The organism is Crossiella sp. SN42 (assembly GCF_023897065.1).
Lineage (GTDB): Bacteria > Actinomycetota > Actinomycetes > Mycobacteriales > Pseudonocardiaceae > Crossiella.
In genome coordinates this window covers 1-55,681 of sequence record NZ_JAMHIV010000011.1, presented here as the reverse complement: position 1 = coordinate 55,681, position 55,681 = coordinate 1, and the positions used below count along the sequence as shown (strand labels likewise).

Below are 55,681 nucleotides of genomic sequence, written 5' to 3'. Positions count from 1 at the left end.
CCGGCCGAGCCGCTGCGCTACCGGATGCACGACCTGGTCCGGCTGCACGCCAGGGAGTGCGCCGAGCTGGAAGAGCCCCTGGAGCAGCGGCGGGAGGCGGTGCGCCGGGCGGTGACCGCGCTGCTGGCCGCGGTGGACGAGCTGGCCGAGCCGCTGCCGCCCGCGGTGCCGCGGCTGTGCCAGACCGACCTGAGCACCCAGCCCCGGCCGCGGATCACCGGCGCGGACCGGTGGTTCGAGCAGGAGGAGCCCGCGCTGGTGGCCGCGGTGTGCCGGGCCGCGGAGCTGGACCTGGCCGAGCTGGCCGCGGCACTGGCCGAGGCGCTGGTGTTCAGCTTCTTCGCGGTGCGCAACCGCTACGACAGCTGGGCCCGCACCCACGAGGCCGCGGTCGCCGCACTGCGCCGCACCGGTCACCGCCGCGGCGAGGCCGCGCTGGAGTGCAGCCTGGCCCAGCTGCACTACAAACGCGACCGCTACGAGCTGGCCCGCGCCCACTTCCGCACCGCGCAGGCGCTTTTCGCCGAGGTCGGCGACACCAGGGGCGAGGCGGTGGCGCTCAACGGGATCGGCATGGTCGGCCGGGAACTGGCCGAGCACGCGCTCGCGCTGCCCGCGCTGCGCAGGGCGCACCAGATGCTGGCCAGCAGCGGCGACCAGGAAGGCGTGGCGCACGCGCTGTACGGCATCGGCTACGCCCACCGCGAGCTGGGCGAGGACCCCGAGGCCATCGACACCCTGACCGCCGCGGCAGGCGCCTACCGCGCCGCGGGCAACGAACGCGGCGAGGCGCTGGCGTTGCGCGGCATCGGCCTGGTGCACCGCGCCGCCGACCGCTGGGACGAGGCCGAGGACTACTGCCGCCGATCGCACCGCATCGTCCGCGACGTGCCGGATGACCTGCTCTCCTGCTACACCGGCCAGGCACTGGCCAAGGTCTGGATCCGCCAGCACCGCCCGGACCGGGCCGAGCCCGCCCTGCTGGCCGGCATCAAGACCTGCCACGCCCTGCACGACACCTTCGGCCTGGCCCTGCTGCACCGCACCCTCGGCGAGTGCTGCCTGGCCCTGGGCAGGCCGGAACCGGCGCTGCACTTCCTGAACCTGGCCCTGGCCGGCTGGGCCGAGCTGCGGCTGCCGGTGTGGCGGGCCCGCACCCTGCGCGATGTGGGCGCGGTGCACGCGGCCACGGGCGCCGCGGCCGCGGCGCACCGGGCCTGGCGGGAGGCGCGGGAGATCTTCGACCGGCTGGGCATCAGGGAGGCGGCCGAGGCCGAGGGCTGGCACCGGCGCTGGTCGTGTCCCTGCGTGAACTGACGATGTCCACTGTGGGGATCCCCAGTGTTCACCGGCCTTTTGCCCGTACCCGTGACCCTTGGCGCTCGCAAGACTCCTGAGTGTCACCCGAACTGACGGGAGTTCACCGTGGAACGACGCAACTTCTTACGGGTCGCCGTGATCGGCGCCGCGGCCGCGGCCTTCGGCGGGGCGGCCTGGCGGGACGCCTTCGCCGAGGGCGCCCAGCCCGGCCCCAGCCCCTACGGCGCGCTGTTGTCCGCTGACGCCAACGGGATCCAGCTGCCGCAGGGCTTCACCAGCCGGGTCATCGCGCGCACCGGGCAGCAGGTGGCAGGCACCGGCTACACCTGGCACCCGGCGCCGGATGGCGGGGCCTGTTTCGCCGATGGCAGCGGCTGGATCTATGTCTCCAACAGCGAGGTGCCCAGCACCGGCGGGGTGGGCGCGGTCAAGTTCGACAGCACCGGCAAGATCACCGCCGCTTACCGCACCCTGGCCAACACCAACGTCAACTGCGCCGGCGGCGCGACCCCGTGGAACACCTGGCTCTCCTGCGAGGAGGTGGACCGCGGCTACGTCTATGAGACCGACCCGTGGGGCGTCAAGGCCGCCATCCGCCGCCCGGCGATGGGCCGGTTCAAGCACGAGGCCTGTGCCACCGACGCCGACCACGGCTACATCTACCTCACCGAGGACGTCTCCGACGGCTGCTTCTACCGCTTCAAGCCCACCACCTGGGGCGATCTGTCCAGCGGCACCCTCGAAGTGCTCAAGGGCGGCAGCTCGCAGACCAGCGGCCCGGTGACCTGGGGCCGGGTCTCGGACCCCGCTGGCAGCACGACCGCCACCCGCAACCAGGTCAGCGGCGCCAAGCGCTTCAACGGCGGTGAGGGCTGCTACTACGCGGGCGGGACCTGCTGGTTCACCACCAAGGGGGACAACAGGGTCTGGGCCTACGACGCCAACACCAGCTCGATCAGCCTGACCTACGACGACAACCTGGTCACCAGCGGCACACCCCCGCTGACCGGCGTGGACAACGTCACCGGGACCAGCAGCGGGGACCTCTTCGTCGCCGAGGACGGCGGCAACATGGAGATCTGCGTCATCACCAAGGCCGGCATCGTGGCCCCGTTCCTGCGGATCACCGGCCAGAGCGGCTCGGAGATCTGCGGCCCCGCGTTCAACCCGGCAGGCAACCGGCTCTACTTCTCCTCCCAGCGCGGCACCAGCGGGAGCAGCAGCGGCGGCATCACCTACGAGGTCACCGGCCCGTTCCGGGCCTAACCCGCGATGGCGTCGACCACGCCGTCGATCTCCTGGGCCATGGCCACGTCCAGGTCGGTGATCCCGCCCTTCGAATGGGTTGAGCAGCGGAAGGTCAGGGATCGCCAGCGGATGTCGATGTCCGGGTGGTGGTTGTCGTTCTCCGCGACCTCCGCCACCCGGTTCACCACCTGGATGGCCTGCGCGAAGCTGTCCAGCTCGACCGTGCGCACCAGCTCCGCGCCGACCGCGCGCCACTGGGGCAGGCGCACCAGGTCTTCTTTGATCTGGTCATCGTTCAGCAGTTCGGCCATGCCTCCATGGTGGTGGTGCGCGCCCTTGAGCGCGACCCGGCGTATGGTCCTTGCAGATGCCACGGGAGTCCGGTGTTGCCGGGCTGAGAGGAGAGCGGTCAGCTCTCGACCGTCCGCACCTGATCCGGGTCATGCCGGTGTAGGGACTGCGTCAGGAGGAACTTTGCGTCGCACATCGGCCGCGTTCGCGCTGGTCACCAGCCTTGTCCTGCTCACGGGATGTTCGCTGACCGGGCCCACGCCCGCGCCGGCGGGGGAGACCAAGGTGGTGCTGCTCACGCACGAGTCCTTCGCGGTGGCCGAAGGGGTGTTCGCCGAGTTCAAGAAGCAGACCGGGATCACCGTGGAACAGCGGGCGCTGGGCGACGCCGGCGCGCTGACCAACCAGCTGGTGCTGACCAAGGCCAACCCGCTGGGCGACGTGGTCTTCGGCGTGGACTCCACCTTCGCCTCCAGGGCCATCGACAACGGCCTGCTGGAGCCCTACCAGAGCCCCGAGGCGGCCAAGGGCCCGCAGCGCTACGCGGTGGAGGGCTCGGGCGCGCTGTCCGCGGTCGACCTGGGCGATGTGTGCATGAACATCGACCTCGGCTACTTCGCGCGGCAGGGGCTGGCCGAGCCGAAGTCGCTGGAGGACCTCGCCGATCCGAAGTACAAGGACCTGCTGGTGGTCTCCGACCCCGCCACCTCCTCACCGGGGCTGGCCTTCCTGCTCAACACGGTGGCCAAGTTCGGCGAGGACGGCTGGGCCGGGTACTGGAACCGGTTGAAGGTCAACGGGGTCAAGGTGGTCAACGGCTGGGAGACCGCCTACAAGCAGGAGTTCTCGGTGGGCGGCAAGGGAAAGCGGCCGATCGTGCTCTCCTACGCCTCCTCGCCGGCGGCCGAGGTCGGCGAGGACGGCAAGCCGAAGACCAAGGCGCTGCTGGACACCTGCTACCGCCAGGTCGAGTACACCGGCGTGCTCAAGGGTGCCAAGCAGCCCGAGGCCGCGCGCAAGCTGGTCGACTTCCTGCTGGGGGAGAAGTTCCAGGCGCAGGTGGCCGAGCAGATGTTCGTCTACCCGGCCCGTGAGGGCGTCGCGCTGCCGCCGGTCTGGCAGCAGGTCGCGCCGCAACCGCAGCAGGCGGCCACGCTGCCCGCGGCCAAGGTCGCCGAGGGCCGGGAGCGCTGGGTGGAGCAGTGGCGCAAGCTCGTTCAGGGCTGAGCAGGCTCGGCCTCGGGGCCGCCGCGGCTGTTCCGCTGGCCTTCCTGGCCGTCTTCTTCGCCTGGCCGGTGGCCGCGATCATCGGGCTCGGCCTCGGCCGCACCGGGGTGGCCAAGACTCTGGCCGACCCGTCCACCTGGAGCCTGGTCGCCTTCACCCTGGGCCAGGCCGCGGCGGCCACGCTGGTGGCGCTGCTGGCCGGGCTGCCGGTGGCCTACCTGCTGGCCCGCTGCGACGTGCGCGGGCGGGGGTTCGTCCGGCTGGCCATCACGGTGCCGTTCGTGTTGCCCACCGTGGTGGTGGGCCTGGCCTTCCGCGCGGTGCTCGGCGATGCCGGGGTGCTGGGCATCGTGCTGGCCAACGCCTTCTTCAACGTGGCCGTGGTGGCCCGCACCGTCGGCGGGCTGTGGGCGCACCTGGACCGCAGGGCCGAGGACGCCGCCCGCGCGCTCGGCGCCTCCCGCTGGCGGACCTTCCTGACCGTCACGCTGCCCGCGCTCGGCCCGGCCATCGGCTCGGCCGCCGCGGTGGTGTTCCTGTTCTGCTCCACCGCCTTCGGCGTGGTGCTGATCCTCGGCGGCTCCCGGCTGCGCACCCTGGAGACCGAGATCTACCTGCGCACGGTCAACCTGCTCGACCTCTCCGGCGCGGCCGCGCTCTCGCTGCTGCAGCTGGCCGCGGTGATCGCCGCGCTGGTCGTCGGCGCGGTCGCGCGCAGGCGCCGGGAGGCCCAGCTGAAGCTGCGCGCGGCCCAGGAGAGCCTGCGTAAACCGCATGGCGGCGAATGGTTCGTGGTGGCCGCCGCGGGGCTGGTGGTGCTCGGGCTGGTGGTGCCGATCGTCGGGCTGCTGCTCCGCTCACTGTCCACAGAGGACGGTTGGGGCTTCGACGGCTACCGCGCGCTGGCCACCGGCGGGGCCCAGGGCACGCTCGCCGTCTCCGGGATCGAGGCCGCGCTGAACTCGCTGCGCGCGGCCACCGACGCCACCCTGCTCGCGCTGGTGGTCGGCCTGCTGGCGGCGATCGTGCTGTCGCGGGTGCGCGGGCGCGGGACGGGCGAGGCGCTGGACGTGGTGCTGATGCTGCCGCTGGGCGTCTCCGCGGTGACCGTCGGCTTCGGCTACCTGGTCACCATGGACGCGCTGCCCGGCGACTTCCGCACCTCGCCGCTGCTGGTGCCGCTGGCCCAGGCGCTGGTGGTCACCCCGCTGGTGGTGCGGCTGGTGCTGCCGGTGCTGCGCGCCGTCGACGACCGGCTGCGCCAGGCCGCGGCCACCCTGGGCGCCGGCCCGCTGCGGGTGTGGCGCGAGGTCGACCTGCCGCTGGCGCTGCGCTCCATGCTGGCCGCGGCCGGGTTCGGTTTTGTGGTGGCACTGGGCGAGTTCGGCGCGACCAGCTTCCTGGCCAGGCCGGAGGCGCCCACGCTGCCGGTGGCCATCGCCCGGCTGATCGCCCGGCCCGGCGAGCTGAACGAGGCCATGGCCTACGCGGCCTGCACCCTGCTCATGGTGGTGACCGCACTGGCGGTGCTGGCCATCGAGAAACTTCGAGTCGGCACCGGGGAGTTCTGATGAGTCTTGGCGTCGACGGACTTGTGGTGAAGTACGGCCGCGCCACCGCGGTCGACCAGGTCGATCTGTCCATTGTGGAGGGTGAGGTGCTCGCCCTGCTCGGCCCGTCCGGCTGCGGCAAGTCCACCCTGCTGCGCGCCATCGCCGGACTGGAACAGCCCACCGCGGGCACGGTCAGCTGGGACGGCGCGGACCTGGCCGCGGTCCCGGTGCACCGGCGCGGCTTCGGCCTGGTCTTCCAGGACGGCCAGCTGTTCCCGCACCGCGACGTGGCCGGCAACATCGCCTTCGGCCTGCGCATGCACGGCGTGCCCAAGGCCGAGCAGCGGGTGCGGATCGCCGAGTTGCTGGAGCTGGTCGGACTGACCGGCTACGGCTCCCGGCGGGTCACCGAGCTCTCCGGCGGCGAGCAGCAGCGGGTCGCGCTGGCCAGGGCGCTGGCGCCGCGGCCGCGGTTGCTGCTGCTGGACGAGCCGCTGTCCGCACTGGACCGGGCGCTGCGTGAGCAGCTGGCGATGGACCTGGCCACGTTGCTGCGCAAGGCGGGCGCCACCGCGCTGGTGGTCACGCACGACCACGACGAGGCATTCACCCTGGCCGACCGGGTGGCGGTGATGTCGGCAGGCCGGATCCGCCAGCTGGGCACGCCGGAGTCGGTGTGGCGCGCCCCCGCCGATGCCGAGGTGGCCCGGTTCCTGGGCTGTAGCACGATGATCCCGGCCGAGGTGCGCGACGGCGTCGCGGAGTCGGCGGTGGGAAGTGTTGCCGCGCAAGGCTTTCCGGACGGACCGGCGCGGCTGGGCCTGCGCGCGGCCGCGCTGCGGGCCGGGGCCGACGGCGAGCTGGCCGGACTGGTGGTGCGCCGGGTGCACCGCACCGACCACATCCGGCTGGTGGTGCGACTCGACCTCGCCGATCTGCCGGAGATCAGCGAGGTCGAGGCGGTCGGGCCGGTCCTGGGTGCACCGGCCGCCGGGGATCCGGTGCGGCTGCGCCTGGATCCCGAGGCGGTCGCGGTGCTGCCCGCCTGATCAGCCGTCCTTGGTGGACATGCGGATGAAGGTCAGCGACAGCCCGATCAGCAGGTAGCAGGCCGCCTTCGCGCTGCTGTCGATCAGGCCGTCCCACGGCATCGGGTCGCGCAGCACGTCGGCCAGCGCGGTCCAGCCGGTGGGCAGCAGGTACGGCTGCAACCACTCCATGCCGGGGATCGCGCCCAGCACCTGCACCACGATCAGCCCGCCCAGCGTGGCCGCCAGCACCACCAGCGGGTGCTCGGTGAGCGAGGAGACCGCCAGCGCGATCGCGGCCAGCGCCATCATCTGGAAGGCCACCCAGCCCGCGGCCAAGCCGACCTTGCCCAGCGCGTCCAGGAACGGCAGCGTGGTGCCGGAAAGCGTGACCACCTCGGTGCCGCCCACGATCACCACGCCGGTGATCATGCCCAGCAGCACGATCAGCGACACCGCGATCACGATCACCGTGGCCACCCCGGCCGCCTTCACCGCGACCAGCCGCACCCGGCTCACCGGGGCCATCAGCAGCCCGCGCAGCGTGCCGTGCGAGGCCTCACCGGCCAGCGCGTCCGCGGCGGACATGGTGGCCACCAACGGCAGCAGCATGGTCATCGAGATGGTCAGCGCGGCCAGGGGCAGCACCATCCCGTTGCCCACCGCCGCCATGATCATCGCTGGCCCGCGGCCCGGCGCGTTGCCGCCGATCACGGTGACCCCGATGCCGATCGCGATCGGCACCAGCGCCATCAGGGTCAGCGCCACCACGGTGCGCGGGCGGCGCAGGATCCAGCGCAGCTCGGAGGCGTAGAGCCGCCAGGCGGATGCTTGCTTCGGGCCGGCGGACACCGCGACCGGCGTGCTCGCGGGTGTCGGTTCGGCGAGTGTCGCGGTCATGCCCCGTCCTCCTCGGTGAGCCGGGCGAACAGCTCCTCCAGCCCGGTGCGCTCCCGATGTGCCTCGTGCACCGAGACCCCCGCCCGAACCAGGGTCTCGATCACCAGCGGCGCCTCCGCGCCGGTCAGCTCCACCCGCACCCCGCCGTCGGCGGCCCGCGCGGGGATCTTGGCCGAGCGCAGCGCCTCCACGGCCTCGGCCACCTCCGGCGTGGCCACGGTCAGCGTGGGCGCACCGGCTTCCAGCAGCTCCGCCAGCGGGCCCTGGCCGACCACGGTGCCCTGGTGCAGCACGGCCACGTGCGTGCAGGTCGCCTCCACCTCGGCGAGCAGGTGCGAGGACACCACGACGGTGGTGCCTGCCGCGTGCAGCTGCGCCATCACCTTGCGGATCTCCCTGGTGCCCGCCGGGTCCATGCCGTTGGTCGGCTCGTCCAGCACCACCAGGCGGCGCGGCACCAGCAGCGCGGCGGCCAGGCCGAGGCGCTGCTTCATGCCGAGGGAGTAGCCGCGGAACTTGCGGTCGGCCGCGTGCGCGAGCCCGACCCGCTCCAGCGCGTCGGCCACCGCGCCCTTGATCGCCTTGGTCTCCAGCAGCGGTTCGGCCGCGCCCAGCCGCCGCAGGTTCTCCCGGCCGGAGAGGAACGGGTGGAAACCCGGTCCCTCGACCAGCGCGCCGACCTGGGCCAGCGCCGCGGTGGACTCATCCGGCATCCGGTGGCCCAGCAGCTCCACCTCACCGGCGGTGGGGCGGACCAGGCCGAGCAGCATCCGGATGGTGGTGGTCTTGCCGGAACCGTTGGGGCCCAGCATGCCCAGCACCGCGCCCTGCGGCACGTCCAGGTCCACCCGGTCCACCGCCACGGTCTTGCCGTAGACCTTGCGCAGTCCCCTGGTGCGGGCGGCCAGGGTGCGGGAGGGGGCGGGGGCGGCCGGAGCCGCCCCCGCCACGCTCAGCTCCGTGCCCGCCAGTCCGGCGGTCACTTCACCTGACCGATCGCCTCGGTCAGCACCTGCTGCGGCACCGCGCCGACCGCGAAGCGGCCGTCGGAGGTGACCAGCGCGGTCCCGACCTTGGTCTCGATGACCCAGCCCGAACCCCAGGCGCCGTTGACCTCCTTGCCCAGCTGCTTGACCAGGGCAAGCGGGTTGCCCGCGGCCGCGCCACGGTCGCCACGCCTGCCCTCGGCCGGCTTCGGCGCGGTCAGCGCCTGCTCCGGCAGCTTGCCGACGACGGTGGTGTCCCAGCCCTCGCCGACGACCTTGAAGGCCTTCTCGGCTTCCTTCTTGGCCTTCTCGATCTCTTCCTTCGACGGGGCCCGGTGGTCCTTGGCCTTGCCGTCGACCTTGTTCTCCTCCACGGTCGCGCCGGGCGGCGGGGTGAACTTGAACAGGTTGGCGTCCTGCGGACCCACGTTCAGCTGGCTGAAGCCCACCTGGAGCGCCGGGGTGTCGGTGCCGTTGCTCAGCACGGTCACCCGCAGCGGGATGCGCTTCTCCGCGTCCACCGCGACCCGCACGCCGCGCAGCAGCGTTCGCTCGTTCGGCTTCGGCGTCAGCACCAGCTCGTAGGCCGGGCGACCGGCCACCTCGGCGGTGCCGTCCACGGACAGGTCGCTCTGCTGGCGAACCAGGTTCACCAGCTCACGCGCGGCGCTGGCCGGGTCGGTCGGCCGGACCTTCTTGTCCTTGTCCAGCTCGGCCTTCTTCTCCTCAAGCGCCTTGGCGTCCACAGTGGACTTGGTCACCTTGCGCCCGGCGGAGTCCCAGGTCCAGACGGTGGTGCCGTCCTGGACGATGGTCTTCTCGTTCTGCCCCTCCGGCAGCGAGGCCCGGCTCTTGCCCGCCCCGTCGGTCCACACCCGCAGCTTGCTGTTGCCCGCGGCCACCTGCGGCGCGCCGGGGATGGCGGGCAGGCCGAGGTTGTTGGTCACCTCGACAGTGCCGCCGAGCGCGGGCGGCGTGGTGGTCAACACCGACTGCACCAGGTCCTCGGCGGCCACCGACGGCAACGTCGGCGCCGCACCAGCGCCACCGGGCACCGCGAGCAGCGCGAGCCCCACGGCGCCGGCGACCGCGCCGGCCGTGGCCGCCGTGACTGTGGCCTTCCTTCGGTCCATGTCTCCTCCTTGCGAATCGGGGTCGTCCCGTGCAGCCGAGACTGGCCCCGTCCTGCTGAGACACCACTGAGAATGCCCGGCTTTCGCTGAGAGAGCACTGAGAGCCTCCCGCACGACCTGGGAGAACAGCGGCATGCTTGCCCGGTGACCGCGCGAGTGCTGATCGTGGACGACGAACCTGGGGTGCGCAGGGCGCTGGAACGCGGGCTGCGCGCGGAAGGCATGGAGGTCGTGACCGCGCCGGATGGCAACTCCGGCCTGCGCGCGGCCCTGACCGGCTCTTTTGACGTGGTGCTGCTGGACATCATGCTGCCCGGCCTGTCCGGCTACCGGGTGCTGGAGCGGCTGCGCGCCGAAGGCGTGCGCACCCCGGTGCTGATGGTCTCGGCCAAGGACGGCGAGGTGGACCAGGCCGACGGGCTGGACCTGGGCGCGGACGGCTACCTGGTCAAACCGTTCTCCTTCGTGGTGCTGGTGGCCCAGGTCAAGGCGCTGCTGCGGCGCAGCGGCACGGACAACGGGCCGCGCGAGGTGCTGCGGCTGGGCCGGCTGACCGTGGACCGGGGCACGCGCGAGGTGAGCTGGGCCGGTGAGCCGGTGGCGCTGAGTCCGCGCGAGTTCGCGGTGCTGGCCACCCTGGCCGGCCGCCCTGGCGTGGTGGTCAGCAAGGACGAGCTGCTGCGCGCGGCCTGGGGCGACGAGCAGGCCGCCACCCGCAACGCGGTCGAGGTCTACGTGGGCTACCTGCGGCGCAAGCTGGAGGCGGTGGGCGCGGGCCACCTGGTGCGCACCGTGCGCGGCCACGGCTACCTGGCCAGCCCGGACCCCGGCCCGGAGTCCTGATGCTGCGCCCGCTGCGCCGCTGGTGGATCCGGCGCACCCTGCGCGCCCGGATCACCATGGTGGTCGCGGTGGTCGCGCTGCTGGTCTTCGGCTGGGTCGCCCAGGTCACCTCGGCCATCTTCGCCTCCGCGCTGACCGACCAGGTGGACGGCCAGCTGCGGGCCACCCTGGACACCGCGGCCGCCGACATCACGGCAGGCCGCCCGGCCCCGTCCGGCCAGCGGGACCAGCAGATCAGGGTGCTGGACAGCGCAGGCGGGCCGATCGACGGCGGGGACGCGCCCCGGCTGACCGACTGGCAGATCAGGGACCTGCGCGCAGGCAAAGGCGTCTCGGTGTTCCCGATGTACGCCCACCGCGGCGAGCCGGAGCAGTCAGGCCCCGCGGTGCGCTGGGTGGGCCGGGTGGTCAGCGTGCCCGACGGTTCGCAAAGGCTGGTCGTGGTGGGCACCGAGTTCACCAGCTACCTCAACGTCTTCGAGCGGGCCGGGTACTGGTTCCTGCCCGGCGCGCTGCTGTCCATGATCGCGGTGGCCGGCACCGCCTGGGTCGCGGTGCGGCTGGCGCTGCGCCCGGTGCAGCGGATGCGCCAGGCCGCCGGCGCGCTGCCGCCGGGTGAGCGGCTGCCGGTGCCGGAAGCCAGGGACGAGCTGCGCGCGCTGGCCGAGGAGCTGAACGCGCTGCTGGCCAGGCGGGACGAGGCGGCCGAGCGGATGCGCCGGTTCAGCGGGGACGCCGCGCACGAGCTGCGCTCGCCGGTGGCCTCGCTGCGGGTGCAGGCCGAGGTCGCGGTGGCCCACCCCGACCCGGACCTGGCCCAGGAGACGCTGGCCGACATCGCGGTGGAGGCCGAACGGCTCTCCCAGCTGGTCGACGACCTGCTCATGCTGGCCCGCGCGGACGCGGTGGACCTGCCGGAGGCCGAGCCGGTGGACCTGGTCGAGGTGGCCAGGGCCTCGGCGGCCCGGCTGGGCGAGCGCGGCATCGTGGTCCGGGTGGAGGCGCCGACCCCGGTGCTGGTGCTGGCCGCCCCGCGCGAGGTGCAGCTGGTGGTGGACAACGTGCTGCGCAACGCCGCCCGCTACGCCCGCGCGCTGGTCAGGGTGCTGGTGCTGCCCGCGGGCACGCAGGGCAGGCTGCTGGTGGAGGACGACGGACCCGGCGTGCCGGAGGAGCAGCGGGACCAGGTCTTCGAGCGCTTCCACCGGGTGGACGAGGCCAGGGACCGGGCCAGCGGCGGCGCCGGGCTGGGCCTGGCGCTGGTCGCCGACCTGGTCCGCCGCCGCGGCGGCACGGTGCGCGCGGCCGGTTCGCCGGAGGGCGGGGCCCGCTTCGAGATCCGCTGGCCCAAACCCTGACCTGTCGGGCACGGCTGACAGGATTCGGGCCATGGGTGTGTTGCGGTCGACGGTGCTCATCGACGCGCCGGTGCGCACGGTCGCGGCGGCGCTGCGCGAGGTCCAGACCTGGGGGCAGGCGGTGGCGGCCGCGGGCGGCCGGTTGCAGGTCAACGCCGATGGCGCGCTGCTGGTGCTGGGGGACGAGCTGAAGTGCGCGTTCCCGCTGCTGCCCGCGCAGCGGCTGCGGGTGGACCACGTGGACGAGGCCGGGCTCAGCCTGGTCACCTCGGCCGGTGGCGGGGTCACCGTGCGGGTGGCCGACACCGGCGGCGGTGTGCTCGTCACCGAGAGCCTGAGCTGGAACAACCCGCTGGGCAAGCTCGGCGACCTGCTGATGTTCCGGCGGCTGGTGCTGCGGCTGCTGGCCGCGCACCGCACCCAGGTGGAGCTGCGCTCGCTGGAGCTGGCCGCGGAGAAGATCGTGGTGGCCGCGGCCATCGTGCGCGAGGGCACGCTGCTGGTGCAACAGCGCAGCTACCCGATGAGCCTGGCCGGGAAGTGGGAGCTGCCCGGCGGCCGGGTCGAGCCCGGTGAGAGCGAGGTGGACGCGCTGGTCCGGGAGTGCCACGAGGAGATGGGCGTGGTGGTGCGGCCGACCGGCAGGATCGGCCCGGACATCCCGCTGCCCGGGGTCGGCCTGCTGCGCACGCACACCGCGCGGCTGGACGCCGGGGACGTCCAGCCGCGCGCCGTGGAGCACCGGGCGGTGCGCTGGGTGGCGGCGGCGAACCTGGCCGGTCTGGACTGGGTCGCCGCGGACCGGGTGCTGGTGCCCGCCCTGGTCGAGCTGACCGAGGAGGTCAGCCCGGGGTGACCTTCAACGCAGCCCGGTCACCTTGAGCACCGCCTCCAGCCGGTGCGCGCACCCGGCCCGCGCCCGCTCGGCCCCGTGCGCCCGGAGCTGGTCCAGTTCGGCCGGGTCGGCCAGCAGCTCCCGCACGCCCTCGCGCACCGGCCGCAGCTCCTCGATCACCGCCTCCGCCGTGCGCTCCTTCAGCTCGGCGTAGCCACTGATCTGCTCGGCCAGCGCCCTGGGCTCGCCGTTGGTGCAGGCGGCCAGGATGTCCAGCAGGTTGCTCACCCCCGGCTGGCTCTCCGGGGCGTAGCGGACCTCGCCGACCTGGTCGGTGACCGCGCGCATGATCTTGCGGCGGATCAGCTCCGGCGGGTCCAGCACCAGCACGGTGCCGGACTGGTCGCCGCTGGACTTGGACATCTTCCGCTCCGGCGCGGCCAGGTCGGCCACCCGCGCGGCCACCCTGGGCGTCACCGCCCTGGGCACGGTGAGCACCTCGCCGTAGGTAGCGTTGAAGCGTTTGGCCAGCGTGCGGGCCAGTTCCAGGTGCTGGCGCTGGTCCTCGCCGACCGGCACCTCCTCCGCGCCGTGCAGCAGGATGTCCGCGGCCATCAGCACCGGGTAGGTGAACAGCCCGGCGCGCACCCCGTCCTGGCCCTTGGCCTTGTCCTTGAACTGGGTCATCCTGGCCAGCTCGCCGTAGGAGACCACGCACTCCAGCACCCAGGTCAGCGCGGCATGCTCCTGGATGAGGTCCGACTGGGTGAAAACGCACGCGATGTCCGGATTCACTCCAGCCGCGATGAGCATCGCCAGTTGCTCTCTGGCACGGGCGCGCAACACGTTCGGGTTATGCCGGATGGTCATCGCGTGCAGGTCAACGACGCAGAAAAGATCATCCCGGTGATGCCGGGCGGCCCACTGCCGGATCGCGCCGAGGTAGTTGCCCAGGTGGGTCAGGCCGGTCGGCTGGATGCCGGAGAACTGGGTCATCGAGGGTCTCCCCGCGGGTTCGTGCGCCGCCGCGGGGCCGGTTGTGCTGCGTATACACCACAGGCCGCCTCGCAGCGGCGGCCTGTGGTCAGGTTCAGATGCGCGTGACTAGGGCCGCCGGTGGGCGGCCCGCCAGAGACTGGACATCAAGCGCATGGGGAGCATCCTAGACCATCACGGTTGGGCCAAACGTGTCCGATGACACATCGTGGTCGCGGACACGGTGGTAGTAGGCCCGTTCGGGGGCGTTAAGAATGCGTATAAGTCGAAATGCCGATGTGATCCGATCCGGGCTCACGGGCGTATTTTTGAAATATGTACATCGTGCTGCTGAACTACACCGCGTCGACCAGCGAGGTCGATTTGGTACTGCCGGAGCATGCAGCGTGGCTCGACCGGCAGTACGAGGCAGGCCACTTCCTGCTCTCCGGCCGCTGCCGGACCATGGGCACCGCGCACGACCGGCTCATCGTCACGCGTCCGATGCTGCGCGGCCACCTCGACGCGATCCTGGCCACCGACCCCTTCAAGCTGCGCCGAGTCGTCCGGCACGAGGTGATCGACTTCGAGGCCTCCCGGACCGCCCCGGCCTTCCTCGCCTACAACGAGCTCCTCGCCAGCTGACCCCAGCGGCGCCTTGCGACCAGTCAGTCCGGACCTCCACCATTCGCCGGCTCCCGCCGGCAGCCCCCGGCAGGTATTCCTGTCCGCTGTGCCCGGCGGGGCCACAACTTCAGCGTTCTTGCTTTTTCTTTAACTTCTCTTTGGCCTTTTTCAGCGCAAGTACCGGACAACGTTTGCACCGCGGTTTCGAGCGGCAGCACTTCTTCTTGACCTTGCCCACTGTGTGGCTCCCACTCCCTGAGGTTGCCCCCATCGTAGGTTAGGCTTACCTGATCATTCAGGGGATCCGTCCGGGGAGTCGCTCCAGGGCGGATAGCATGGGGTGGGCTACAAAGCGGCGCAGAAGCCGGTGGCCATCTCCCAACAGGCAGATTCCGAGGAGTTTCGCGTGCCCACCGCCGCGCCAGCCACCGTCAGGACCGATCTTCGCAACATCGCCATCGTCGCGCACGTCGACCATGGCAAGACCACTCTCGTCGACGCCATGCTCCGGCAGTCGGGGGCCTTCGCCGCCCGCGCCGAGCTGGTCGACCGCGTCATGGACTCCGGTGAGCTGGAGCGCGAGAAGGGCATCACCATTCTCGCCAAGAACACCGCGGTGAAGCGGCACACCGCCGAGGGCGTGATGACCATCAACGTGGTCGACACCCCCGGTCACGCCGACTTCGGCGGCGAGGTCGAGCGTGGCCTGGCCATGGTCGACGGCGTGGTGCTGCTGGTGGACGCCAGCGAGGGCCCGCTGCCGCAGACCCGCTTCGTGCTGCGCAAGACCCTGGCCGCCGGCCTGCCGGTGATCCTCGTGGTCAACAAGGTGGACCGCCCGGACGCGCGCATCTCCGAGGTGGTCGAGGAGACCCACGACCTGCTCCTGGAGCTGGCCTCCGACCTCGACGCCGAGGGTGTCGAGCACCTGGACATGTCGGCCGTGCTCGACCTCCCGGTCGTCTACGCCTCCGCCCGCGCCGGCAAGGCCAGCCTGGAGCAGCCCGCCGACGGCGGCCTGCCGGACGCGGAGAACCTGGACGTCCTCTTCGACGTGCTGCTGGAGCACGTGCCGCCGCCCACCGGCGACGCCGAGGCCCCGCTGCGCGCCCTGGTCACCAACCTGGACGCCTCGGCCTTCCTCGGCCGCATCGCGCTCTGCCGCATCCACGCGGGCAAGATCCGCAAGGGCGAGTGGGTGTCCTGGTGCCGCGAGGACGGCAGCACGCAGAAGGTCAAGATCACCGAGCTGCTGATCACCGAGGCGCTGGAGCGGGTGCCCGCCGAGGTCGCCTCCGCCGGTGAGCTGGTCGCCATCGCGGGCATCCCGGAGATCACCATCGGCGACACCCTCGCCGACCTGGACAACCCGGACCCGCTGCCCCGGATCACCGTGGACCAGCCCGCGATCTCCATGACCATCGGTGTGAACACCTCCCCGATGGCCGGTCGCAACGGCGGCGACAAGCTGACCGCCCGCCTGGTCAAGGCCCGCCTGGACAACGAGCTGGTCGGCAACGTCAGCGTCAAGGTGCTGCCCACCGAGCGCCCGGACACCTGGGAGGTGCAGGGCCGTGGCGAGCTGGCGCTGGCCATCCTGGTCGAGCAGATGCGCCGCGAGGGCTTCGAGCTGACCGTGGGCAAGCCGCAGGTGGTCACCCGCACCATCGACGGCCAGCTGTGCGAGCCGTTCGAGCGGCTCACCGTGGACACCCCCGAGGAGCACCTCGGCGCGGTCACCCAGCTGCTGGCCAACCGCAAGGGCCGGATGGAGAACATGTCCGGCCACGGCACCGGCCGGATCAAGCTGGACTACGTGGTCCCGGCCCGCGGTCTGATCGGCTTCCGCACCGAGTTCCTCACCGAGACCCGTGGCGCCGGCATCGCCAACCACGTCTTCGAGGGCTACTTCCCGTGGGTCGGCGAGCTGCGCACCCGGCACACCGGCTCGCTGGTCTGCGACCGCACCGGCCAGGTCACCAGCTACGCGATGATCCAGCTGGCCGACCGCGGCACCTTCTTCGTGGAGCCGGGCGCCGAGGCATACGAGGGCATGGTCGTCGGCGAGAACCCGCGCTCGGAGGACCTGGACGTCAACGTCTGCCGGGAGAAGAAGCTCACCAACATGCGCTCCTCCACCGGCGACGAGCTGGAGCGCCTGGCCCGCCCGCGCAAGCTGAGCCTGGAAGAGGCCCTGGAGTTCTGCTCCAGCGACGAGTGCGTCGAGGTGACCCCCACGGTCATCCGCGTCCGCAAGCTCATCCTGGACAGCACCCTGCGCGGCCGCGAGCGCTCTCGCGCCAAGACCCGCGACAAGGTCTGAGTGCACGCCTGACCGGACGCCCCTCGGCCCCCGTGGCCGCGGGGCGTCCGGCTTTTCGAACCCGGCAGGACAACCTCAACCCGGGTTCAGACGTCCCGTTCACAGGGGCTCGGCTACGGTCTGGGAGCCTCTGCACCACCAGCCTGAGGTTGGCTGGGGTGATCATCTAGGGAGGAGTGCCGAGTGGGCTCGGCCGCATCCGCTGCACGGCGACTCACGCTCGCCCTGCTGGGCGTCAGCGCGCTGGCTGCCTGCACGACCACCCCGCCCCCGCCGCTGGTGACCTCCGGCCAGCAGGGCGTGCCGACCAAGGTGATCGACCTCAACGAGGTGCTGGTCGGGGTGGACCGGCTGGCCAGGGGGTTCAACCCGCACGCGCTGGCCGACCAGTCGGTGGCCACCACCGCGCTGGCCACGCTGATCCTGCCCTCGGCCTTCCGCACCGGCCCCGACGGCGTGCCCCGGCCCGACCCGGCGGTGCTCAACAGCGCCCAGGTCACCAAGAGCGAGCCGTTCACCGTGACCTACTCGCTGCGCAAGGACGCCTCCTGGTCCGACGGCGGGCCGATCGCGGCCGAGGACTTCGACTACCTGTGGCGGCAGATGACCACCCAGCCGGGCACGGTGAACCCGGCCGGCTACCGGCTGATCAGCAACGTGGTCTCCAAGGACAGTGGCAAGACCGTCGAGGTGGTCTTCAGCAAGCCCTACCCCGGCTGGCGCTCGCTGTTCCGCAACCTGCTGCCCGCGCACCTGCTCAAGGACGCCTTCGGCGGCTGGAACGCGGTGCTGGACACCAGCTTCCCCGCTTCCGGCGGCCGGTTCGCCATCCGGCAGATCGACCTGGCCCGCGGCGAGGTGGTGCTGGAGCGCAACGACCGCTACTGGGGCACCCCGGCCACGCTGGGCCGGATCGTGCTGCGCCGCACCGACACCGCGGGCATCACCGCGGCGCTGCGCAGCGGCAACGACCAGCTCGCGGTGGTCACCCCGGACCAGTCCGCGATGGAGCAGCTGAGCGCGCTCGGCGAGGTGGCCAAGCTGACCACCATGCCGCGGGGCAGCACTGTGCAGCTGCTGCTGCGGCCGGTGAGCCCGGTGCTGGCCGATGTCCGGATGCGCACCGCGCTGGTCAGCCTGATCGACCGCAACGCGCTGATCGCCAGCGGCACCGGCAACGGCCCGGCCGCGGCCCTGCGCGCCGACGCCCAGGTCTACGGGCCCGCCCAGGCCGGCTACGGCGCGACCATGCCGGGGGACACGCCCTCGGCCAAGCCGGACCACGGCCGGGCGGACGCGCTGCTGCACGAGCTGGGCTACCGCAGGGACGGCGCGGGCAAGTGGGCGCGGGAGGGACGGCCGCTGAGCATCACCATCGGCGCGCCGACCGACCGCGAGCCCTACGCCTCGCTGGCCGGGCTGATCCGCCGCCAGCTGGCCGAGTTCGGTATCGAGGCCAAGGTGACCAACTCCGTCGGCGACCAGCTCTTCGGCGAGATGCTGCCCAGCACCCCGCCGACCGCGACCAGCGCCGCCACCAGCAGCACCTCGGCCGCGCCGACCACCACCACCGGGGTGCCCACCACGGACGCCGGCGTGGTCGACCTGGCGGTGGTGCCGCAGGTCATCGACGGCGACCCGGCCACCGTGCTGGCCTCCAGCTTCGGCTGCCCGGCCCAGTCCGCGGAGCCGTCCTCGGTGCCTGCCAACCCGGCCGGGTTCTGCGACCGCACGCTGCAACCGGTGATCGACTCCGCGCTGACCGGGGCCGCGCCGCTGGCCCAGGTGCTGCCGGGGATCGAGGCCACGCTGTGGCAGCAGGTGGTCGCGGTGCCGCTGTTCCAGTCCGCCGACGTGCTGGCCACCGGCGCGGACGTCACCGGGGTGGACCCCGGGCCGGCCTTCGCCGGGCCGTTCACCACGGCCAACACCTGGAAGCGCGTGCCGCCCAAGTGACGCTCCGCATAAGGTCATCACCCTTTGGTCACGATCCGTGGTCCAGTGGTGACCGCCGGGGCGGGCCTCCATAACCTCCGCACGTGTCCCTGTCAACGGTAGGAGTACCCGTGCGCGCGCTGACGGCCGCCCTGACCAGCCTGCTGCTGGTGCTGGGCGCCTGTTCCTCAGCCAGCGAGGACGCGGGCCTCAACGGCGACAGCCAGCGCACCGGGGCCAAGGGCCGCCTGCCCGGCACCGACCAGTACAAGCTGCCCGCGGTGCGCGCGGGCGGCGAGGTGGTCATCGGGCACGACCTGCCCTACACCGTCTACAACAACCAGGTCGCCGACGCGGGCAACTTCAACAACACCCTGGTGCTGAGCCCGGTGCTGGCCGGGCCGTTCATCCACGAGGACACCCTGACCCCACTGCTCAACACCGATGTGATGCTCGGCGTCGAGCTGACCGCCACCGCCCCGCAGCAGGTGGTCACCTACCGGATCCGGCCAGGCGTGAAGTGGTCCGACGGCGAGGCGTGGGACTGCGACGACTTCTACCTGGCCTGGCTGGCGCAGAGCGGCAAGGCGGTGCGTGGCGACGCCACCGGCGCCCCGGTGGCCGGCCCGGACGGCAAGCCGGCCAAGTACTTCCGGCCAGCCGCCACCACGGGCTACGAGCTGATGTCGGTGCAGTGCAAGGACGAGCTGACCGTGGTCACCACCTACGACAAGCCGTTCCCCGACTACAAGAGCCGGTTCGACGCCGTCCACCTGATGCCCGCGCACGTGCTGGAGCGGGAGACCGGCGTCAAGGACATCACCAAGGTCGGCCCGAACTCCCCGGACGCCGACCTGGAGAAGGTGTCCAAGTTCTGGAACACCAGCTGGACCGGGTTCGACCCGAAGCTGATGCCCGGCTCCGGCCCGTACCGGATCGACAGCTGGCAGCAGGGCAGCCAGGTGCGCCTGGTGCGCAACGAGAAGTGGCTCGGCAACCGGGGCGGCCCATCCGCGGTGGTGCTGCGCAGCGAGGCCGACCCGGCCGCCCAGGTGCGCGCCCTGCAGGAGAACAAGATGCAGGTGATCGCGCCGCAGCCGGACCCGAGCACCGCGGCCACCCTGCGCGGGCTGGGCGCCCAGGGCGTGAAGTACTCCGCCGGTGGCGGGCTCACCTTCGAGCACCTGGACCTGAACTGGCGCAGGCCGCTGTTCCAGGACAAGGCGGTCCGCTACGCCTTCGCCCAGTGCGTGCGGCGCGGGGAGATCGTGCAGAAGGTGGTGCGCGGGGTGGACCCCTCGGCCAAGCCGCTGGGCAGCCTGCTGTTCCTGCCCGGCGAGGACGGCTACCAGGACCACTACGCCAAGCTCATGCTGGACAGCCCCGAAGAGGCCGTGAAGACCCTGCAGGCCGCGGGCTGGCGGCGGGACGGCAAGTACTTCGACAAGGGCGGCAAGGCGCTGGAGATCAAGGTCAGCCACAACGGGCTGCCCCGGCGCAAGCAGACCGTGGAGCTGATCCAGGCCTCCTGCGAGTCGGCCGGCATCAAGATCGTTGATGACAGCGATCCGGCCTTCCTGGACGGGCGCAACAGCCGGGGCGACTACGACGTGGCGCTCTTCGGCTGGGTCGGCACCCAGTGGAAGTCGGACAAGAAGGGCATGTACGCCACCGGTGGCGGGCAGAACTGGGGCGGCTGGTCGAACCAGACCGTGGACCGCGAGCTGAACCAGGTCGGCGTGGAGCTGGACGCGGCCAAGCGGACCGAGCTGCTCCAGCACGTGGACAAGACGCTGGCCGAGGAGATCGCCTCGCTGCCGCTGTTCCAGGTGCCCACGATGGTCGGCTACCGGGACACCATCGACAAGGTCACCTACCACCCGCGACTGGGCGTCACCTGGAACGTCGCCGAGTGGCAGGTCTCCGAATAGCCACTGATGGCTGAATGTCGCACAGCGTCACACTGAAGAGTTACCGCGCTGTGGTGACATCTGGCAAAACGGTTCAACTCTGAGCCACTAGGCTATTCCGGTGACACTGACCGCCCCACCACGGTTGCTGCTGGTACACGCTCACCCGGACGACGAGAGCCTGTGGACCGGCGGCACCATCGCCCGCTATGCCGCCTACGGCGCGCACGTGACCGTGGTCACCTGCACCCTGGGCGAGGAGGGCGAGGTCATCCCCGAAGGACTGCGCGGCCTCGGCCCTGAGGCAGCCGACCAGCTCGGCGGCTACCGGGTCGGCGAGCTGCGCGGGGCCTGCGCCGCGCTCGGCGTGATCGACCACCGGTTCCTCGGCGGCATGGGCCGCTGGCGGGACTCCGGCATGGCGGGCACCAAGGCCAACCAGCACCCGCGCAGCTTCGTCGAGGGCGACCTGGCCGAGCAGACCGCCGCGCTGGCCGCGATCCTGCGCGAGGTCAAGCCGCAGGTCGTGGTCACCTACGACGCCTCCGGCGGCTACGGCCACCCCGACCACATCCGCGCGCACGAGGTCACCATGGCCGCCACCGCCGAGGTGCCGGGCATCGACCGGGTCTTCCACACGGTGACCTCCAGGGCGCACCTGGACCTCGGCGTGGCCGGGCTGACCGAGCTGGAGAGCCTGCCCTTCCGGCTGCCCGAGCCCGGCGAGCTGCCCGCGGTGGACGACGCGCTGATCACCACCTCGGTGGACATCGCCGAGCACGTACCTGCCAAGCTCAGTGCGCTGCGCGCGCACGCGACCCAGGTGCAGGTGTGGCAGGGCAACGACGGCGCGGCCGCCTACGCCCTGTCCAACGGCATCGCCCAGCCGGTGCTGGCCACCGAACACTTCGTGCTGGCCCGCGGCAGCGCCGAGGGGATCGCCACCGACCTCTTCGGCGGGGGAGGTGCACCAGGGACGGACGGAGGCGGATCACGGTGACCGAGGTCGAGGAGCTACCCGTCGGCCAGCCACGACGACCGGAGCTCCTCTCCCGGCTGGCCAGTCCGCTCGTGCTGCTGGTGCTGGTGCTGGACGCGGTGCTGCTGGCCTGGCTCCAGCTGATGTTCCTGCCGCTGCGGGTCTGGGACTTCTGGCCCGCCGTGCCACCGGCCTACAACTGGCCGCTGCCGGTGACCGTGCTGCTCGCGGTGGTCACCACGCCCTGGCTGGTGCTGGCCGCCGCCCGCTGCACGCACCGGATGATCCTGGTGTCGCTGCCCTTCCTGGCCTGGCTGGGCGCGCTGGTCGTCCTCGGCGTGGCCGGGCCCGGCGGGGACATGCTGCTCACCGACGACTGGCGCTCGCTGCTGCTGCTGTCCGTCGGCTCCCTTTCCGGCGCGGTCGCCCTGGGTACCCGGCTGACCCTCCTGCCCCAGCCGAAGTGAGCTCATACCCGGGCTGACCTGCGCGGTATCAGCTCTTAGTTCTGCTGGCGGAAGAAGATAGGCGGACCTTATTTCCCTGTGAGGGAGCACACCAGGTGTGATTGTGTCCGGCAGGCAAGGAATACTTGCCTGGTGTCGCGCTGAGCCCGACAGCGCGGCTGGAACGGACCGAGGAGCAGGAGACCTGCTGTGACCTACGTGATCGCCGAGCCCTGCGTCGACGTGCTGGACAAGGCCTGCATCGAGGAATGCCCGGTCGACTGCATCTACGAGGGCGACCGGATGCTCTACATCCACCCGGACGAGTGCGTCGACTGCGGCGCCTGCGAGCCGGTGTGCCCGGTGGAGGCCATCTACTACGAAGACGACACCCCCGAGCAGTGGAACCAGTACATCAAGGCCAACGTGGACTTCTTCAGCGAGCTGGGCTCGCCGGGTGGCGCCGCGAAGGTCGGCAAGGTCTCCGCTGACCCGGACTTCATCAAGGCGCTGGAGCCCAGGGGCGAGTGAGCACCTCAGCCACACCGGAGCGGTTCGCGCTGCCCGACTTCCCGTGGGACTCCCTCGCTGAGCACGCCGCCCAGGCGCGTGCGCACCGGGGCGGGGCTGTCGACCTGTCCGTCGGCACCCCCGTGGACGAGGTCGACGAGAAGCTGCGGGCCGCGCTCGCCTCGGTCGCGCGAGTGCCGGGCTATCCGACCACGCACGGCACCCCGGAGCTGCGGGAAGCCGCCGTCGGCGCGATGGCCCGCCGCTTCGGCGTCACCGGCCTGGACCCCGCGGCGGTGCTGCCGACCATCGGCTCCAAGGAGCTGGTGGCCTGGCTGCCCACGCTGCTGGGCATCCGGCCGGGCGAGCTGGTCGCGGTGCCCGAGCTGGCCTACCCGACCTACGAGGTCGGCGCGCGGCTGGCCGGCGCCGAGGTGGTCCGCCTGGCCGACGGCCAGGCCCCGCCGCCGGGCACCAGGCTGGTGTGGCTGAACTCCCCGTCCAACCCGACCGGCCGGGTGCTCCCGGCCGCCGAGCTGGCCGAGGCGGTGCGCGCCGCCAGAGCCGTCGGCGCGGTCGTCGCCTCGGACGAGTGCTACCTCTCGCTGGGCTGGGACGCCGAGCCGGTCTCCGCGCTGCGCGCCGAGGTCTGCGACGGCGACCTGACCGGGCTGCTGGCGGTGCACTCGCTGTCCAAGTCCTCCAGCCTGGCCGGCTACCGCGCCGGGTTCCTCACCGGGGACCCGGTACTGGTGGCCAGGCTGCTGGAGATCCGCAAGCACGCCGGGATGATGGTGCCCCGGCCGGTGCAGGCCGCGGTCACCGCGGCGCTGGCCGACGACGAGCACGAGGCTCGGCAGCGCGAGCGCTACCGGGCCCGGCGCGAGGTGCTGCTGCCCGCGCTGAAGTCGGCCGGGTTCACCGTGGAGCACTCCACGGCCGGCCTGTACCTGTGGTCCACCCGGGGCGAGGACGCCTGGCAGACCGTGTCCTGGCTGGCCGAACGCGGCATCCTGGTCGCGCCGGGCACCTTCTACGGGCCGGGCGGCGACCGGCACGTGCGGGTGGCGCTGACCGCCACCGACGAGCGGATCGCCGCGGCCGCCGAGCGCCTACAGGACTGACCGGCCGGTCCGCTCCAGCGTGTCCCAGACCGCCCACCAGCCCGCCCGGCAGCTCACCCGCCGGGCCTCCTCCCGCTCCACCAGGCGGCCGCCGACGAAGGCCAGGTCGAAGTCGATCACCTCGCCGTGCGCGGCCAGCAGCGCGCGCACCCGGTCCTGCGCCACGCAGGCGTCCTGGTGCTCGCCGAGCAGGTCCTGGAAGTCGGTGGTGGCCTTGAGCAGCACCCGGATCTTCTTGCCCAGCAACGGCCTGGCCAGCTCGGCGGTGTAGCGCAGGCGCTTGCCGTCGATGCGCAGCGCGTGCAGCACCTCGTCCTCGGGTTCCGGCCCGGCCTTGGCCACCGCGCGGGCCAGCCGGGCGAACTCGGCCCGCACCAGCCCGGAGAGCGCGGCCAGGGTGTCCACCGGCGGTCCGGGCTCGGTGGAGGCCGCCTCGGCCGCCAGCGCCTTCAGCAGCCGCCGGTAGCGCCGGGAGTCCAGCGCCTTGCGCAGGGCGGCGCGGGCGGTGTCCCGTTCCGCGTGCAGCCCGGCCAGCAGGGTGTCCACCGCGGCCCGCTCGTCGGCGGGGAAGTGCGCGGCCTCGGTGGTCAGCCGCTCGATCAGCACGTCCAGGTCCCGCACCGGCCCCAGCGCCCGGCCCAGCCAGCCCAGCTCGGCGCGCAGGCCGTCGGCGGTCTCCCGGTCCAGGAACGGGCGGGCCGCCTTGAGCATGGCCCGCAGCCGCCGCACCGCCACCCGCATCTGGTGCAGGTCCTCGGCGTCCTCGCCGGAGCGCGTCCCGGGTTCATGCGCCCGCAACGCGGCGAGCCGGACGTCCAGTGCCGCCCGCACGTGCAGGTGCACCGGATCGCCCGGCCCGAGTTCGCGTGTGATCTTCGGCACGCGGCCGATGTTAGTCGTTGGCGTGCAGTGCCGAGTTGAGCTCGACCTTCGCGCCCTTGCGCGCCTTCACCAGCACCGCGCCGCTGACCGAGTCCCTGATGAACAGCAGGCTGTCCGAGCCGGAGAGCTCGCCCGCCTTGACCGTGCCGCCGTCCGGCAGGGTGACCTTGGTGCCCGCGGTGACGTACAGCCCGGCCTCCACCACGCAGTCGTCGCCCAGGGAGATGCCGATGCCCGCGTTGGCGCCGAGCAGGCAGCGCTTGCCGATGGCGATGGTCTGCTTGCCGCCACCGGAGAGGGTGCCCATGATCGAGGCGCCGCCGCCGACGTCGGAGCCGTCGTCCACCACGACCCCGGCGGAGATCCGGCCCTCCACCATGGAGTTGCCCAGGGTGCCGGCGTTGAAGTTGACGAAGCCCTCGTGCATCACGGTGGTGCCGCTGGCCAGGTGCGCGCCCAGCCGGACCCGGTCCGCGTCGCCGATGCGCACCCCGCTGGGCAGCACGTAGTCGACCATGCGCGGGAACTTGTCCACGCTGTACACGGTCACCGGCCCGCGCGCCCGCAGCCGGAGCCGGGTGGCCTCGAAGCCGGGCACCGGGCACGGCCCGTGGTTGGTCCACACCACGTTGGCCAGCAGCCCGAACACCCCGTCCAGGTTCTGCCCGTGCGGCCGGACCAGCCGCGCGGAGAGCAGGTGCAGGCGCAGGTAGACGTCGTGCGCGTCCACCGGCTTGTCGGCAAGGCGCGCGATCGCGGTGCGCACCGCGACCACCTCGACACCACGGGCGGCATCCGGCCCGAGGAGCGCGGCGACCTCGGCCCCGAGCGCCTGCGCGGCCTGCTCGGCGGAGAGCCGCTCGGTCCCACCGGTGGCCTGCTCGCCGAGCTTGGGCTCGGGGAACCAGGTGTCCAGCACGGTGCCGTCGGCGGCGATGGTGGCCAGTCCGACGCCGTACGCGCCGGTGACCTGCGGATCAGGGGTCTGCTCGGTGCTCACCGGCCCATGGTAACCGGTGCACCTGGCAGGCGGTCCTTACCGGAGGTGGCGCGCCTCGATCTCCCGCAGCACCCTGCCCACCTCGGCCACCAGGTCCTCGCAGTCCGGGTCCACCGGGGGCGTCGCGCACTTCTGCTGCGCGTAGAACGCCGCCGCCGCACCCATGCGCTTGTTGAACGGCCCCATGGCCTCGTGGTCCACGGCGTACATCCGTCCGACGAGCGCGGCTGAGGCCTCCAGCCAGGTCGCGCAGGCGGCCGCGCTCGGCCGGCCGGCCTCCCTGGCGCACAGGTGGCCGACCTGCGCGGCCAGGTCGGCCCCGAACTCCGCGCGGAACGGGTTCGGCACGTTCGGATCCGCCTGCGCCTGCCCGGCCACGGGGCTCGCGCACCCGGTGAGCAACACCAGCGCCAGCAAGCCCGGCACGATCTTCAACATCGGTCCCCCTCAAGTCCCGGACAGCACCCTAGCGGCGTTCGTGGGTAGCCTGCCGGGCGTGACCGTGCGCCTTGACCTCGCCGCTGACCCGATCGAGCTGACCGCCGCGCTGGTGGACGTGCCCAGCGTCTCTGGCAACGAGGCCGCCCTGGCCGACGCCGTGGAAGCCGCCCTGCGCGAGCAGGCCCCGCACCTGGAGGTGGTGCGCAACGGCGACGCCGTGCTGGCCCGCACCAACCTGGACAGGCCGTCCCGGATCATCTTCGCCGGGCACCTGGACACGGTGCCGATCGTGGACAACGTGCCGCACCGCCGCACCGGCTCCGGTAACGACCTGGTGCTGCACGGCTGCGGCACGGTGGACATGAAGAGCGGCGACGCGGTGATGCTGCACCTGGCCGCCACCGTCACCGACCCGGCCTACGACCTGACCTTCGTCTTCTACGACTGCGAGGAGGTCGAGGCGGTCCGCAACGGCCTCGGCCGGATCGAGCGTGAGCTGCCGGAGTGGCTGGCCGCGGACCTGGCCATCGTGTGCGAGCCGAGCAGCGCGGTGGTCGAGGCGGGCTGCCAGGGCACCATCCGGATCGAGGTGCGCACCGCGGGCAAGCGCGCGCACACCGCCCGCGCCTGGATGGGCAGCAACGCCATCCACGCCGCCAACGAGGTGCTCAACCGGCTCACCGGCTACCAACCCCGGGTGCTGGAGATCGACGGCTGCACCTACCGCGAGGGCCTGCAGGCGGTGAAGGTCAGCGGCGGTGTCGCGGGCAACGTGGTGCCGGACGAGTGCGTGATCACCATCAACCACCGCTTCGCCCCCGACCGCTCCCCGGAACAGGCCGAGGCGCACCTGCGCGAGGTCTTCGCCGGGTTCGAGGTCGCCGTGGTCGACGTCTCCGCGGGCGCCCTGCCCGGCCTGCACGCGCCCGAGGCCAAGCAGCTGCTCGCCGCCTCCGGCGCGGACCCGGTCGGCAAGCTCGGCTGGACCGACGTGGCCCGCTTCGCCGCCCTGGGCATGCCCGCGGTCAACTTCGGCCCCGGCGACCCCGCCCTGTCCCACACCCCGGAAGAGCACGTCCCCGCCCCGCGCATCACCCACTGCGCCGACGTGCTGCGCAGGTTCATCACGGGCTGACTCACCCGACTCAGGAGCGAAAAAATCCCGCGCGCGGAGCGCGCCAATCAAACACCACCGAGCCCTGACTGCAAGGCGAACACCACCAGCTGGGCGCGGTCGCGGGCGTGCATCTTGAGCATGGCGCGGCTGACGTGGGTGCGCACGGTCTCGCTGCTGACCACCAGCTGGGCGGCGATCTCGTCGTTGGACATGCCGGTGGCGACCCAGCCGACCACCTCCCGCTCCCGGTCGGTCAGGTGGGCCACGCCGGGGTGGCTGACCGGGGCGGGGCCGGGGCGGGCGAAGCGGCTGATCACGCTGCGGGTCACCGACGGGGACAGCAGTGAGCCGCCGCCTGCCACCACCCGGACCGCGCGCAGCATCTCCTCCGGTTCGGCGTCCTTGAGCACGAAGCCGCTGGCGCCGCTGCGCAGTGCCTCGAAGACGTACTCGTCCAGGCCGAAGGTGGTCAGCATGACCACCCTGACCTCGTGCAGCGCCGGGTCCGCGGTGATCTCGCGCAGCGCGGCCAGGCCGTCCATATCCGGCATCCGGATGTCCATCAGCACCACGTCCGGCTTGAGCTCGCGGACCCTGGCCACCCCGCTGCGGCCGTCCGCGGCCTCGCCGACCAGCTCGGTGTCCGGCTCCGAACCCAGCAGGGTGCGCACGCCGACCCGCACCAGCGCCTGGTCGTCCACGACCACCACCCGGATCACCTTCACGCGTCCTCCCCGGTCAGCGGCAGCCGCGCGGTCACCGCGAAGCCGCCGCCGGTGCGGGGGCCCGCGGACAGTGTGCCGCCCAGCGCCTCGGCCTGGGCGCGCATCCCGCGAATGCCCGAGCCAGCGCCGGCCGGGACCCCGCCGCCCGCGCCGCCACTGTCGGTGACCTCGACCAGCAGCTCCTGCTCGGTGCGGTCCAGCCGGATGTGCGCGCTCGCGCCCAGCGCGTGCCGCAGCACGTTGGTCAGCGCCTCCTGCACGATCCGGTAGGCCGCCGCGTCCACCGGCTGCGGCAGCTCGCCCGCCGCGCCGTCCAGGCTGACCTCGACCCCGCCCGCGAGCACCCGGTCCACCAGCCTGGGCAGCTCGGCCAGGCCCGGCGCGGGGCGCAGTTCCGCCGAGCCGGGGCTGCGCAAGGCTTCCAGCGCGAACCGCAGGTTCTCCAGCGACTCCCGGCTGGTCGCGCGCACCGCCTCCATCGCGACCCGCGCCTCGCCGGGACTGCGCTCCAGCACGTGCAGCGCGACCCCGGCCTGCATGGCGATCACCGCCAGCCCGTGCCCGATGCTGTCGTGCAGGTCCTGGGCCATCCGCAGCCGCTCCTCCGAGGCCACCCGCCTGGCCTGCTCGATCCGCACATCGGCCCTGGCCGCCCGGCGCATCCGGATCGCGGTGCCCAGCACCAGCGCCGCGGCCAGGATCAGCACCCAGATCAGAGTGACGGTGAGCAGCCGCACTGGATCGCCGAGGGTGTTCTCCTGCAGGTGCTTGGTGAACATGGCCACGATCAGCACGCCCAGGTAGGCGGCCACCGCGGCCACCGCCCGCCGCAGCGGCCAGCGGATCGACACCAGGCAGACGATCGCGGGCACGGTGAACAGGATCGGGCCCCACGGGTAGCCGAGGGTCAGGTACGCGGTGACCGCGATCCCGTTGGCCACCAGCGCGGGGCCGGGCCAGTGCCGCACCGCCAGCGCGCCCGCGGCCAGCACGAGCAGCACGTAGGTCAGGACGTCAGGCGGCCGGGCCTCGGGCTGGAAGAAGGCCGCGGCCTGGGTGCCGACCAGGCCGGCGGCCAGGAACGGCAGGGCGGGCCACACGTCCCACAGGGACGACCGGTCAGTGCTGGTGCTCACGTCAGCAGACGATAGGAGCGCGGGCCGGATCCGGCGTCCCCGTCGGCGCGTACCCGGGCTACGCGATCCCGCGTACCCGCTGAGCCGCAGGCACGGTGACGACCCGGTAGCCCCGGCGCGGACAGGCTTGTGGCCATGACAACGCTGCTCGCACCGCCGGAACTGGCCGCGGTGCACACCAGGAAACTGACCAAGCGCTACGGCGGCCACCTCGCGGTGGACGGGGTCGGGCTGACCGTGCGCCGGGGCGAGGTCTACGGCTTCCTCGGCCCCAACGGCGCGGGCAAGACCACCACCCTGCGCATGGTGCTCGGCCTGGTCCGCCCCACCAGCGGCGCGGCCACCGTGCTCGGCGAGCGCGCTGGCACCCCGGCGGCCAACCGCCTGGTCGGCGCGCTGATCGAGGGGCCGGGCTTCTTCCCCTACCTCAGCGGCCGGGACAACCTGCGCGCGCTGGCCAGGCACCGCGGCCTGCGGGACGCCCATGTCGAGGACGCGCTGGACAAGGTGGACCTGAGCGCCCGCGCCAAGGACCGGTTCGCCTCCTACTCCCTGGGCTTGAAGCAGCGGCTGGGCGTGGCCGCGGCCCTGCTCGGCGACCCGGAGTTGCTGATCCTGGACGAACCCACCAACGGTCTGGACCCGGCCGGGGTCAGCGACATGCGGAAGCTGATCGACGCCCTGGCCGCGGCCGGGCAGACCGTGCTGCTGTCCAGCCACCAGCTCAGCGAGGTGCAGGAGATCTGCGACCGGGTCGGGGTGATCTCGCGCGGCCGCCTGATCACCGAGGCCACCGTCGGCGAGTTGCGCGGCAGCGGCAGGCTGCTGGTGCGGGCTGATCCGCTGGATGCCGCGCTGGCCGTGGGCATGCGGGTGGCCGGGGACGACAACGTGTCCATTGTGGACGGTGAGGTGCGGCTGCGGGTGGACCCCCGGCGCGCCGCGGAGGTCAACCGCGCGCTGGTGGCCGCACAGGTGGACGTGCACGAGATCCGGCCGTCCGAACGCTCCCTGGAAGAGGTCTTCTTCGAGATGACCAAGGAGGACAACCGATGACCGCCGTGCTGGCGACCGGCCGCGCCGAACTGTTCCGGCTCCGCAAGTGGCCCGCGATCTGGGTGATCGGCGGCGCCTGGCTGCTGCTCAACCTCACCTTCGTCTACCTGTTGAACTATCTGTCCTATGTGGACGGAAGCAGGTTCGCCGCCGGGGTGCCCAAGGAACTCCTGCTGGCCCGGCTGCTGCCCGAAGGCGTGCCGCTCGGGCTGGTGCAGGGCACGCCGATGTTCGGCGGAGCGATCATGCTGACCCTGGGTGCGCTGGCCACCGGCAGCGGATTCGGCTGGGGCACCTGGAAAACCGCCTACACCCAGGGCCGCAGCAGGCTGGCGGTGCTCGGCGGCACGGCGGCCGCCCTGGCCGTGGTGCTGCTGACCGTGGTGCTGACCACGCTGCTGGTGGACTTCGGCGTGGCCACCGGGATCGCGCTGGCCGAGGGACAGGACCTGGTCTACCCCGGACTGGGCGAGGTGCTGCGCGGGGTGGGCGGCGCGCTGCTGGTGCTCGGCATGTGGGTCTCGGCCGGGGTCGCGCTCGGCACGCTGTCCCGCAGCCCGGCGCTGGCGGTCGGCCTGGGCGTGGTGTGGGTGCTGGCGGTGGAGAACCTGCTCCGCGGGGTGGCGGGCGCGCTGGACTGGCTGGCCCCGGTCACCGATGTGCTGCCCGGTTCGGTGACCGGGTCGGTGGTGGCCGCGCTCGGCGCGACCCCGGTGTCCCAGGGCGGCACGCCCGGTGTGGTGGACACCCTCACCGCCTGGCCCGCCGTCGGCCTGGCTTGCGCGTACACCCTGGCCTTCGCCGCGATCACGGTGTGGCTGGTGTGCCGCCGGGATGTCAGCTGAGTGCGGCGGGGACCGGCCCCTGGCAATGTCGCCAGGGGCCGGTCGGCCGTGCTCAGGCGTTCTTGAGGAACCGCGCGGTCAGCTCGGCGACCCGCTTGCCCTGGAACCGGGCCGAGGCGTGGGTGTCCTCGCTGATCGGGTTCTGGCCCTGGGCGTCGGCGTGCGAGGCGCCGTAGGGAGTGCCGGTGGCGAACTGGATCGGGTCGGTGTAGCCGGGGGTGACCAGGATGCCGCCGAAGTGGTGCACGGTGTTGTACAGCGCGAGCAGGGTGGACTCGCGGCCGCCGTGCTGGGTCGCGGTGGAGACGAAGCCGGAGTACACCTTGTCCGCCAGCGCGCCCTGCGCCCACAGGCCGCTCAGGGTGTCCAGGAACTGCTTGAGCTGGCTGGCGACGTTGCCGAAGCGGGTCGGCGTGCCGAAGATGACCGCGTCCGCCCACTCCACGTCCGCCGCGGTGGCCACCGGCACGTCCTTGGTGGCCTCGGCGTGCGCCTGCCAGGCCGGGTTGCTCGCGATGGCCTCGGCCGGGGCGAGCTCGGGCACCTTCAGCACCCGGACCTCCGCGCCCGCGCCCGAAGCGCCCTCGGCGATCGACTGGGCGAGGGCGTGCACGCTGCCGGTGGAGCTGTAGTAGATGACGGCGACCTTGGGCTGGCTCATGACGGGACTCTCCGAAGCATGTCGTCCAACTTTCAATCTCTTGCCTGGAAGATGATGCCTCGGTGACAGGTCGCCCGCAACCCGATCTCACGGTTCGGTCCTCACTAGGCTGTGTGCTATGACGCTCGACCCGAAGGACCTCGCGTCCAGCCCCGATGTGGACGTGCGCGAGAAGCAGCGCGGCCCGGTCACCCTCCGCCGCTCCAGCAGCGTGGAGTCCACCACCACCGACCAGCGACTGCTCGACTCCCGCGGCCCCTCCGACTGGGTGCACACCGACCCGTGGCGGGTGCTGCGGATCCAGGCCGAGTTCGTGGAGGGCTTCGGCGCGCTCGCCGAGCTGCCGAGGGCGGTCACCGTCTTCGGCTCGGCCCGCACCGGCCGGGACCACCCCGAGTACGAGACCGGCCGCAAGCTGGGCAAGGCGCTGGCCGAGGCCGGGTTCGCCTCGATCACCGGCGGCGGTCCCGGCGCGATGGAGGCGGTCAACCGCGGGGCACAGGAGGCCGGCGGCATGTCGGTCGGCCTCGGCATCGAGCTGCCGTTCGAGCAGGGCCTCAACCCGTGGGTCGACCTCGGCGTGAACTTCCGCTACTTCTTCACCCGCAAGACCATGTTCGTGAAGTACTCGCAGGCCTTCATCTGCCTGCCCGGCGGCTTCGGCACCCTGGACGAGCTGTTCGAGGCGCTCACCCTGGTGCAGACCAAGAAGGTCACCAAGTTCCCGGTGGTGCTCTTCGGCGTCGACTACTGGCAGGGCCTCTACGACTGGCTGCGCGACTCGGTGGCGGGCTCCGGCAAGATCGGTGAGAAGGACCTGGCCCTGCTGCACCTGACCGACGACATCGACGACGCGGTGCGCGTGGTCGAGGAGGCCTACAAGGCCTGGCAGGACGCGCACTGACATGAGGGTCTGCGTCTTCTGCGGTTCGTCCCCGGGCAAGGGCGAGAAGTACGTCGAGGCCGCGCGGCGGCTCGGCACGGTCCTGGCTGAACAGGGCGTGGAACTGGTCTACGGCGGCGCCAGCGTGGGCACCATGGGCGTGGTGGCGGACGCGGCGCTGGCCGCGGGCGGCCGGGTGCAGGGCGTGATCCCGCAGGGACTGTGGGACCGCGAGGTGGCCCACCACGGGCTCACCGAGCTGCACGTGGTGGCCGACATGCACGAGCGCAAGGCGAAGATGGCCGCGCTGTCGGACGCCTTCATCGCGCTGCCCGGCGGCCTGGGCACCTTCGAGGAGCTGTTCGAGGTGTGGACCTGGGCGCTGCTGGGCATCCACCGCAAGCCCATCGCGCTGCTCGACGTGGACGGCTACTACCAGCGGCTGCGCGAGTTCGTGAACCACGCGGTGGCGGAGGAGTTCGTCGCGCCGAAGTACCGCGACCTGGTCTTCGTCGAGGAGGACCCGCTGCGCGCGCTGAAGACCTTCGCCGAGCGCGGGGTCAGCTAGAGCGGATCAGCGGACGGCAGGTGACGCAGTGGCGCTCCGGCGGCAGCCGGGACGCCTCCGCGTCACTGAGCCGCCGCTGCCCGGGGTGCCAGGAGTAACGCGCCTCGTGCACGTACTGCTGCAGGCTGCGCCCGGGATGGGTCGGCCCGGCGCCCGGCACGCTCGCGCAGTCCCAGCGGTGCAGCACGCCGCTGTTGACCAGGAACGGGTACCGCACCGAGTCGGCGAAGCGCCGCCGCGCCTGCTCGAACTCCGCCAGCGCCCGCCGGTACCCCTCGGCCCGGTCCTCACACCGGGGACAGCACCCGCTGTGCGGCACACAGGCCTGCGCCGCCGCCAGCAACTCGGCCCGCGCCTCCGCCGCCGAGGTCCGCCCGCGCTCGATCGCCTCCAGCAACCGCACCACCACCGGCAGCTCGACGTCCCAGCCGAACCCCGGCACATCCCGCCGCCGCTGCGAGGACCACCCACCCCAACTCAGCGCCACATCCTCGTGACGCGACTCAGCCAGCTCGATGTCCACCCGGAAGCTGCGCGACATGGGCCCGCACTCTAGGAACCCAGCCCTTTCCCCGGACGGGTGAACCCCCATGGTCGCGGAGCGTGGTCCCACCAGGAGCGGGCCAGGGCCAGTCTGCTCGCGGCGCTGCTGCCCGAGTCGCAGCACCGGGAGGGCGTCTCCCGGGTGTGCATCGAGTCGCGGGCGGGCTCGGACAAGCACGATCGCCGGACTCGTGACCGGCTGCGGCGGTCCAGGCGGATCGACGCCGCGATGCGGGTGGACCACGTGGGCAAGGACGGCGACCCGTTGCTGTGGTTGCCGGACCAGATCGCCGGCTTCTTCGTGGCGGCGGAGTTCCACGGTGAGCCCGATGCCTGGCAGCTGGTCAACAAGGACCAGCTGATCGACGTGCGCAACCTGACCTGAGCCCGGAAAGCGCGAAACCCCGGAGTCCCACGACGACGCGGGCGCTTCCGGGGCCACTTGCGACCGTGTCCGCAGACCAGCCGCCACTTGCACTTTCACCGTACTCCGGATGCCCTCGCTGTCAAACCCGCGGCTCAGGCGACGCAGAACTGGTTGTCCTCCGGGTCCAGCATGATCACGAAGTCCAGCGCGCCGTCCTGCTCCACCCGGCGCAGCACCCGTCCACCGGCCGCGGTCAGCCGGGCCACCTCCGCCTCGATCAACGGCACCCGCTCCGCGGCGGGCCGGGTCCGTCCGCCGCTGACCTTGAGGTCCAGGTGGAACCAGTTCTTCCCCTGGTGTTTTTCCGGGACCCCCTGGAAAAACAGGCTCGGGCGCGCGTCGTCGGGGTCCGACAGGTAGGCACCCTCGAAGAAGTCCTCGGTGTCCTCATAGCCCTTGAACTCGAAGAAGGCCTGCCAGCTGTCCCAGTCCTCGGGAGGTGGCTTCTTCACGTAGCGAAGAGCCACCTCCCAGAAGGCCGACATGCGGACCGGGTCGGTGCAGTCGATGGTCAGGTTCCAGTCGGTCGCCATGCGGCGAAGCTAGACCCGGTCACCGACAGTTCAGCCCAGCGGCAGATCGAGCCGGGACGGGTTGTCCGCGGGCGAGCTGAAGGTGACCGAGGAGCCGACCTTGCTCTCGCCCCGGTACAGCCCGTCCACCGTGTCCACCACCACCGCGACCCGGTGCCCGGCCGGCACCGGGTGCACCAGCGGGTCCAGTGAGATGTCCAGGATGGTGGGCTTGCCGGGAGTGGCCTCCAGCAGGGTGTGCGGCTGGTGGGTGAGCAGGCGGCCGGTGCCGGTGGGGCCGACGTCGTAGAGGTAGGCGACCACGGTGGCGCGGGCGCTGCTCGGGGTGACGGTCAGGTGCAGCCTCGGGGTGCCGCGGACGGTGGCCGGGCTGGTCAGCACCGGGGTCTGCCAGACGCCTGCGTTGGTGCGCAGCACGCCGGGCAGCCAGGCGAACTGCGGGATGCCCAGCGCCTCCGCGCCGCCGGTGAGGATCGCGGTGCCGCCGTTGGCGATGGTGTCGACGCCCGCGTCCGCCTTGTGCGACCAGCCGGTGCGGGCGGAGCTGACCAGCTCGCCGGTCCGGTTGAGCACCGGGGTCAGGCCGGAGAGGTACAGCTTCTTCGGCGCGGCCTCCAGCGCGGCCCAGCTGTCGTAGCCCTTCCAAGCGCCGCCCAGGGTCGGGCAGACCTGCACCGGCTGTTCCTTGTCGATGCCGTTGGCCAGGCCGCGCAGGTGCCGGTCGAACCAGCGGTGCACCGAGGTCCAGGTGTCATTGGGCAGGCCGATGATGCCGGTCAGCTCGGGCACCGCGTGGTCGCCGGGCTGGAACTCCAGGCGCTTGGGCAGCTGGAGCTGGTTGTAGTAGTCGGCGAGCTGCCCGGCCGGGAACAGGCTGTCCGACCAGCCGTTGGCGATCAGCACCGCGGGCTTGTTCGCGTTCAGCCCGGCCAGCTGCCGCGCCGGGCTGCGCTCGGGCGCGAGCTTCATCGCCTCCACCCGGTCGTTGCGCTCGTAGGCGGCCAGGGTGTGCTCCAGCTTCGCGCCGGGACGGCCGGTGAGCCTGCCTGCCAGGGCGAGCAGGCCGATCGCCTGCTGGCTCCAGGTCTGGTTGGGCAGCAGCGCGGCGGCCAGGTCGGCCCAGGCGCTCAGCGCGGCCACCGCGCGCACCCGCTTGTCCTTGGCCGCGGTGAGCATGCTGATGCCCGCGCCGTAGGAGACCCCGGCCATGCCGATCTTGGTCGGGTCGGCGCTGGTGTTGGCCAGCACCCAGTCCACCACCGAGGAGGCGTCCTGGATGTCCTCCGGCCCGGCCACCTCGATGGTGCCGCCGGACTCCCAGAACCCGCGGGTGGTGTAGCTGAGCGCGACGTAGCCCGCCTCGGCGAGCTTGCGGGTCTGCGCGAGGTACTCCAGGTTGTTCACGCTCCAGCTGGAGATCAGCACCACCGCCGGGTGCGGACCGGGTCCGGCCGGGCGGAACAGGTGTGCCCCCAGCTTCGTCCCGTCCTTGCTGGTGATGGTCAGGAACTCCGGGCCTGCCGGAGCCGCGCTGGCCACCGGGGCGAGCGATCCGCTGGTCACCAGCGCGGTGAGCGCCGCCAGCAGGAGTAGGACGAAGCGACGCATCTGACCTCCATTGGCCCTTACCGGTCAGTAGGTAAAAGTGGCCAGGACCACATTGGTGACGTGTTTGTGGCCGAAGTCACAGCGAGGGCCTCGTGGCACGATCGACAGGTGACGCCACTCCGCTTCGCGCTCGACGGCCGGGACCTGCCGGACAACCGCGCGCTGGTGCTCGCCCAGGTCGAGCCCACCGCGGCCGCCGTGGACGCCGCGCTGGCCGAGGGCGCGGACCTGATCGACCTGGGCACTGCCGACCCCGCCTTCGTCGCTGAGACCAGGGCCCGGCACCCGGGGGTCGCGCTGGCCGCCACCCCCGGCGACGTCTACGCGCTGTGCGAGGCGGGGGCCGACCTGCTCGACGGCACCGGCGGGGACGGCGAGATCGACGAGACCGCGGCCCAGTACGGCCGGGGCCTGATCACCGCCTCGGTCCGGCAGGCCGAGTGGTCGCAGTGGCTGCAGGTGCCGCGCGCCGGCGTGCTGCTGGACTGCCCGCCCGGGCCCGACCTGCTCCGGCGGCTCGACGAGCCGGTCCAGTGGCCCCGGCTGATCACGTTGCCGGACAACGGGTTGGGCGACGCGGCGCTGGCGGTGGCCGCGCTCGCGGCCTGGCGCGGGGTCCAGGTGGTGCGCACCCGCGAGGTGCCCAGGGTCCGGCAGGCGCTGGAGATGGCCGCCAGTATCAACGGGAGCAGGCCGCCCGCCGCGGTGCTGCGCGCCCTGACCTGAGAGGAGCCTTGTGCGGCAAGGCATCGAGGACTGGTTCGCGACGCACACCTGGCAGAGTCCACAGTGGAGCGTCGAGGAACTGGTGCGGGCCAAGGCCGGGCGCACGGTGAGCGTGGTGCTGCCCGCGCTGGACGAGCAGAAGACGGTGGGCGCCATCGTCTCCGCGCTGCTGCCGATGGCCACCGGGCCGGACCCGCTGGCCGACGAGCTGGTGGTGCTGGACTCCGGTTCCACCGACGCCACCGCCGAGGTGGCCGCCGCGGCCGGGGCCAGGGTGGTGCGCCGGGAGGAGGTGCTGCCGGAGCTGCCGGTGCGGCCGGGCAAGGGTGAGGCGCTGTGGCGCTCGCTGGCCGCGACCACCGGCGACCTGGTGGTCTTCCTGGACTCCGACCTGGTCGACTTCGACCCCGGCTTCCTGCCCGCGCTGCTCGGCCCGCTGCTCACCGAGCCGTCGGTGGCGCTGGTCAAGGGCTTCTACCGGCGTCCGCTGCGGCTGGAGAGCGAGGGCGGCGGCCGGGTGACCGAGCTGCTGGCCCGGCCCGTGCTCAACGCGCTGCGGCCGGAACTGGCCGGGATCGTGCAGCCGCTGGGCGGGGAGTACGCGGCCCGGCGGGACTTCCTCTGCGCGGTGCCCTTCGCACCCGGCTACGGCGTGGAGATCGGCCTGCTGCTGGACGCGCACGCCCGCCACGGCCTGGACGGCCTGGCGCAGGTCAACCTCGGCGTGCGCAAGCACCGCAACCGCTCGCTGGCCCAGCTCGGCGTGATGGCCAGGCAGATCCTGGGCACCGCGCTGGCCCGTTGTGAGATCGAGGCGGACGCGGGCGCCTACATCCAGTTCACCCAGGTGGCCGAAGAGTGGCTGCCGGATGCCACCGAGATCGCGCTGACGGACCGGCCGCCGATGAGTGAGATCCATCGCATGTGTAGTGGGGCTACCTGATCTACTTAGGCTCCCCTACACTGATTGTGTGAAGTCGGACGCTCTACGTGGGCACCTGGACGCCCTGCTGCTGGCCACTCTCGACGGCAGGGAGCTCCACGGTTACGCGATCATCGAGGCATTGCAGCTGCTCAGCGGGGGAGCGCTCGACCTGCCGACCGGCACCGTCTACCCGGCGCTGCGCAGGCTCGAGCGAGCCGGGTACGTCCGGAGCGAGTGGAGTACGGTTGCCGGGCGGCAACGGCGCACCTACCAGCTGACCGGCGCCGGGAAGCGGGCATTGGCCGCGGAACGCACCGCCTGGCGTGAGTTCACCGCGGCCATCGAGGGTGTACTCGGAGGCGGACCATGGCCTGCAAAGGCTTGATCGAGTCCTACCTGAGCGAGCTGGACTCGCGACTGAGCGGTCCCAAGGCGGCCAAGGCCGACCTGCTGGCCGAGGCTGAGCACAGCCTGCGCGATGTCGCCGAGGCCTACGCCGAGGCCGGGATCGCCGACGCCGAGGCGCGCGCGGTGCGCGAGTTCGGCCCGATCCCGATGATCGCCCGCGAGTACCAGGCCGAGCTGGCCGCCGCGCACGGCGCGCACGCGATCCGCTCGCTGCTGCTGGCCATCCCGCTGATCCACGTGATCCACCAGGCCTCCCGGCAGCTGTGGGAAGGCGCGTCCTGGCAGGGTGGGGCCCTGCCGCCGGACTGGTTTCTCATGCTCACCAACGCCGTCGACTACGTCTGGGTGCTGATCGCGGTGTTCGCGCTGCTGGCACTGGTGATCGGCAAGCGGGTCGCGCAGCGCTGGGTCTCGGCCCGGTTGCTCGGCCGCTCGGCAGGCGCGTTCATGACCATCATGCTCGGCGGCTACCTGGTGCTCCAGCTGCCCATCGTGATCGGCGGCATGGCCATGGACGGCCTGATGCTGCACCCCTCCGCGCTGCTGACCGGCATGGCGGCCTCCTTCGTGCTGGCCTACCTGGTGCACCTGACCAGGCGCTGCTTCGTGTTGTCGGCCGCCTGAGGCAGCTGACGGTGGTCCATGCCACCATCTACAGGCGTGACCACCGCCCTCATCTACCTCGTCGTCATGATCTTCGTGGCGGCCGTGGTCTTCCTGCTCGCCTCGCTGGTCTTCGGCCGCGGCGAGCAGCTCGCGCCGCTGGCCCCGGGGGCCACGCCGACCGAGCTGCCGTCCTCGGAGGTCAGCGGCGAGGACCTGCGGGCCGTGCGGTTCCAGCAGGTCGTCCGCGGCTACAAGATGTCCGAAGTGGACTGGGTGCTGCAGCGCGCCGCCGATGAGCTGGACGAGCTACGGGCCAGGGTGGCCGAACTGGAAGCACAGGAGCAGGAGGCGCGCGCCGGTGAGTGAGGAAGTGACCCTGACGGTGGCCGTGCCCGCCCCGGCCGAGGTGGCCTGGGCGGTGGCCTCGGACTGGGCCAACCAGGGCGAGTGGATGCTCGGCACCGAAGTGCACCGCACCGGCGGCGACGGGCAGAGCACCGGCTCGACCATGGTCGCCTTCACCGGCGTGGCCGGGCTGGGCTTCTTCGACACCATGGAGATCACCGGCTGGGACCCGCCGCGCAGCTGCCAGGTCCGGCACACCGGCAAGCTGCTGCGCGGCGACGGCGGCTTCCGGATCGAGCCCACCTCGGACCGGCTGTCCCGGCTGGTCTGGTGGGAGCGCCTGGACCTGCCCTACGGCCCGCTGGGCAAGGTCGGCTGGCCGCTGGTCCGCCCGGCCTTCACCTGGGGCCTGCGCCGCTCGCTGGACCGCTTCGCCAGGCTGTGCCGGGACCGCCGCCCGTGAGCGGTGCGCTCGCCGGCCCCGACGGCAGGCCGCGCTGCGCCTGGGGCGCCGCCACCCCGGACTACGTCGACTACCACGACACCGAGTGGGGCCGCCCGCTGCGCGGCGAGCAGGCCATGTTCGAGCGGATGTCGCTGGAGGCCTTCCAGTCCGGGCTGTCCTGGATCACCATCCTGCGCAAGCGGGAGAACTTCCGGGCGGCCTTCGCCGGGTTCGACCCCGAGGTGGTCGCCGGGTACGCCGAGCCGGACATCGAGCGCCTGCTGGCCGATCCGGGCATCGTGCGCAACCGGGCCAAGATCCTGGCGGTGATCCGCAACGCCCGCGCGGTGGCCGAGCTGGACCAGCCGCTGGACGAGCTGCTGTGGTCCTTCGCGCCGGAGCCGGGACCGCGGCCGAAGACCATGGCGGAGGTCCCGGCGATCACGCCGGAGTCCACCGCCATGGCCAAGGCGCTGAAGAAGCGCGGCTTCGCCTTCGTCGGGCCGACCACCTGCTACGCGCTGATGCAGGCCACCGGCATGGTCGACGACCACATCGAGGACTGCTGGGTCAGGTGCCGGTGAAGGTGGGCTTGCGCTTGGCCACGAAGGCCGCGACCGCCTCGCGGTGGTCGGTGGTCTGACCGGCCTCGGCCTGGGTGCGGGCCTCGGCCTCCAGCGCGGCCTCCAGGTCCGAGCCCGCCGCGATCAGCATGGCCTCCTTGAGCTTGGCGTAGGCCGTGGTCGGGCCGGCCGCCATCCGCGCGGCCAGCTCCTGCGCCGCGGTCAGCGCCTCGCCGTCGGGCACCACCCGGTTGACCATGCCGAGCTCCTTGGCCTCCGGCGCGGTGACCGGCTGGGCCAGCAGCATCAGCTCCATCGCCCGGCCGTAGCCGATCAGCCGGGGCAGCGTCCAGGACGCGCCGGAGTCCGCGGTCAGGCCCACGTTGGCGAAGGCCATCAGGAACTTCGCCGACTCGGCCGCGATCCGCAGGTCGCAGGCGTAGGCCAGGGAGGCCCCGGCGCCGGCGGCCATCCCGTTCACCGCGGCGATCACCGGCTTGGGCAGGCCGGTCAGCGCGCGCAGCATCGGGTTGTAGTGCTTGCGCACGGTCTCCAGCGGGGCCGGGTCACCGGCCTCCAGCAGCGCGATGTGCTCCTTGAGGTCCTGGCCGGCGCAGAAGGCCTTGCCCGCGCCGGTGAGCACCAGCGCGCGCACCCCGGGGTCCTCACCCGCCTCGTGCAGCGCGGTCAGCAGGCCCTCCTTCATCTCGACGGTGAAGGAGTTGAACGACTCCGGCCGGTTCAGCGTGATCGTGCGGACACCGTCGGCGTCGTCGATGAGCAGCGGCACTGTGGACTCCTCGGCGTTGGGTGGTCAGTCGAGACAGCTGTCCAGGAACGCGACCGCGCCCTTGGCCAGCTTCTGGGTGCTGGTGTCGAAGAACCGGGCCGCGGTGTGGCCGGGCCAGTCCGCGGGCAGCAGCTGCGGTGGCAGGCCAGGGTCACGGAACAGGAACTTTCGCCAGGCGTGCAGCAGTTCCTGGGAGGCGGCGAAGGCCGAGGGCGGCGCGGCCGGGTCCACAGCGGACAGTCGGGGCTCCCAGTCGGCCACGAACCGCCGGTAGTCCGCGCCGAGGGAGTCCAGGTCCCAGGCCCGCGCGGCCAGCTCCACATCGCTGCCCTCGTGCGCGGCGAAGAAGGTGCGCGCGGCGATCTCCTCGGCCCGCAACAGCTCGCTGAGCTCGGGTGAAGCGCGGGGTGCGACCCACGTCACTGGACCCAACTCTCCGTAACCCAGCAACTTCAGCGAGGAAGTGAGCTCCTCCCGCGCGGGCCGGGCCACGAGGGCCTCCAGGACCACCAGATGCCACTGGCCGTCCCATGTGGACGGACGCGTTCGGTAGATTCGGGCGGCCGCCTCGTCGAGCCTCCGCTCGGCACGCGGGGTGAGCGCGTAACCTGGGCTCCCGTGCAGCCGAACGGGCTTCAACCAGCCCTGACGGACCGTCCGCGACACCGCGGTACGCACGGCAGGAGCGGCGAAACCCAACGGCTCCAACAGCCGGACCAGCGCGGCGACGGTCGCCGCACCGCCCCTGGAACGAAGATGTCCGCCATACACGTCGAACAAAGCTGAACGAGCCCGCACGACGGCCGAGTCTGTCAGCCATCAGACTCCTCGACCAGCCCGAGCGCGACACGAGATGATCGGTTCGGTTTCGCAGGTGCGTACATATGGGGGACAATGGAGACCTACCGGTATGTCGGGGGATGTGCCGGCGGGGAAGGTTGTTGACGGAGGGAGCACGCGATGGCGGCCATGAAGCCCCGGACCGGTGACGGTCCCCTGGAGGTCACCAAGGAGGGCCGCGGCATTGTCATGCGCGTTCCGCTGGAAGGTGGGGGGCGCCTCGTCGTCGAGATGTCGGCGGAGGAGGCAAGCAACCTGGGCGATGCCTTGAAGGCCGCCGCCGGCTGACGCCGCCGTAACCAGGTTCCGCTTTTCTTCAGTCCCCGGCCTGCGCCACGCAAGCCGGGGACTTGTTACGTTCACCCGACGGTGTGCGATGGTTCAGCTCCGCCGCCCGCGTCTCCGCAGCTATGCCTGGAGGTCCTTCAGTGCCATCCGTGGTGCCCACCGCGCCCAGCCCGGTGCCCGAAGTCACGATCGCGCGCAAACGGCGCAAGGCCGCGTCGACGGTCGTGTTGGCGCACAAGGGCGAACAGGGTCCGGAGGTCGGCACTGGCGCGGACTCCCTCGACCTGCCGGAGGGCTGGCGCGAGGCCCTCGCGCTGACCGGCGCGGCCGGCGAGACCAAGATCGTTCCGCGGGCGGAGGGCGGACTGGCCTGGGTGCTCGGACTGGGCGCTGGCACGGTGAAGGACTGGCGTTCGGCGGGCGCCGCACTCCTCCGGGCGGCCGACGCGCGGGCCGCCGCGGATGAGGAGAACGGCCGCACCCCGGCCAAGCAGCTCCAGGTGCTGCTGCCCTCGGACGTCGACGCCGAGCGGGTGGCCGCGTTCACCACCGGGGTCGCGCTGGGCGGCTACAAGTTCAAGGTCACCGGAGCCAAGCAGGCCCCCGCGCCCAAGGCGGTCGAGCTGCTGCTGCCCGAGGGCGTGGACGCGCCGGAGCTGGCGGACGTGGTCGCCGCGGCCGCGCAACGCGCCAAGGTGACCTCGATCGCACGTGATCTTGCTAACACTCCCTCGGACGTCAAGGACCCGGCCTGGCTGGCCGGCACCGCGGCCCGGCTCGGCAAGGGCGTGGACGGGCTGACGGTGACCGTCCGGGACGAGAAGTGGCTGGCGGCCCAGGGCTTCGGCGGCGTGCTCGCCGTCGGCGGCGGCTCCTCCCGCCCGCCGAGGTTCGTCGAGCTGACCTGGCGGCCGGAGCTAATCACCACCGACTCCCCGCACCTGGTGCTCGTCGGCAAGGGCATCACCTTCGACACCGGCGGCATCTCGATCAAGCCCGCGGCCGGCATGCACCTGATGCGCACCGACATGTCCGGTGGCGCCGCGGTGATCGCCGCGCTGCTCGGCATCGCCGCGCTCAAGCTGCCGGTGCGGGTGACCGGCCTGGTGCCCTGCGCGGAGAACCACGTCTCCGGCTCGGCCTACCGGCCCGGCGACGTGGTCAAGCACTACGGCGGCACCACCACCGAGGTCACCAACACCGACGCCGAGGGCCGGATGGTGCTGGCCGACGCGCTGGCCTACGCCGTGGCCGAGCACCGGCCGGACCTGCTGGTCGACGTGGCCACGCTGACCGGCGCGATGAAGGTCTCCCTCGGCGTGCGCACCGGCGGGCTGTTCGCCACCGACGAGGAGCTGGCCGCGCGGATCACCGGCGCGGGCGAGCGGGTCGGCGAGGCCTGGTGGCGGATGCCGCTGCTGGCGGCGCACGAGGAGGACGTGCGCAGCGAGATCGCCGACCTGCGGCAGTGCCCGCCGGGACCGGGCGGCATCACCGCGGCGCTGTTCCTGCGCGAGTTCGCCGCCGGACTGCCCTGGGCGCACCTGGACATCGCCGGCCCCGCCCGGGCGGAGAAGGCCTACGACGAGGTCAGCATCGGCGCCACCGGGTTCGCCGCGCGCACCTTGGTGGAGCTGGCGGCCAGCTACTCCTGATCCCGTAAGACGAAGGCACGGAAGGCGCGGACCGCGGGCGGCAGTCGCTGACCCGCGGGCCAGGCCAGCTCCACGGTCCGCCGCAGCCGGGGTGTCAGCTCCAGCTCGACCACCCCTGGCGGCGGCAGCCGGTCCGCGGGCGGCAGCAGCGCCACGCCCAGCCCGGCCGAGACCAGGCCGCGCAGGGTCTCGATCTCCTGGCCCTCGAAGGCGATCTTCGGCGTGAACCCGGCCGCCGCGCACAGCTCGTCGGTGATCAGCCGCAGGCCGAAGCCGGGTTCCAGCTGCACGAACTCGTCCTCGGCCAGTTCGGCGATGCCGATCTCCGGCCGACCGGCCAGCCGGTGCCGCTCCGGCAGCACGGCGACCACCGGCTGGTCCTGGATCGGCGTCCGGTGCAGCCGGTCCGGCCAGCCGCTGGGCGGGGCCGCGGAGAGCACCAGGTCCAGCTCACCGCGCAGCAGCTTGCCCAGCACCACCTCGTGCGCGCCCTGGGCCAGGCTGAACCGGATGCCGGGGTGCTCGGCGCGGAAGCGGCGCAGCAGGTCCGGCACCAGCGAGCGGCCGAAGACGTGCAGGAAGCCCAGCGCCACCAGCCCGCGTTCCGGGTCGACCTCCTCCGCGGCCCGGCGGCAACCGCCCTCCAGCGCGGCCAGCGCCTCGGTCGCGGCCTCGGCCAGCAGCTGACCGGCCCTGGTCAGCCGGATGCCCCTGCCCTGCCTGGTGACCAGCGGCGCGCCCAGCTTGCGCCCGAGCTCGGCCACCCAGCGGGTCACCGTCGGCTGCGGCACGCCGAGTGACTCGGCCGCCCTGGTCACGTGCTGGTGCTCGGCCAGCGCCCGCAGCAGCTCCAGCCGCGGGGCGAGCACGCTGAGCAGCGCGTCCGTTGACTCATCCATGAGGGTATGGATTTTCGCACATACCGATATTGGACGTATGGGAAAACGATTCCTTACGGTCGGTCCATGACCTCGGAGCGGTGGCGGCAGACCCGGCTGACCCTCGGCGTCGCCGCCGCCGGGTTCACGGTGTTCGCCCTGCTCTACGCGCCGCAGTCGGTGCTGCCGGTGCTCGCCGAGGGCTTCCGGCTGACCGAGGCGCAGGCCTCGCTGAGCGTCACCCTGGCCACCCTCGCGCTGGCCGTCGGGGTGCTGCCGCTGGCCATGCTGTCCGAGGCGGTGGGGCGTCGGCCGGTGATGATCGGCGCGCTGGTCACCGCGGTCGGCATCGGGGTGCTCTGCCCGCTGGCGGAGTCCTTCGGCGCGCTGCTCGCGCTGCGCGCCGCGCAGGGGCTGGCGGTGGCCGGACTGCCCGCGGTGGCCATGGCCTACCTGGCCGAGGAGGTCGAGCCGGGCCGGGTGGGCACGGCGATGGGCCGCTACGTCGGGGCCAACTCACTGGGCGGGCTGTCCGGCCGGGTGATCTCCGGCCTGGCCACCGGCTGGGGCGGCTGGCCTGCCGGGCTGACCGCGGCGGCCGCGCTGGCCTCGGTCAGCGGCCTGCTGGCGATCCTGCTGCTGCCCAGCTCCCGCGCGGGACGGCCGGGCCTGCGGCTGCCCGCGGTGCTCGGCGGGGTGCGCACCGCGCTGCGCGATCCGGTGCTCTACGGCCCGTACGCGGTGGCGCTGCTGATGACCGGGGTGTTCGTCGCGGTGCACAACGTGATCACCTTCCGGCTCACCCAGGCCCCGTTCCTGCTCGCACCGGCCGTGGTCGCGCTGGTCTTCCTCTGCTACGCCGCCGGTGGCCCGTCCTCGGCGCTGGCCGGACGGCTGGCCGACCGGCGCGGGCGGCTGCCGGTGCTGCTGTGCTGCGTCTCGCTGGTGCTGGCCGGACTGCTGCTGACCCTGTCGGACCACCTGGTGCTGATCGTGATCGGCCTGGTGGTGCTCACCGGCGCGTTCTTCGCGGTGCACGCGGTGGCCAGCGGCTGGGTCGGCGCCCGCGCTCCCTCGGCCGCGCGCGGGCAGGCCTCGGCGATCTACCTGCTCTGCTACTACCTGGGCAGCAGCGTCGGCGGCACCCTCGGCGGCCTGGTCTACGCGCCCTTCGGCTGGCTCGGCGTGGTCGCGATGTCCTGCTGCTGGGTGCTGGCCGCCGGTGCCGCCGCGGTGGCCGCCGGACTGGCCTGGCGGGCGGAGCGACCGGCTCAGAAGTTCAACGGCAGGGTCATCGCCGGCTCGGCCGGGGCGAAGGTGAACGGGCCGCGGCTGGGCAGGGTCACCGTGGCCGGGGCCAGGGACACCGTCACCGAGGGCACGTTCGGCGGCACCTCCACCACCAGCGCGGTCGGGAAGACGTCGCCGCCGTAGCGCACGCCCTTCAGTGGCGCCTTCGCCCCGCCGGGCAGCTTGACCTGGATGTGCTCGGCGGTGCTCGGCCCGCCGAGGGCCTCCGGCAGCCCGCCCTCGCCCTTGAGCCGGATCTCCAGCAGCGCCTTGCCCGGCGCCGCGGACACCAGGTCGAGCCTGCCCGCGCTGTCCAGCACCGGCCGCTGCATGCCCAGGCGCACGCCCTGCACGGTGAGCTTCGCGGTGCCGGGGCTGCCCGCGTGCTGGAAGGTCAGCGCCTGGCTCGCGCTGAGCTGGGCCGCCGCGCCGGAGCCCCTGCGCAGCGCCGGTGGCAGCGGGTGGGCAGCCTTGCCGGTGGGCAGGTCGACCTGCTGCTCCAGGCCGGGACCGGTCTTGGAGCGCAGCACCAGCCGGGGCGCGGCCTGGCCGGTGTCCTTGACCGGCACGGTGAAGACCAGGAAGAAGGAGCCGAACTGGGGCAGCTGCGAGTCCGGCACGTCGTGCCAGCCGTCCGGCAGGTCCAGCGCCAGCTCCGGTCGCGGCGGCCCGCCCCTGGTCCAGCTCAGCTCGGTCAGCTCCTGTTCCAGCTGGCTGACCCGGTCGCTGTGCAGCCGCAGCACGGCCAGCCTGCTGCCGGACTCCGGGCTGAGCACGCCCCCGTCGGGCAGGGTGAACCGCTGCGGGTTGCCCCAGCCGGTGGCCCGCACGGTGAGGAAGTCGTCCCTGAGGTGGACCGCGTCGGCCGGGATCAGGCCGAGGTCGCCGTTGGACTTGCCGCCGTTGTCCGCGACCACCGCGAAGAAGCCGGGACCGGCGCTGCGCTGCTCCTCGCCGCCCGGCTTGGCCACCGTGCCGTCCACCCGCACCATCTCGGTGGCCGGGGTGCTGGAGGTGCCCGGCTCGGGCAGCTTCGGCTCGCCGACGGAGAACTGGCCGTCCCGCTGGGCCAGCGGCACCGGGATCCAGTCCGGCGCCGGTCCGGTGCCCGGCACCTGCACCGGGCCGCACCACAGCGTGTCGGTGACGTCGACCGCGCGGCCGCCCTGGGCTTGCACGTTCGGGTCCACCTTGGCGAACCAGCAGTGCACGCTGCCGTCCCCTGACCTGGCCACCTTCTGCTGGGCCAGCGCCCTGGTGATGGAGGCCTCGGCCGCGGACTGGAGGTGCTGACCGCCGTTGAGCCGCTTGCCGCCGATGGCCACGTCCACCGGAACCGGCGCGGGCTCCGGCTTCGGCTGCTCGGGCTGCGCGCCGCAGGCGGTGCTGACCAGCAGCACCGCCAGCACGGCCGAGCTCCGGCCCAGGTCGGCACACAACGCCACGAATAACCCCTCCGATAGGAGATCAAGTCCCTCTACCGGCTAAGGCGCAGAATCGCCTTGCGGGGTTGTATGGTTACAGAAAGATCAAACTGTGATCACCGTCACGACCGTTCGGCGTAGTCCTCGCCCAGTACGGATCGGTACACGTCCACGGTCTGCGCGGCCATCGTGGCCCAGGAGAACTCGGTCCGCGCCCGTCGCCGCCCGGCCTCGCCCATGGCCCGCGCGCGGCCGGGATCGGCCAGCAGCTCGTTCACCGCGGCGGCCAGGCCGGCCCGGAAGGCCGTCGGCTCGGACTCCTCGTAGTGCACCAGCAGACCGGTCTCGCCCTCCTCCACCACCTCGGGGATGCCGCCGACGTCGGAGGCCACCACCGCGGTGCCGCAGGCCATCGCCTCCAGGTTCACGATGCCCAGCGGCTCGTACACCGAGGGGCAGACGAACACGCTGGCGTGCGAGAGCACCTGCCGCACCTCCTCCAGTGGCAGCATCTGCTGGATCCAGAACACACCGGACCGGACCGCGGACAGCTCGGCCACCGCGGCCGCGGTCTCCTCGGCGATCTCCGGGGTGTCCGGCGCGCCCGCGCACAGCACCAGCTGCGCGTCCGGGTCGATCTGGTGCGCGGCCGCGACCAGGTGCCCGACGCCCTTCTGCCGGGTGATCCGGCCGACGAAGGCGACCGTGGGCCGGTCCGGGTCGATGCCGAAGCGCGCCAGCGCGCCGGTCTCGGTGACCGGGTGGTACCGCTGGCTGTCGATGCCGTTGCGCACCACGTGCACCCTGGTCGGGTCCAGCTCCGGGTAGCAGTCCAGCACGTCGGCGCGCATGCCCTCGCTGACCGCGATGATCGCGTCCGCGGCGGCGTAGGCGGTGCGCTCCACCCAGCTGGACAGGCGGTAGCCGCCGCCGAGCTGCTCGGCCTTCCACGGCCGGCGCGGCTCCAGCGAGTGCGCGGTGACCACGTGCGGGATGCCGTGCAGCAGCTTGGCCAGGTGCCCGGCCATGTTGGCGTACCAGGTGTGGCTGTGCGCGAGCTGCACGTTGCCGATGGCGTCCACCATGGACAGATCAACGCCCAGCGTGCTCAGCGCCGGGTTGGCGTTTTCCAGGCCCGGTGGGGCGGAATGCGCGACCACATCCGGCCGCGCGGAGCCGAAGCAGTGCACGTCAACGTCCACCAGGGACCGCAGTTCCGGGGTCAGGAACCCGACGTGCACACCAGCCCCGCCGTAGACCTCCGGCGGAAATTCCCGTGTCAGCAACGCAACTCGCACGCTTCGGGAGGCTAGTCGGCGAAGGGCGTCACATATAGGGTCGGTGATCGTGAGAGGCCAGCCGCACGTTCTCGGAATCGTGCTCGCCGGCGGGGAAGGCAAGCGGCTGTTCCCGCTGACCGCGGACCGAGCCAAACCCGCGGTGCCGTTCGGCGGCAACTACCGCCTGATCGACTTCGTGCTGTCCAACCTGGTGAACGCGGGCCTGACCCAGATCTGCGTGCTCACCCAGTACAAGTCGCACTCGCTGGACCGGCACATCTCCACCACCTGGCGGCTGTCCAGCGTGCTCGGGCAGTACATCACCCCGGTGCCGGCCCAGCAGCGGCTCGGTCCGCGCTGGTACACCGGCAGCGCGGACGCGATCTACCAGTCGCTGAACCTGGTGCACGACGAGCGGCCGGACCACATCGTGGTCTTCGGCGCCGACCACGTGTACCGGATGGACCCGGCGCAGATGATCCGCCAGCACGTCGACTCCGGCGCGGGCGTCACCGTGGCCGGGATCAGGGTGCCGCGCGCGGAGGCCAAGGCCTTCGGCTGCATCGACGCCGACGCCGGCGGCAAGATCACCCGGTTCCTGGAGAAGCCCAGCGACCCGCCGGGCACCCCGGACGACCCCGAGGTGACCTTCGCCTCGATGGGCAACTACATCTTCCGCACCGAGACCCTGCTGGAAGCGCTGCGCCAGGACTCGGCCAACCCGGACTCCGACCACGACATGGGCGGCGACATCATCCCCATGCTGGTCGAGCGGGACCAGGCCGCGGTCTACGACTTCGCCGACAACAACGTGCCGGGCGCCACCGACCGGGACCGCGGCTACTGGCGGGACGTCGGGACCCTGGACGCCTACTACGACGCGCACATGGACCTGGTGTCCATCCACCCGGTGTTCAACCTCTACAACCAGGCCTGGCCGATCCGCACCGCCACCCCGCCGCTGGCCCCGGCCAAGTTCGTCCAGGGCGGCACCGCGCAGGAGTCCGTCGTCGGACCGGGCTCGATCGTCTCCGGCCTGGTCAGCAACTCGGTGATCAGCTCGGACGTGATCATCGAGCCGGGCGCCCAGGTGCAGGGCAGCGTGCTCATGCCCGGCGTCCGGATCGGCCGCGGCGCGATGGTCCGCGGCGCGATCCTGGACAAGAACGTGGTGGTCGCGCCGGGCGCGGGCATCGGCGTCAGCCAGGCGGCCGACCGCGAGCGCTACACGGTCAGCGCGGGCGGCATCGTGGTGCTCGGCAAGGGCGTACGGGCCGACTAGGCCGTCTTGGCTAGCCAGTCTTGGCGGCCAGCAGCAGCCCGTCGCCCAGCGGCAGCAGCACCGGGACCAGGCGCTCGTCCGCGCGGACCAGCCTGGCCACCTCGCGCAGGCCGTTGGTGTCCGGGTCCTTGTAGGCGGGGTCGACCACCCGGCCGTGCCAGAGCGCGTTGTCGAAGGCGATCACGCCGCCGGGGCGCAGCAGCCGCACGCCCTCCTCCAGGTAGCGCGGGTACTCGGCCTTGGCCGCGTCCACGAACACCAGGTCGTAGCCGCCGTCGGTGAGCCGGGGCAGCACGTCCAGGGCCTGGCCCAGGATCAGCCGGGTCCGGCCGGGGCTGATCCCGGCGGCCACGAACGCCCGCCGCGCCGCCCGCTGGTGCTCCGGCTCCAGGTCGATCGAGGTCAGCACGCCGTCGGCGGCCATGCCGCGGAGCAGCCACACCCCGCTCACCCCGGCGCCGGTGCCGATCTCCACCACCACCCTGGCCTGCAGCGCGGCCGCGAGGAAGCGCAGCGCCGAGCCGCCGCTGGGCGCGATCGGCATGCAGCCCAGCTCGCGCCCGCGGGCCCTGGCCGCGGCGAGCACCTCGTCCTCGGCGAGGTAGTCCTCCACGTAGTCCCGCACGGCCGAAGCTGAGGTGGTCGGCGTCTCCGGTGTCACGAGCGGGAAGGTTACTGGCAGCCACTCACCGCGTGGGTGTACGCGCCGTATCGAACGCCCATCGGGGCAGGACACAGTGGGCAAGTACACCCGGACGGCGGTTCCGGAGGATTCTCAGGCTGCTCTCAGCTCGCTCTAACCCCGCCCTCACCGGCCTCGGACAGAGTAGGTCGAACAGAAGTCGAGGGGTGAACCAGAAGTGCCCGTGGCGCGTCCTGGGAACTAAAGACCAACCCTGACACGTTGATCCGACAGGGCGGAGCGAACCGCCCGCAGGAGGTGCCACCCGCACGATGCGTACCCAGGAGAGAAGCCTGGCCACCGGCACGGCGACCGCCGTCCCGGCTGAGGTGGCCGAGTGGAAGGTCCCCACGTGGGACGAGGTCGTGCGGGAGCACGCCGACCGGGTCTACCGGCTGGCCTACCGGCTCACCGGCAACCAGCACGACGCGGAGGACCTGACGCAGGAGACGTTCATCCGCGTCTTCCGGCACCTGACCGCGTACAAGCCGGGCACCTTCGAGGGCTGGCTGCACCGGATCACCACCAACCTGTTCCTGGACATGGTCCGCCGCAAGCAGCGGGTCAAGATGGAGGGCCTGCCCGACGACCAGGACCGGATCGCCGACGACGGCCCCACGCCGGAAGAGGTGTACGAGGAGACCCACCTCAGCCCGGAGTTGCAGGCCGCGCTGGACGAGGTCCCGCCGGAGTTCCGCGCCGCTGTTGTTCTTTGCGACGTGGAGGGGTTGTCCTACGAGGAGATCGGCGCGACGCTGGGCGTGAAGCTCGGCACCGTGCGCAGCCGGATCCACCGGGGACGGCAGGCAATGAAGGCGGCGCTGGAGCGGCACCGCGAACTCGCTGCGGCACTGGAGGAGAACGGATGACGGACCTGCGCGGTTGGGTCAGGTCGGAACAGCACCTCACCCCGGACGCGATCGTCGCGTTCGTCGACGGAGAGCTGTCGCCGGTGGCCCATGACCGAGCGTCCGCGCACGTGGCCAAGTGCCCACGGTGCGCGGCCGAGGTCTCCGCACAGCGTTCCGCCCAGACCGCGGTCCGGTCCGCGGGCACCCCTGGCATCTCCCACCGCCTGATGGCCTCCCTGTGCGCGATCCCGCAGGAGGTCGAGCTGCCTGCCATGCCGGAGGAGCTGGCGGTCACCGAGGACGGTCAGCTGGTCACCGTGCAGCGGCCCAACGCGGCGCGGGCCGCCGCGGCCGCGCGACCGGCCAGCGGTTTCGGCTCCGGCCCCGTGCTGGGCGGCAGCACCCCCTTCGGCGCGGGCCCGGCCTTCGGCGGCCAGCGCCGCTACGGCCTCGGCAACCGCCGGGTGCGCAACGGCGCGGGCATGGTCGTCTCCGGCTTCATGCTCGGCGCGCTCGCCCTGGCCGTGCCAGCCGCCTCCGCGCCCACCGCCGAGGTCAAGCAGACGCCCTCGCAGGGCGGCATCATCGGCCAGGTCCCCGCGGGCGTGCCAGCCCAGCTGACCGGCCGGTAGATCAAGACTTCTCCCCTCGTACGAGGACTTCACCACCGGTTTGGCAGGCTCATCGACGATGAGCGAGCAGCAGTCCAGCCCTGGTCAGCCCGGCGCGGATGAGCGGCCGCGGCTGGAACCGCGTCCGCTGCACCGGCCCGCTGTCGACCCCGCGCAGTCCGCCGTGTTCAGCCGCCCCGCCGGCGTCGACAGCGCCTTCGACCCGCACCGTCCGGAGACCCCCGGCAACGGCATCCACCTGGCCACGCCCCCGCCGGAGGCGCTGACCAAGGCCTTCGGCCGGCCGGAGGGTTCCCCGGAGCTGCTCCAGCGCCCGCCCGGCGAACAGCCCGCCGACCCCCGGCCCGAGCCCGATCCGGTGCTGTGGTCGGCCAACGGCCAGCCGGAAGGCGCTGCCTGGCGCGACCCGGCCGCAGGCGCCGTGCTCGGCCCGCCTGCCACCGTGGTTACCGAGCGGCCCGCGGACACCGGTCCCCGGATCACCGGCCCCGGGCCCCGGCTCAGCCTGCGTGAGCTGGCCTTCGGCAAGCGCCTGACCCCGGCCGCGCTGCTCGGCCTGGTCGGGTTCGTGCTGGTGATCAGCCTGGTCGGCGGGGTCATCGGCAGGCTCACCGCGGAGGGCGCGAACCCGCTCAACGACCCGGACATCACCCTGGCCGAGGTCGCCCCCGGCAAGGAGCGCGAACCCGGCTCGCTGGCCAGCCTGGCCAAGAAGGTGCTGCCCTCGGTGGTCTCCATCGAGGTCCGCCTCGGCGACAGCGGCGGCCTCGGCTCCGGCGTGGTGATCGACGGCAAGGGCTACGTGATCACCAACAACCACGTGGTCGAGATGGCCGCCAACGCGCAGAACGCCAAGGTCGAGGTCGTCTTCCACGACAGCCAGCGCGCGCCGGCCCGGATCGTCGGCCGCGACCCCAAGAACGACCTGGCCGTGCTCAAGGTCGAGGTGTCCAACCTGACCGTGGCGCAGATCGGCCGCTCCGGTGACCTGCAGGTCGGGGACAAGGTCATCGCCATCGGCAACCCGCTCGGCCTGGCGGGCTCGGTCAGCGAGGGCATCGTCTCCGCGGTGAACCGCCCGTTCCGGATCGAGGACGTGGTGTTCAACGCGGTGCAGACCGACGCCGCGATCAACCAGGGCAACTCCGGCGGCGCGCTGGTCGACTCCACCGGCGCGCTGATCGGCATCAACACCGCCATCGTCTCCCGCAGCGGCGGCTCGGTCGGCCTCGGCTTCGCCATCCCGATCGACGACGCCAAGGGCATCGCCGAGGCGCTCATCCGCAGCGGCGTGGTCAAGCACCCCGACATCGGCCTGAACCTCAAGTCGGTGATGAACGCCACCGTCAGCGGCGCCCAGGTGCAGAACGTGGTGCAGAACGGCTCGGCGGCCGCCGCGGGCATCCAGGAGGGCGACGTCATCCTGAAGCTGGGCGAGCGCACCGTGAAGAACGCCGACGAGCTGCTGGTCGCGGTGCAGCAGCACAAGATCGGCGACACAGTGCCGGTGCTGCTGGCCAGGCAAGGCCGCCAGTTGACCCTCAACGTGACGCTGAAGTCCGACTAGTCTGGGCTCGTCGGAGAACAGCTAGGAGGGCGTGGTGTTCGAGAGCATTGGCTGGGCCGAGATCCTCGTGCTCATCGTCGCCGGCCTGTTCATCCTCGGCCCGGAACGCCTGCCCGAGGCCGCGGCCTGGCTGGGCAAGACCCTGCGCAAGGTGCGCGAGTACGCCACCGGCGCGCGGGAGCAGCTCAAGTCCGAGATCGGCCCGGAGTTCGAGGAGTTCCGCAAGCCGCTGGAGGACCTGCGCAAGATCCGCGACTTCGACCCGCGCCGCGCGGTGACCAAGCACCTGCTCAACGACGTGGAAGACGACTTCCACCACAAGCCCAACGGCCACGCGCCGAGCCCGGCGGGCGCTCCCGTGGTGCAGCCCCCGGTGCAGCGGCCGCTCGGTTACAACGAGCGCCCGCCGTTCGACCCGGACGCCACCTGAGTCGCGTCCGGGCCTGAGGCGGTCAGCGGCCGGCCGGGCTGACGCTGAGCAGACGGCCGGACAGGCCGCGGGAGCGGACGCTCAGCTTCTCCGCGATGCCGAGCAGCACCTTGGCGGCCGCGGCCTCCGGTTCGGCCAGCACGATCGGCTCGCCCGCGTCGCCCTGCTCGCGCAGCCGAGGGTCCAGCGGGACCTGGCCCAGCAGCGGGACCGGGGAACCGATCACGGTGCTCAGCGAGTCGGCCACGATCTGGCCGCCGCCGGTGCCGAAGATGTCCATCCGCTCGCCGTTGGGCAGCTCCAGCCAGGACATGTTCTCGATCACGCCGGCCACCCGCTGGCGGGTCTGCAACGAGATCGCGCCTGCCCGCTCGGCCACCTCGGCCGCGGCCTGCTGCGGCGTGGTGACCACCAGGATCTCCGCGTTGGGCACCAGCTGGGCGATGGAGATGGCCACGTCGCCGGTGCCCGGCGGCAGGTCGAGCAGCAGCACGTCCAGGTCGCCCCAGAACACGTCGGCCAGGAACTGCTGGAGGGCGCGGTGCAGCATCGGGCCGCGCCACACCACGGGGGTGTTGCCGGGGGTGAACATGCCGATGGAGATGACCTTCACGCCGTGCGCGGACGGCGGCATGATCATCTTTTCCACCTGGGTGGGCTTGCCGGTGGCGCCCAGCATGCGCGGGATGGAGTGGCCGTAGATGTCGGCGTCGACCACGCCCACGGACAGGCCCTTGGCGGCCATCGCGGCGGCCAGGTTCACCGTCACGCTGGACTTGCCGACCCCGCCCTTGCCGGAGGCGACGCAGTAGACCCTGGTCAGCGAGCCCGGCTCGGCGAACGGGATGCGCGGCTCCTCCTGGCCGCCGCGCAGGCTCTTGCGCAGTTCGGTGCGCTGGGCGTCGCTCATCACGTCCAGGTGCACCCGCACGCCGGTGACGTCCGCGACCGCGGACACCGCCTCCGTGACATCCCTGGTGATCTTGTCGCGGAGCGGGCAGCCCGCGACCGTCAGGTAGATCGAGACGTCGACCGAGCCGTCCTCGCCCACCTCGACGTCCTTGACCATGCCCAGCTCGGTGATCGGTTTGCGGATCTCCGGGTCCTGGACGTGGGACAGGGCCTCGCGGATGGCGTCGACGGAAGGGCTGACACGTGAAGGGGTCACCCGGCCATGCTACGTCCAGCGGCAGATCCCCCCTGCCCACCGGCAGCCTCCGCCAACTTTTTTGACCGAATTGCCGGGGCACTCCGCGACCGGTTTGCAGCTCTCCGTAACATGGTGGATCGTGTCGGACCCCGGTACGGCTCGATTACCGACCAGCAGTGAGCTGGCGACCTGGCGCGCGTTCCTGCGCGCCCACGCCCGCATCACCCGATGGCTGGAAGCCGAGCTCATCACCGAACAGCGCCTGTCCCTTGCCGCCTACGACGTCCTCGTCCAGCTCGCCGAGGCTCCGGAGCGCCAGCTGCGGATGACCGAGCTGGCCGAAGCCGTGCTGCTCTCCCGCTCCGGGGTGACCCGCCTGGTCGACCGCCTGGAACGCGCCGGACTGGTCTGCCGCGAGCGGGCCGACGGCGACGGCCGGGGGGTGGTCGCAGTGCTCACCGACCGCGGCCTCGACCGGCTCCGGTCGGCCGCGGACACCCACCTCAGCGGGATCAGCAGGCACTTCGTCTCGCTGCTGGGCAGCGCGGAGCTGGACTCGTTGGGACGAACGTGTTCCCAGCTCGCTGACGGCGAGCTACCAGTGGCGTCGAACCGGCGCGCCCAGGCTTGACTGTGACATTGGCGCGC

General features: G+C 72.4%; 58 protein-coding genes and 1 riboswitch (1 of these 59 cut by a window edge). Of the genes, 38 read left to right on the top strand and 20 right to left on the bottom strand.

Annotated features, from left to right (window positions below):
• Together M8C13_RS14740 and M8C13_RS14735 are read left to right on the top strand one after the other, a co-directional pair.
• Positions 1-1,317: the 3' portion of a BTAD domain-containing putative transcriptional regulator gene (locus tag M8C13_RS14740; protein WP_252481138.1), read on the top strand. 1,629 nt of this gene lie to the left of the window's left edge; the window shows 1,317 of its 2,946 coding nt (coding positions 1,630-2,946); its start codon lies beyond the left edge, outside the window; its stop codon occupies positions 1,315-1,317.
• 108 nt (positions 1,318-1,425) lie between these two features.
• Entirely contained in the window at positions 1,426-2,586 is a 1,161-nt protein-coding gene (locus M8C13_RS14735; RefSeq protein WP_252481137.1) for an alkaline phosphatase PhoX, read from the top strand.
• Here M8C13_RS14735 and M8C13_RS14730 read toward each other — a convergent pair.
• Complete coding sequence (locus M8C13_RS14730; protein ID WP_252481136.1) at positions 2,583-2,879, bottom strand: 4a-hydroxytetrahydrobiopterin dehydratase; 297 nt, start codon at positions 2,877-2,879, stop codon at positions 2,583-2,585. The two genes, M8C13_RS14735 and M8C13_RS14730, sit on opposite strands and share 4 nt — an antisense overlap.
• Positions 2,880-2,930: 51 nt before the next feature.
• Positions 2,931-3,043, top strand: a riboswitch (TPP riboswitch).
• Here M8C13_RS14730 and M8C13_RS14725 point away from each other — a divergent pair.
• From M8C13_RS14725 to M8C13_RS14715, 3 genes are all read left to right on the top strand, one after another.
• Positions 3,043-4,086, top strand: a complete 1,044-nt coding sequence (locus tag M8C13_RS14725; RefSeq protein WP_374213076.1) for a thiamine ABC transporter substrate binding subunit — start codon at positions 3,043-3,045, stop codon at positions 4,084-4,086. It overlaps the preceding riboswitch by 1 nt.
• Positions 4,062-5,657 (top strand): iron ABC transporter permease, encoded by a 1,596-nt coding sequence (locus M8C13_RS14720; RefSeq protein ID WP_252481135.1) that lies wholly within the window; start codon positions 4,062-4,064, stop codon positions 5,655-5,657. Before M8C13_RS14725 ends, M8C13_RS14720 begins: the two co-directional genes overlap by 25 nt.
• Positions 5,657-6,688 carry an ABC transporter ATP-binding protein gene (locus M8C13_RS14715; protein ID WP_252481134.1) on the top strand — a complete coding sequence of 344 codons (1,032 nt, stop codon included), beginning with the start codon at positions 5,657-5,659 and terminating at the stop codon, positions 6,686-6,688. The genes M8C13_RS14720 and M8C13_RS14715 overlap by 1 nt, the downstream gene beginning before the upstream one ends.
• Here the strand turns inward: M8C13_RS14715 and M8C13_RS14710 are convergent, their stop codons facing one another.
• The 3 genes from M8C13_RS14710 to M8C13_RS14700 are packed head-to-tail and all read right to left on the bottom strand — an operon-like array spanning position 6,689 to position 9,686.
• Positions 6,689-7,567, bottom strand: a complete 879-nt coding sequence (locus tag M8C13_RS14710) for an ABC transporter permease (RefSeq protein WP_252481133.1) — start codon at positions 7,565-7,567, stop codon at positions 6,689-6,691.
• Positions 7,564-8,550 carry an ATP-binding cassette domain-containing protein gene (locus M8C13_RS14705; RefSeq protein WP_374213075.1) on the bottom strand — a complete coding sequence of 329 codons (987 nt, stop codon included), beginning with the start codon at positions 8,548-8,550 and terminating at the stop codon, positions 7,564-7,566. Before M8C13_RS14705 ends, M8C13_RS14710 begins: the two co-directional genes overlap by 4 nt.
• Positions 8,547-9,686: a sigma-E factor regulatory protein RseB domain-containing protein gene (locus M8C13_RS14700; protein ID WP_252481132.1), complete on the bottom strand. Its 1,140-nt coding sequence runs from the start codon at positions 9,684-9,686 to the stop codon at positions 8,547-8,549. Before M8C13_RS14700 ends, M8C13_RS14705 begins: the two co-directional genes overlap by 4 nt.
• Positions 9,687-9,842: 156 nt before the next feature.
• Between M8C13_RS14700 and M8C13_RS14695 the strand changes: the two genes are divergently transcribed.
• From M8C13_RS14695 to M8C13_RS14685, 3 genes are read left to right on the top strand one after another with little or no spacing between them, the layout of a single operon-like run.
• Positions 9,843-10,529, top strand: a complete 687-nt coding sequence (locus M8C13_RS14695; protein WP_374213080.1) for a response regulator transcription factor — start codon at positions 9,843-9,845, stop codon at positions 10,527-10,529.
• Entirely contained in the window at positions 10,529-11,887 is a 1,359-nt protein-coding gene (locus tag M8C13_RS14690; protein ID WP_252481130.1) for a cell wall metabolism sensor histidine kinase WalK, read from the top strand. Before M8C13_RS14695 ends, M8C13_RS14690 begins: the two co-directional genes overlap by 1 nt.
• A 31-nt stretch (positions 11,888-11,918) precedes the next feature.
• On the top strand, positions 11,919-12,743 hold the full coding sequence (locus tag M8C13_RS14685; RefSeq protein ID WP_252481129.1) for a (deoxy)nucleoside triphosphate pyrophosphohydrolase: 825 nt from the start codon (positions 11,919-11,921) through the stop codon (positions 12,741-12,743).
• A gap of 3 nt (positions 12,744-12,746) precedes the next feature.
• Here the strand turns inward: M8C13_RS14685 and trpS are convergent, their stop codons facing one another.
• A complete protein-coding gene (gene trpS / locus M8C13_RS14680) occupies positions 12,747-13,718 on the bottom strand; it encodes a tryptophan--tRNA ligase (RefSeq protein WP_252481128.1) in 972 nt (323 codons plus the stop codon).
• A gap of 315 nt (positions 13,719-14,033) precedes the next feature.
• Here trpS and M8C13_RS14675 point away from each other — a divergent pair, with 315 nt between their 5' ends.
• From M8C13_RS14675 to dapC, 8 genes are all read left to right on the top strand, one after another.
• Positions 14,034-14,342, top strand: a complete 309-nt coding sequence (locus M8C13_RS14675; protein WP_252481127.1) for a YciI family protein — start codon at positions 14,034-14,036, stop codon at positions 14,340-14,342.
• 388 nt (positions 14,343-14,730) lie between these two features.
• Positions 14,731-16,647, top strand: a complete 1,917-nt coding sequence (gene typA, locus M8C13_RS14670; RefSeq protein ID WP_252481126.1) for a translational GTPase TypA — start codon at positions 14,731-14,733, stop codon at positions 16,645-16,647.
• A gap of 183 nt (positions 16,648-16,830) precedes the next feature.
• Positions 16,831-18,603, top strand: a complete 1,773-nt coding sequence (locus M8C13_RS14665) for an ABC transporter family substrate-binding protein (protein ID WP_252481125.1) — start codon at positions 16,831-16,833, stop codon at positions 18,601-18,603.
• A gap of 110 nt (positions 18,604-18,713) precedes the next feature.
• Positions 18,714-20,513: an ABC transporter family substrate-binding protein gene (locus M8C13_RS14660; RefSeq protein ID WP_252481124.1), complete on the top strand. Its 1,800-nt coding sequence runs from the start codon at positions 18,714-18,716 to the stop codon at positions 20,511-20,513.
• A gap of 100 nt (positions 20,514-20,613) precedes the next feature.
• Entirely contained in the window at positions 20,614-21,492 is an 879-nt protein-coding gene (mshB, locus tag M8C13_RS14655; RefSeq protein ID WP_252481123.1) for an N-acetyl-1-D-myo-inositol-2-amino-2-deoxy-alpha-D-glucopyranoside deacetylase, read from the top strand.
• Positions 21,489-21,938 (top strand): hypothetical protein, encoded by a 450-nt coding sequence (locus M8C13_RS14650; RefSeq protein WP_252481122.1) that lies wholly within the window; start codon positions 21,489-21,491, stop codon positions 21,936-21,938. Before mshB ends, M8C13_RS14650 begins: the two co-directional genes overlap by 4 nt.
• 189 nt (positions 21,939-22,127) lie before the next feature.
• Positions 22,128-22,448 carry a ferredoxin gene (gene fdxA / locus M8C13_RS14645; RefSeq protein ID WP_252481121.1) on the top strand — a complete coding sequence of 107 codons (321 nt, stop codon included), beginning with the start codon at positions 22,128-22,130 and terminating at the stop codon, positions 22,446-22,448.
• On the top strand, positions 22,445-23,551 hold the full coding sequence (gene dapC, locus M8C13_RS14640; protein WP_252481120.1) for a succinyldiaminopimelate transaminase: 1,107 nt from the start codon (positions 22,445-22,447) through the stop codon (positions 23,549-23,551). Before fdxA ends, dapC begins: the two co-directional genes overlap by 4 nt.
• On the opposite strand, the gene M8C13_RS14635 is transcribed toward dapC, so the two are convergent.
• The 3 genes from M8C13_RS14635 to M8C13_RS14625 are packed head-to-tail and all read right to left on the bottom strand — an operon-like array spanning position 23,540 to position 25,871.
• Complete coding sequence (locus M8C13_RS14635; RefSeq protein ID WP_252481119.1) at positions 23,540-24,433, bottom strand: CHAD domain-containing protein; 894 nt, start codon at positions 24,431-24,433, stop codon at positions 23,540-23,542. The genes dapC and M8C13_RS14635 overlap by 12 nt on opposite strands.
• A gap of 10 nt (positions 24,434-24,443) precedes the next feature.
• Positions 24,444-25,433, bottom strand: coding sequence for a 2,3,4,5-tetrahydropyridine-2,6-dicarboxylate N-succinyltransferase (gene dapD / locus M8C13_RS14630; RefSeq protein ID WP_252481118.1), 990 nt, complete (start codon positions 25,431-25,433; stop codon positions 24,444-24,446).
• Positions 25,434-25,469: 36 nt separating this feature from the next.
• Positions 25,470-25,871, bottom strand: a complete 402-nt coding sequence (locus tag M8C13_RS14625; protein ID WP_252481117.1) for a hypothetical protein — start codon at positions 25,869-25,871, stop codon at positions 25,470-25,472.
• 58 nt (positions 25,872-25,929) lie between these two features.
• Here M8C13_RS14625 and dapE point away from each other — a divergent pair, with 58 nt between their 5' ends.
• Entirely contained in the window at positions 25,930-27,009 is a 1,080-nt protein-coding gene (gene dapE, locus M8C13_RS14620) for a succinyl-diaminopimelate desuccinylase (RefSeq protein ID WP_252481116.1), read from the top strand.
• 47 nt (positions 27,010-27,056) lie between these two features.
• On the opposite strand, the gene M8C13_RS14615 is transcribed toward dapE, so the two are convergent.
• Together M8C13_RS14615 and M8C13_RS45430 are read right to left on the bottom strand one after the other, a co-directional pair.
• Entirely contained in the window at positions 27,057-27,710 is a 654-nt protein-coding gene (locus tag M8C13_RS14615; RefSeq protein WP_252481296.1) for a response regulator transcription factor, read from the bottom strand.
• Positions 27,711-27,712: 2 nt separating this feature from the next.
• A complete protein-coding gene (locus M8C13_RS45430; RefSeq protein ID WP_252481115.1) occupies positions 27,713-28,852 on the bottom strand; it encodes a sensor histidine kinase in 1,140 nt (379 codons plus the stop codon).
• Positions 28,853-28,987: 135 nt separating this feature from the next.
• Here M8C13_RS45430 and M8C13_RS14605 point away from each other — a divergent pair, with 135 nt between their 5' ends.
• Both M8C13_RS14605 and M8C13_RS14600 read left to right on the top strand, forming a co-directional pair.
• A complete protein-coding gene (locus M8C13_RS14605; protein ID WP_252481114.1) occupies positions 28,988-29,908 on the top strand; it encodes an ABC transporter ATP-binding protein in 921 nt (306 codons plus the stop codon).
• The gene (locus M8C13_RS14600) at positions 29,905-30,753 is read left to right on the top strand and encodes an ABC transporter permease (RefSeq protein ID WP_252481113.1); all 849 of its coding nucleotides are present in this window, start codon (positions 29,905-29,907) and stop codon (positions 30,751-30,753) included. Before M8C13_RS14605 ends, M8C13_RS14600 begins: the two co-directional genes overlap by 4 nt.
• Before the next feature lie 52 nt (positions 30,754-30,805).
• On the opposite strand, the gene wrbA is transcribed toward M8C13_RS14600, so the two are convergent.
• Positions 30,806-31,414, bottom strand: a complete 609-nt coding sequence (gene wrbA / locus M8C13_RS14595) for an NAD(P)H:quinone oxidoreductase (protein WP_252481112.1) — start codon at positions 31,412-31,414, stop codon at positions 30,806-30,808.
• A 118-nt stretch (positions 31,415-31,532) separates the two neighbouring features.
• On the opposite strand from wrbA, the gene M8C13_RS14590 reads away from it, so the two are divergent.
• Both M8C13_RS14590 and M8C13_RS14585 read left to right on the top strand, forming a co-directional pair.
• Positions 31,533-32,318 (top strand): TIGR00730 family Rossman fold protein, encoded by a 786-nt coding sequence (locus M8C13_RS14590; protein ID WP_252481111.1) that lies wholly within the window; start codon positions 31,533-31,535, stop codon positions 32,316-32,318.
• A gap of 1 nt (position 32,319) precedes the next feature.
• Positions 32,320-32,865, top strand: coding sequence for a TIGR00730 family Rossman fold protein (locus tag M8C13_RS14585; RefSeq protein WP_252481110.1), 546 nt, complete (start codon positions 32,320-32,322; stop codon positions 32,863-32,865).
• Here the strand turns inward: M8C13_RS14585 and M8C13_RS14580 are convergent.
• A complete protein-coding gene (locus tag M8C13_RS14580) occupies positions 32,858-33,406 on the bottom strand; it encodes a hypothetical protein (RefSeq protein ID WP_252481109.1) in 549 nt (182 codons plus the stop codon). The two genes, M8C13_RS14585 and M8C13_RS14580, sit on opposite strands and share 8 nt — an antisense overlap.
• 39 nt (positions 33,407-33,445) lie before the next feature.
• Here M8C13_RS14580 and M8C13_RS14575 point away from each other — a divergent pair, with 39 nt between their 5' ends.
• Positions 33,446-33,793, top strand: a complete 348-nt coding sequence (locus M8C13_RS14575; RefSeq protein WP_252481108.1) for a hypothetical protein — start codon at positions 33,446-33,448, stop codon at positions 33,791-33,793.
• A 134-nt stretch (positions 33,794-33,927) separates the two neighbouring features.
• Here M8C13_RS14575 and M8C13_RS14570 read toward each other — a convergent pair whose 3' ends face one another.
• Positions 33,928-34,368: a VOC family protein gene (locus M8C13_RS14570; RefSeq protein ID WP_252481107.1), complete on the bottom strand. Its 441-nt coding sequence runs from the start codon at positions 34,366-34,368 to the stop codon at positions 33,928-33,930.
• Positions 34,369-34,398: 30 nt separating this feature from the next.
• On the bottom strand, positions 34,399-35,976 hold the full coding sequence (locus M8C13_RS14565) for a CocE/NonD family hydrolase (protein ID WP_252481106.1): 1,578 nt from the start codon (positions 35,974-35,976) through the stop codon (positions 34,399-34,401).
• A 108-nt stretch (positions 35,977-36,084) separates the two neighbouring features.
• Between M8C13_RS14565 and M8C13_RS14560 the strand changes: the two genes are divergently transcribed.
• The 7 genes from M8C13_RS14560 to M8C13_RS14530 are packed head-to-tail and all read left to right on the top strand — an operon-like array spanning position 36,085 to position 40,015.
• Complete coding sequence (locus M8C13_RS14560) at positions 36,085-36,702, top strand: hypothetical protein (protein WP_252481105.1); 618 nt, start codon at positions 36,085-36,087, stop codon at positions 36,700-36,702.
• Between the two features lie 10 nt (positions 36,703-36,712).
• Entirely contained in the window at positions 36,713-37,645 is a 933-nt protein-coding gene (locus tag M8C13_RS14555) for a glucosyl-3-phosphoglycerate synthase (RefSeq protein ID WP_252481104.1), read from the top strand.
• Between the two features lie 28 nt (positions 37,646-37,673).
• Positions 37,674-38,012 (top strand): PadR family transcriptional regulator, encoded by a 339-nt coding sequence (locus M8C13_RS14550; RefSeq protein WP_086783113.1) that lies wholly within the window; start codon positions 37,674-37,676, stop codon positions 38,010-38,012.
• Positions 38,009-38,659 carry a permease prefix domain 1-containing protein gene (locus tag M8C13_RS14545; RefSeq protein WP_252481103.1) on the top strand — a complete coding sequence of 217 codons (651 nt, stop codon included), beginning with the start codon at positions 38,009-38,011 and terminating at the stop codon, positions 38,657-38,659. Before M8C13_RS14550 ends, M8C13_RS14545 begins: the two co-directional genes overlap by 4 nt.
• A gap of 36 nt (positions 38,660-38,695) precedes the next feature.
• Positions 38,696-39,007 carry a DivIVA domain-containing protein gene (locus tag M8C13_RS14540; protein ID WP_252481102.1) on the top strand — a complete coding sequence of 104 codons (312 nt, stop codon included), beginning with the start codon at positions 38,696-38,698 and terminating at the stop codon, positions 39,005-39,007.
• The gene (locus M8C13_RS14535) at positions 39,000-39,449 is read left to right on the top strand and encodes an SRPBCC family protein (protein WP_252481101.1); all 450 of its coding nucleotides are present in this window, start codon (positions 39,000-39,002) and stop codon (positions 39,447-39,449) included. The genes M8C13_RS14540 and M8C13_RS14535 overlap by 8 nt, the downstream gene beginning before the upstream one ends.
• Positions 39,446-40,015 (top strand): DNA-3-methyladenine glycosylase I, encoded by a 570-nt coding sequence (locus M8C13_RS14530; protein WP_252481100.1) that lies wholly within the window; start codon positions 39,446-39,448, stop codon positions 40,013-40,015. The genes M8C13_RS14535 and M8C13_RS14530 overlap by 4 nt, the downstream gene beginning before the upstream one ends.
• Here the strand turns inward: M8C13_RS14530 and M8C13_RS14525 are convergent.
• Together M8C13_RS14525 and M8C13_RS45775 are read right to left on the bottom strand one after the other, a co-directional pair.
• Entirely contained in the window at positions 40,002-40,784 is a 783-nt protein-coding gene (locus M8C13_RS14525; RefSeq protein WP_252481099.1) for an enoyl-CoA hydratase-related protein, read from the bottom strand. The two genes, M8C13_RS14530 and M8C13_RS14525, sit on opposite strands and share 14 nt — an antisense overlap.
• A gap of 24 nt (positions 40,785-40,808) precedes the next feature.
• Entirely contained in the window at positions 40,809-41,582 is a 774-nt protein-coding gene (locus M8C13_RS45775; RefSeq protein WP_374213074.1) for a PaaX family transcriptional regulator C-terminal domain-containing protein, read from the bottom strand.
• Between the two features lie 162 nt (positions 41,583-41,744).
• Between M8C13_RS45775 and M8C13_RS14510 the strand changes: the two genes are divergently transcribed.
• Both M8C13_RS14510 and M8C13_RS14505 read left to right on the top strand, forming a co-directional pair.
• Positions 41,745-41,912 carry a DUF3117 domain-containing protein gene (locus M8C13_RS14510; RefSeq protein ID WP_149848953.1) on the top strand — a complete coding sequence of 56 codons (168 nt, stop codon included), beginning with the start codon at positions 41,745-41,747 and terminating at the stop codon, positions 41,910-41,912.
• A gap of 122 nt (positions 41,913-42,034) precedes the next feature.
• On the top strand, positions 42,035-43,567 hold the full coding sequence (locus M8C13_RS14505; RefSeq protein ID WP_252481098.1) for a leucyl aminopeptidase: 1,533 nt from the start codon (positions 42,035-42,037) through the stop codon (positions 43,565-43,567).
• Here the strand turns inward: M8C13_RS14505 and M8C13_RS14500 are convergent.
• Positions 43,558-44,466, bottom strand: coding sequence for a LysR family transcriptional regulator (locus tag M8C13_RS14500; protein ID WP_252481097.1), 909 nt, complete (start codon positions 44,464-44,466; stop codon positions 43,558-43,560). The two genes, M8C13_RS14505 and M8C13_RS14500, sit on opposite strands and share 10 nt — an antisense overlap.
• A gap of 66 nt (positions 44,467-44,532) precedes the next feature.
• Between M8C13_RS14500 and M8C13_RS14495 the strand changes: the two genes are divergently transcribed.
• The gene (locus M8C13_RS14495; protein ID WP_252481096.1) at positions 44,533-45,879 is read left to right on the top strand and encodes an MFS transporter; all 1,347 of its coding nucleotides are present in this window, start codon (positions 44,533-44,535) and stop codon (positions 45,877-45,879) included.
• A 1,402-nt stretch (positions 45,880-47,281) separates the two neighbouring features.
• Here M8C13_RS14495 and glgA read toward each other — a convergent pair.
• The gene (gene glgA / locus M8C13_RS14490; protein ID WP_308202802.1) at positions 47,282-48,493 is read right to left on the bottom strand and encodes a glycogen synthase; all 1,212 of its coding nucleotides are present in this window, start codon (positions 48,491-48,493) and stop codon (positions 47,282-47,284) included.
• Between the two features lie 13 nt (positions 48,494-48,506).
• Between glgA and glgC the strand changes: the two genes are divergently transcribed.
• Positions 48,507-49,721, top strand: a complete 1,215-nt coding sequence (gene glgC, locus M8C13_RS14485) for a glucose-1-phosphate adenylyltransferase (RefSeq protein WP_252481094.1) — start codon at positions 48,507-48,509, stop codon at positions 49,719-49,721.
• A 10-nt stretch (positions 49,722-49,731) separates the two neighbouring features.
• On the opposite strand, the gene M8C13_RS14480 is transcribed toward glgC, so the two are convergent.
• Entirely contained in the window at positions 49,732-50,382 is a 651-nt protein-coding gene (locus M8C13_RS14480; protein ID WP_252481093.1) for an O-methyltransferase, read from the bottom strand.
• A gap of 293 nt (positions 50,383-50,675) precedes the next feature.
• On the opposite strand from M8C13_RS14480, the gene sigE reads away from it, so the two are divergent.
• Genes sigE through M8C13_RS14460 form a run of 4 tightly spaced genes read left to right on the top strand, consistent with a single transcriptional unit; the run spans position 50,676 to position 53,883 of the window.
• The gene (gene sigE, locus M8C13_RS14475; protein WP_252481092.1) at positions 50,676-51,272 is read left to right on the top strand and encodes an RNA polymerase sigma factor SigE; all 597 of its coding nucleotides are present in this window, start codon (positions 50,676-50,678) and stop codon (positions 51,270-51,272) included.
• Positions 51,269-51,886, top strand: a complete 618-nt coding sequence (locus tag M8C13_RS14470; RefSeq protein ID WP_252481091.1) for an anti-sigma factor — start codon at positions 51,269-51,271, stop codon at positions 51,884-51,886. The genes sigE and M8C13_RS14470 overlap by 4 nt, the downstream gene beginning before the upstream one ends.
• 58 nt (positions 51,887-51,944) lie before the next feature.
• The gene (locus M8C13_RS14465) at positions 51,945-53,453 is read left to right on the top strand and encodes a S1C family serine protease (RefSeq protein WP_252481090.1); all 1,509 of its coding nucleotides are present in this window, start codon (positions 51,945-51,947) and stop codon (positions 53,451-53,453) included.
• 34 nt (positions 53,454-53,487) lie between these two features.
• Positions 53,488-53,883, top strand: a complete 396-nt coding sequence (locus M8C13_RS14460) for a sec-independent translocase (protein ID WP_252481089.1) — start codon at positions 53,488-53,490, stop codon at positions 53,881-53,883.
• A gap of 22 nt (positions 53,884-53,905) precedes the next feature.
• Here M8C13_RS14460 and M8C13_RS14455 read toward each other — a convergent pair whose 3' ends face one another.
• On the bottom strand, positions 53,906-55,051 hold the full coding sequence (locus tag M8C13_RS14455) for an Mrp/NBP35 family ATP-binding protein (RefSeq protein WP_252481088.1): 1,146 nt from the start codon (positions 55,049-55,051) through the stop codon (positions 53,906-53,908).
• A 121-nt stretch (positions 55,052-55,172) separates the two neighbouring features.
• Between M8C13_RS14455 and M8C13_RS14450 the strand changes: the two genes are divergently transcribed.
• Positions 55,173-55,664: a MarR family winged helix-turn-helix transcriptional regulator gene (locus M8C13_RS14450; protein ID WP_252481087.1), complete on the top strand. Its 492-nt coding sequence runs from the start codon at positions 55,173-55,175 to the stop codon at positions 55,662-55,664.
• The last annotated feature ends 17 nt before the right edge of the window (positions 55,665-55,681 follow it).

Excerpts from the sequence above, each read along its gene's own strand:
- M8C13_RS14585 (WP_252481110.1), top strand. The coding sequence starts at position 32,320 with ATGAGGGTCTGCGTCTTCTGCGGTTCGTCCCCGGGCAAGGGCGAGAAG.
- wrbA (WP_252481112.1), bottom strand. The coding sequence starts at position 31,414 with ATGAGCCAGCCCAAGGTCGCCGTCATCTACTACAGCTCCACCGGCAGC.
- M8C13_RS14510 (WP_149848953.1), top strand. The coding sequence starts at position 41,745 with ATGGCGGCCATGAAGCCCCGGACCGGTGACGGTCCCCTGGAGGTCACC.
- M8C13_RS14675 (WP_252481127.1), top strand. The coding sequence starts at position 14,034 with ATGTACATCGTGCTGCTGAACTACACCGCGTCGACCAGCGAGGTCGAT.
- M8C13_RS14500 (WP_252481097.1), bottom strand. The coding sequence starts at position 44,466 with ATGGATGAGTCAACGGACGCGCTGCTCAGCGTGCTCGCCCCGCGGCTG.
- M8C13_RS14470 (WP_252481091.1), top strand. The coding sequence starts at position 51,269 with ATGACGGACCTGCGCGGTTGGGTCAGGTCGGAACAGCACCTCACCCCG.
- M8C13_RS14505 (WP_252481098.1), top strand. The coding sequence starts at position 42,035 with ATGCCTGGAGGTCCTTCAGTGCCATCCGTGGTGCCCACCGCGCCCAGC.
- sigE (WP_252481092.1), top strand. The coding sequence starts at position 50,676 with ATGCGTACCCAGGAGAGAAGCCTGGCCACCGGCACGGCGACCGCCGTC.
- M8C13_RS14625 (WP_252481117.1), bottom strand. The coding sequence starts at position 25,871 with ATGTTGAAGATCGTGCCGGGCTTGCTGGCGCTGGTGTTGCTCACCGGG.
- M8C13_RS14580 (WP_252481109.1), bottom strand. The coding sequence starts at position 33,406 with ATGTCGCGCAGCTTCCGGGTGGACATCGAGCTGGCTGAGTCGCGTCAC.
- M8C13_RS14685 (WP_252481129.1), top strand. The coding sequence starts at position 11,919 with ATGGGTGTGTTGCGGTCGACGGTGCTCATCGACGCGCCGGTGCGCACG.
- M8C13_RS14565 (WP_252481106.1), bottom strand. The coding sequence starts at position 35,976 with ATGCGTCGCTTCGTCCTACTCCTGCTGGCGGCGCTCACCGCGCTGGTG.
- M8C13_RS14710 (WP_252481133.1), bottom strand. The coding sequence starts at position 7,567 with ATGACCGCGACACTCGCCGAACCGACACCCGCGAGCACGCCGGTCGCG.
- M8C13_RS14715 (WP_252481134.1), top strand. The coding sequence starts at position 5,657 with ATGAGTCTTGGCGTCGACGGACTTGTGGTGAAGTACGGCCGCGCCACC.
- trpS (WP_252481128.1), bottom strand. The coding sequence starts at position 13,718 with ATGACCCAGTTCTCCGGCATCCAGCCGACCGGCCTGACCCACCTGGGC.
- M8C13_RS14495 (WP_252481096.1), top strand. The coding sequence starts at position 44,533 with ATGACCTCGGAGCGGTGGCGGCAGACCCGGCTGACCCTCGGCGTCGCC.
- M8C13_RS14690 (WP_252481130.1), top strand. The coding sequence starts at position 10,529 with ATGCTGCGCCCGCTGCGCCGCTGGTGGATCCGGCGCACCCTGCGCGCC.
- M8C13_RS14465 (WP_252481090.1), top strand. The coding sequence starts at position 51,945 with ATGAGCGAGCAGCAGTCCAGCCCTGGTCAGCCCGGCGCGGATGAGCGG.
- M8C13_RS14730 (WP_252481136.1), bottom strand. The coding sequence starts at position 2,879 with ATGGCCGAACTGCTGAACGATGACCAGATCAAAGAAGACCTGGTGCGC.
- M8C13_RS14590 (WP_252481111.1), top strand. The coding sequence starts at position 31,533 with ATGACGCTCGACCCGAAGGACCTCGCGTCCAGCCCCGATGTGGACGTG.
- M8C13_RS14600 (WP_252481113.1), top strand. The coding sequence starts at position 29,905 with ATGACCGCCGTGCTGGCGACCGGCCGCGCCGAACTGTTCCGGCTCCGC.
- M8C13_RS14700 (WP_252481132.1), bottom strand. The coding sequence starts at position 9,686 with ATGGACCGAAGGAAGGCCACAGTCACGGCGGCCACGGCCGGCGCGGTC.
- M8C13_RS14605 (WP_252481114.1), top strand. The coding sequence starts at position 28,988 with ATGACAACGCTGCTCGCACCGCCGGAACTGGCCGCGGTGCACACCAGG.
- M8C13_RS14570 (WP_252481107.1), bottom strand. The coding sequence starts at position 34,368 with ATGGCGACCGACTGGAACCTGACCATCGACTGCACCGACCCGGTCCGC.